The sequence below is a fragment of the Anaeromyxobacter sp. SG64 genome (genome assembly GCF_022690745.1).
Lineage (GTDB): Bacteria > Myxococcota > Myxococcia > Myxococcales > Anaeromyxobacteraceae > Anaeromyxobacter > Anaeromyxobacter soli.
The window spans coordinates 1-53184 of sequence record NZ_JALCZB010000027.1 but is presented as its reverse complement, the minus strand read 5'-3'; the positions used below and the strand labels follow the sequence as shown (position 1 = coordinate 53184).

At 73.8% G+C, this 53184-nt stretch carries 43 protein-coding genes; 15 read left to right on the top strand and 28 right to left on the bottom strand.

The window, feature by feature from the left end; translation table 11 throughout:
• Positions 1-157: 157 nt before the first annotated feature.
• On the top strand, positions 158-2536 hold the full coding sequence (locus MNZ29_RS10720) for an alpha-amylase family glycosyl hydrolase (protein ID WP_242337766.1): 2379 nt from the start codon (positions 158-160) through the stop codon (positions 2534-2536).
• A gap of 119 nt (positions 2537-2655) precedes the next feature.
• A complete protein-coding gene (locus tag MNZ29_RS10715; RefSeq protein ID WP_242337763.1) occupies positions 2656-4674 on the top strand; it encodes a PAS domain-containing protein in 2019 nt (672 codons plus the stop codon).
• Between the two features lie 6 nt (positions 4675-4680).
• On the opposite strand, the gene MNZ29_RS10710 is transcribed toward MNZ29_RS10715, so the two are convergent.
• The 5 genes from MNZ29_RS10710 to MNZ29_RS10690 all read right to left on the bottom strand — a co-directional run bounded on the left by MNZ29_RS10710 (position 4681) and on the right by MNZ29_RS10690 (position 12176).
• A complete protein-coding gene (locus MNZ29_RS10710; protein ID WP_242337761.1) occupies positions 4681-5973 on the bottom strand; it encodes an acetyl-CoA hydrolase/transferase family protein in 1293 nt (430 codons plus the stop codon).
• A 43-nt stretch (positions 5974-6016) separates the two neighbouring features.
• Complete coding sequence (locus MNZ29_RS10705; protein ID WP_242355140.1) at positions 6017-8020, bottom strand: acetyl-CoA carboxylase biotin carboxylase subunit; 2004 nt, start codon at positions 8018-8020, stop codon at positions 6017-6019.
• 17 nt (positions 8021-8037) lie between these two features.
• The gene (locus MNZ29_RS10700) at positions 8038-9645 is read right to left on the bottom strand and encodes a carboxyl transferase domain-containing protein (protein WP_242355139.1); all 1608 of its coding nucleotides are present in this window, start codon (positions 9643-9645) and stop codon (positions 8038-8040) included.
• A 136-nt stretch (positions 9646-9781) separates the two neighbouring features.
• Entirely contained in the window at positions 9782-10951 is a 1170-nt protein-coding gene (locus tag MNZ29_RS10695) for an isovaleryl-CoA dehydrogenase (protein ID WP_242337755.1), read from the bottom strand.
• A 67-nt stretch (positions 10952-11018) separates the two neighbouring features.
• The gene (locus tag MNZ29_RS10690; RefSeq protein WP_242355137.1) at positions 11019-12176 is read right to left on the bottom strand and encodes an acyl-CoA dehydrogenase family protein; all 1158 of its coding nucleotides are present in this window, start codon (positions 12174-12176) and stop codon (positions 11019-11021) included.
• Between the two features lie 297 nt (positions 12177-12473).
• Here MNZ29_RS10690 and prpR point away from each other — a divergent pair, with 297 nt between their 5' ends.
• The 4 genes from prpR to MNZ29_RS10670 all read left to right on the top strand — a co-directional run bounded on the left by prpR (position 12474) and on the right by MNZ29_RS10670 (position 16307).
• A complete protein-coding gene (gene prpR / locus MNZ29_RS10685; protein ID WP_242355135.1) occupies positions 12474-14453 on the top strand; it encodes a propionate catabolism operon regulatory protein PrpR in 1980 nt (659 codons plus the stop codon).
• Between the two features lie 163 nt (positions 14454-14616).
• Entirely contained in the window at positions 14617-15357 is a 741-nt protein-coding gene (locus tag MNZ29_RS10680) for a sigma-70 family RNA polymerase sigma factor (RefSeq protein WP_242337749.1), read from the top strand.
• 29 nt (positions 15358-15386) lie between these two features.
• Entirely contained in the window at positions 15387-15863 is a 477-nt protein-coding gene (locus tag MNZ29_RS10675; protein ID WP_242337746.1) for a type II TA system antitoxin MqsA family protein, read from the top strand.
• A 159-nt stretch (positions 15864-16022) separates the two neighbouring features.
• A complete protein-coding gene (locus MNZ29_RS10670) occupies positions 16023-16307 on the top strand; it encodes a hypothetical protein (protein ID WP_242355132.1) in 285 nt (94 codons plus the stop codon).
• A 37-nt stretch (positions 16308-16344) separates the two neighbouring features.
• Here MNZ29_RS10670 and MNZ29_RS10665 read toward each other — a convergent pair whose 3' ends face one another.
• The 9 genes from MNZ29_RS10665 to MNZ29_RS10625 all read right to left on the bottom strand — a co-directional run bounded on the left by MNZ29_RS10665 (position 16345) and on the right by MNZ29_RS10625 (position 27630).
• Positions 16345-17838, bottom strand: a complete 1494-nt coding sequence (locus MNZ29_RS10665; protein WP_242355130.1) for a carotenoid biosynthesis protein — start codon at positions 17836-17838, stop codon at positions 16345-16347.
• A gap of 7 nt (positions 17839-17845) precedes the next feature.
• Positions 17846-19810: a squalene--hopene cyclase gene (gene shc, locus MNZ29_RS10660; protein ID WP_242337740.1), complete on the bottom strand. Its 1965-nt coding sequence runs from the start codon at positions 19808-19810 to the stop codon at positions 17846-17848.
• Positions 19807-20742 carry a phytoene/squalene synthase family protein gene (locus MNZ29_RS10655; protein WP_242337738.1) on the bottom strand — a complete coding sequence of 312 codons (936 nt, stop codon included), beginning with the start codon at positions 20740-20742 and terminating at the stop codon, positions 19807-19809. The genes shc and MNZ29_RS10655 overlap by 4 nt, the downstream gene beginning before the upstream one ends.
• Positions 20730-22454, bottom strand: a complete 1725-nt coding sequence (locus MNZ29_RS10650) for an NAD(P)/FAD-dependent oxidoreductase (RefSeq protein ID WP_242337736.1) — start codon at positions 22452-22454, stop codon at positions 20730-20732. The genes MNZ29_RS10655 and MNZ29_RS10650 overlap by 13 nt, the downstream gene beginning before the upstream one ends.
• Positions 22451-23503 carry a type 2 isopentenyl-diphosphate Delta-isomerase gene (gene fni / locus MNZ29_RS10645; RefSeq protein WP_242355128.1) on the bottom strand — a complete coding sequence of 351 codons (1053 nt, stop codon included), beginning with the start codon at positions 23501-23503 and terminating at the stop codon, positions 22451-22453. Before fni ends, MNZ29_RS10650 begins: the two co-directional genes overlap by 4 nt.
• 11 nt (positions 23504-23514) lie before the next feature.
• Positions 23515-24525 (bottom strand): adenosyl-hopene transferase HpnH, encoded by a 1011-nt coding sequence (gene hpnH, locus MNZ29_RS10640; protein ID WP_242337732.1) that lies wholly within the window; start codon positions 24523-24525, stop codon positions 23515-23517.
• On the bottom strand, positions 24510-25541 hold the full coding sequence (hpnA, locus tag MNZ29_RS10635; RefSeq protein WP_242337730.1) for a hopanoid-associated sugar epimerase: 1032 nt from the start codon (positions 25539-25541) through the stop codon (positions 24510-24512). The genes hpnH and hpnA overlap by 16 nt, the downstream gene beginning before the upstream one ends.
• A gap of 309 nt (positions 25542-25850) precedes the next feature.
• Positions 25851-26087, bottom strand: a complete 237-nt coding sequence (locus tag MNZ29_RS10630; RefSeq protein ID WP_242337728.1) for a hypothetical protein — start codon at positions 26085-26087, stop codon at positions 25851-25853.
• A gap of 82 nt (positions 26088-26169) precedes the next feature.
• Entirely contained in the window at positions 26170-27630 is a 1461-nt protein-coding gene (locus MNZ29_RS10625) for a YhjD/YihY/BrkB family envelope integrity protein (protein ID WP_242355126.1), read from the bottom strand.
• A 187-nt stretch (positions 27631-27817) separates the two neighbouring features.
• Here MNZ29_RS10625 and MNZ29_RS10620 point away from each other — a divergent pair, with 187 nt between their 5' ends.
• Positions 27818-28255 carry a universal stress protein gene (locus MNZ29_RS10620; protein WP_242337725.1) on the top strand — a complete coding sequence of 146 codons (438 nt, stop codon included), beginning with the start codon at positions 27818-27820 and terminating at the stop codon, positions 28253-28255.
• Between the two features lie 57 nt (positions 28256-28312).
• On the opposite strand, the gene MNZ29_RS10615 is transcribed toward MNZ29_RS10620, so the two are convergent.
• Positions 28313-28507 (bottom strand): hypothetical protein, encoded by a 195-nt coding sequence (locus tag MNZ29_RS10615; protein WP_242337723.1) that lies wholly within the window; start codon positions 28505-28507, stop codon positions 28313-28315.
• Positions 28508-28702: 195 nt separating this feature from the next.
• Here MNZ29_RS10615 and MNZ29_RS10610 point away from each other — a divergent pair, with 195 nt between their 5' ends.
• The gene (locus MNZ29_RS10610; protein WP_242355124.1) at positions 28703-29485 is read left to right on the top strand and encodes a DUF169 domain-containing protein; all 783 of its coding nucleotides are present in this window, start codon (positions 28703-28705) and stop codon (positions 29483-29485) included.
• A gap of 36 nt (positions 29486-29521) precedes the next feature.
• Here the strand turns inward: MNZ29_RS10610 and MNZ29_RS10605 are convergent, their stop codons facing one another.
• The 3 genes from MNZ29_RS10605 to MNZ29_RS10595 form a co-directional block, all read right to left on the bottom strand.
• Positions 29522-29755, bottom strand: a complete 234-nt coding sequence (locus MNZ29_RS10605) for a hypothetical protein (protein WP_242355122.1) — start codon at positions 29753-29755, stop codon at positions 29522-29524.
• A gap of 193 nt (positions 29756-29948) precedes the next feature.
• Positions 29949-30155, bottom strand: coding sequence for a hypothetical protein (locus MNZ29_RS10600; RefSeq protein ID WP_242337718.1), 207 nt, complete (start codon positions 30153-30155; stop codon positions 29949-29951).
• On the bottom strand, positions 30152-31108 hold the full coding sequence (locus MNZ29_RS10595; RefSeq protein WP_242337716.1) for a hypothetical protein: 957 nt from the start codon (positions 31106-31108) through the stop codon (positions 30152-30154). The genes MNZ29_RS10600 and MNZ29_RS10595 overlap by 4 nt, the downstream gene beginning before the upstream one ends.
• 334 nt (positions 31109-31442) lie before the next feature.
• Here MNZ29_RS10595 and MNZ29_RS10590 point away from each other — a divergent pair, with 334 nt between their 5' ends.
• Positions 31443-31640 (top strand): hypothetical protein, encoded by a 198-nt coding sequence (locus MNZ29_RS10590; protein ID WP_242337714.1) that lies wholly within the window; start codon positions 31443-31445, stop codon positions 31638-31640.
• Between the two features lie 133 nt (positions 31641-31773).
• Here MNZ29_RS10590 and MNZ29_RS10585 read toward each other — a convergent pair whose 3' ends face one another.
• From MNZ29_RS10585 to MNZ29_RS10575, 3 genes are all read right to left on the bottom strand, one after another.
• Positions 31774-34749: a biotin carboxylase N-terminal domain-containing protein gene (locus tag MNZ29_RS10585; protein WP_242337712.1), complete on the bottom strand. Its 2976-nt coding sequence runs from the start codon at positions 34747-34749 to the stop codon at positions 31774-31776.
• A gap of 43 nt (positions 34750-34792) precedes the next feature.
• Positions 34793-36517 (bottom strand): acyl-CoA carboxylase subunit beta, encoded by a 1725-nt coding sequence (locus tag MNZ29_RS10580; protein WP_242337710.1) that lies wholly within the window; start codon positions 36515-36517, stop codon positions 34793-34795.
• Between the two features lie 291 nt (positions 36518-36808).
• Complete coding sequence (locus MNZ29_RS10575) at positions 36809-37366, bottom strand: class I SAM-dependent methyltransferase (RefSeq protein WP_242355120.1); 558 nt, start codon at positions 37364-37366, stop codon at positions 36809-36811.
• A gap of 287 nt (positions 37367-37653) precedes the next feature.
• Here MNZ29_RS10575 and MNZ29_RS10570 point away from each other — a divergent pair, with 287 nt between their 5' ends.
• The 5 genes from MNZ29_RS10570 to MNZ29_RS10550 all read left to right on the top strand — a co-directional run bounded on the left by MNZ29_RS10570 (position 37654) and on the right by MNZ29_RS10550 (position 42380).
• Complete coding sequence (locus tag MNZ29_RS10570; RefSeq protein ID WP_242337706.1) at positions 37654-38436, top strand: hypothetical protein; 783 nt, start codon at positions 37654-37656, stop codon at positions 38434-38436.
• Between the two features lie 23 nt (positions 38437-38459).
• Entirely contained in the window at positions 38460-38735 is a 276-nt protein-coding gene (locus tag MNZ29_RS10565; RefSeq protein ID WP_242337704.1) for a FeoA family protein, read from the top strand.
• A 14-nt stretch (positions 38736-38749) separates the two neighbouring features.
• On the top strand, positions 38750-38977 hold the full coding sequence (locus MNZ29_RS10560; protein WP_242337702.1) for a FeoA family protein: 228 nt from the start codon (positions 38750-38752) through the stop codon (positions 38975-38977).
• Positions 38974-41187, top strand: a complete 2214-nt coding sequence (gene feoB, locus MNZ29_RS10555; protein WP_242337700.1) for a ferrous iron transport protein B — start codon at positions 38974-38976, stop codon at positions 41185-41187. Before MNZ29_RS10560 ends, feoB begins: the two co-directional genes overlap by 4 nt.
• A gap of 329 nt (positions 41188-41516) precedes the next feature.
• On the top strand, positions 41517-42380 hold the full coding sequence (locus tag MNZ29_RS10550; protein ID WP_242355118.1) for a hypothetical protein: 864 nt from the start codon (positions 41517-41519) through the stop codon (positions 42378-42380).
• A gap of 48 nt (positions 42381-42428) precedes the next feature.
• On the opposite strand, the gene nrfD is transcribed toward MNZ29_RS10550, so the two are convergent.
• The 6 genes from nrfD to MNZ29_RS10520 are packed head-to-tail and all read right to left on the bottom strand — an operon-like array spanning position 42429 to position 49184.
• Positions 42429-43364 (bottom strand): NrfD/PsrC family molybdoenzyme membrane anchor subunit, encoded by a 936-nt coding sequence (nrfD, locus tag MNZ29_RS10545; protein ID WP_242337694.1) that lies wholly within the window; start codon positions 43362-43364, stop codon positions 42429-42431.
• Positions 43365-43380: 16 nt separating this feature from the next.
• Positions 43381-44580 (bottom strand): YeeE/YedE thiosulfate transporter family protein, encoded by a 1200-nt coding sequence (locus MNZ29_RS10540; protein ID WP_242355116.1) that lies wholly within the window; start codon positions 44578-44580, stop codon positions 43381-43383.
• A complete protein-coding gene (locus MNZ29_RS10535) occupies positions 44577-45086 on the bottom strand; it encodes a YeeE/YedE thiosulfate transporter family protein (protein ID WP_242337690.1) in 510 nt (169 codons plus the stop codon). The genes MNZ29_RS10540 and MNZ29_RS10535 overlap by 4 nt, the downstream gene beginning before the upstream one ends.
• Before the next feature lie 9 nt (positions 45087-45095).
• Positions 45096-45635: a 4Fe-4S dicluster domain-containing protein gene (locus tag MNZ29_RS10530; protein ID WP_242337688.1), complete on the bottom strand. Its 540-nt coding sequence runs from the start codon at positions 45633-45635 to the stop codon at positions 45096-45098.
• The gene (locus tag MNZ29_RS10525; protein WP_242355114.1) at positions 45632-47866 is read right to left on the bottom strand and encodes a molybdopterin-dependent oxidoreductase; all 2235 of its coding nucleotides are present in this window, start codon (positions 47864-47866) and stop codon (positions 45632-45634) included. Before MNZ29_RS10525 ends, MNZ29_RS10530 begins: the two co-directional genes overlap by 4 nt.
• A 43-nt stretch (positions 47867-47909) precedes the next feature.
• The gene (locus MNZ29_RS10520) at positions 47910-49184 is read right to left on the bottom strand and encodes an OmpP1/FadL family transporter (protein ID WP_242355112.1); all 1275 of its coding nucleotides are present in this window, start codon (positions 49182-49184) and stop codon (positions 47910-47912) included.
• Positions 49185-49420: 236 nt separating this feature from the next.
• Between MNZ29_RS10520 and MNZ29_RS10515 the strand changes: the two genes are divergently transcribed.
• Positions 49421-50863: a sigma-54-dependent Fis family transcriptional regulator gene (locus MNZ29_RS10515; RefSeq protein WP_242337682.1), complete on the top strand. Its 1443-nt coding sequence runs from the start codon at positions 49421-49423 to the stop codon at positions 50861-50863.
• Positions 50864-50884: 21 nt separating this feature from the next.
• On the opposite strand, the gene MNZ29_RS10510 is transcribed toward MNZ29_RS10515, so the two are convergent.
• Complete coding sequence (locus MNZ29_RS10510; protein WP_242337680.1) at positions 50885-52981, bottom strand: hypothetical protein; 2097 nt, start codon at positions 52979-52981, stop codon at positions 50885-50887.
• Positions 52982-53184: the final 203 nt, after the last annotated feature.

Below are 53184 nucleotides of genomic sequence, written 5' to 3'. Positions count from 1 at the left end.
GGTGAGGCCCGCCCCGCGGCGGCCGTCCCGGGACCCCCCCCGCCGGCCGCCGCGGGCGGAGGCCCGCGCTCGCCCGGCGAGCCGGCGCCTCCTGCGCCTTTCGTGCGCGTCCGCGCGGGCCCTCGACGCACGCCGGTGGCGCGCGTAGACGCTCCGCATGCCGGACGTACGCTTCGTGTACTCGAGCGGCCTCCTGAGGTCGCGCTTCGCGAACGCGCTGCTGCGCGGGAGCTGGGACGCGCTCGGGCGCGCCGGCGGCGCGTGGAGCGAGCGGCCGATGGCCGAGGCCACCTGCGAGGACGGCTGCCCGGGATTCGAGGCGACGGTGTCCTTCCCTGCGACCGAGGTCGGCAAGCGCTTCGAGTGGGACGTCCTCGGGGACGGTCCCTGGGGCCGCCGGTGCCTCGTCGCGACGGAGGAGGACGACTCGCTCTCGCGCCGGACCGTGCGGTCGTTCACGCTGCGGGAGGGCGGTCAGGTGGAGCGCTACCACCTCGCCCTCGGCCGCAGCCTGGGCGCGAACCCGATCCCCCGCGAGGGCGGCGCTCGCGCGCTGCGCTTCGCCCTGTGGGCGCCGAACGCCCGCGCCGTGGAGGTGGTGCTCGGCGACGGGACGAACGGCTACGTCTCCGACGACGGCGCGGGGAGCGCCCCGCTGCCGCCGCTGCCGCTCGCGCCCGCCGGCGGGGGAATCTGGGAGACCCGCGCCGGCGACCCCGCGCTCCTCGAGTACGGCCGCTGCGAGTTCACGCCCTACGTGTTCCGGGTGACGCGCGACGACGGGTCGGTGTCCTACCGCACGGACCTCTACTCGCGCTGGCAGGTGGGCCAGGGAAGCTTCGACCCGCGGGGCAGCATCTACGGCGGCACGGCCGCCGGGCTCGACGGGGCGGTGAGCTGCTCGGCGGTGGTGGACCCGGAGACGGTGCCGGCGCCCAGGCGCGGCGAAGAGGCGTTCATCGGCTGCGCTGACTTCTGGTGCGACGAGTACGACCCCGCGCGTCCGGTGCCCTCCCGGCTCGAGGACCTCGTCATCTACGAGCTCCACGTGGGCGCGCTCGGCGTCGGCCGTCCCGACGCCGGGAACCTCGAGGACGCTGAGGCGCTGCTCGACGCGCACCTCGTCCCCCTCGGCGTGAACGCGGTCGAGCTCCTGCCGATGGCGGAGTTCAGCGGCGACGCCGCGTGGGGCTACGGCAACTCGCACCACCTCGCCATCGAGGTCACCGCCGGCGGGCGCGACGCCCTCATGCGGTTCGTGCGCGCCTGTCACCGCCGCGGCGTCGCCGTCATCCAGGACGTCGTCTACAACCACTGGGACCTGAACGCCGCGCGGGCCGAGTGGCAGGTGGACTCGGCCGCGCCGGAGCGGAACCTCTACTACTGGTACGAGGGCGTGCCCGGGGAGCACTCGCGGCCCGAGGGCGGCTACGTGAACAACGGCTCCTCCGGGTGGGCGCCGCGCTACTGCGAGGAGCAGGTGCGCCGGCTGTTCGCCTCGAGCGCCGCCATGCTCGTGGACGAGTTCCACATGGACGGCTTCCGGGTGGACCTCCTCGACGCCATCCACCGCGACAACCGCCTGAACGAGCCGGGCGGCGCCCCCGTGCCGCGCGCCAACGTTTACGGCGCGAAGATGCTCCGCGAGTGGTCGCGGACCCTGCGCCTCATCCGCCCTTCCGTGATGCTCGTCGCCGAGGATCACACCGGCTGGGCCGAGGTGACCCGGCCGCTCGACGAGGGAGGCCTCGGCTTCGACGCCGCCTGGTACGTGGACTTCTTCCACCACCTCGCCGGACCGCGCGCCGAGGGCGGCTGGGCCGCGCTCCTCGCCGAGGCGGGATACGGCGACGACCGTCCGCTCGGGATCGACCGCTTCGACGGCGCGCTGCACGGCGCGGCGGACCGCAAGGTCGTCTACCACGAGTCCCACGACGAGGCGGGGAACTCCTCCGGCTCCGCCCGCACGATCGTCCTCGCGGTGCAGGGTGCGCCCCTCGCCGGCGCGACGCGCGACTTCGCCGAGGCGCGCTGCCGGGTCGTCGCGGGGCTCTCGCTGCTCTCGCCGGGGACGCCGATGTTCCTCATGGGCGAGGAGGTGGGGGCGGCGAACCCCTACCGCCACGACGACTTCCTCGAGCACCGGGAGGACCTCCTCGGCCTGCGCCGCGGCCTCGGCGCACGGCTCTTCCGCTGGTACCAGGAGCTCATCCGCCTCAGGCTCGGCCGGCCGGCGCTGCGCTCGCGCCGGCTCACGACGGTGCACCGCCACGAGGCGAACCGCGTGATCGCGTTCCTCCGCGGGGACGCCGAGCTGCTCGTCGTCGCGAGCCTCGCGAACCGTCCCTTCGCGGCGGGGTACCTGCTCGAGAGCGCCGGCCTCCCCGACGCGGAGTGGCACGCGATCCTCAACAGCGACGCCGCGGTCTACGGCGGCGCCGGCGTCGGAGACGGCGCCTCGCCGCGGCGATCCTCCTCCGGCGTGCTGGAGGTCGTCCTCCCCGCCTGCGGGCTCGTCGTGCTGGAGGCGCGCTGACGGAGCGCGGGGCGGCGGACCGGCCGCCCGGGCACGGCGGATGCGCGAGACGTTGAAGAACCCGGCCGCCCCGGTAAAGGAAGCGGGATCGCCGGGCACGCCGTCCGGCTGGAGCCTGCATGCCCGAGCACCCGAGCCCTCGATCGATCCCGTCCATCCCGCGCGAGCCGGGCGCGGAGGAGGATCGCGCCCGCGCGCGCACCGAGGAGCTGGAGCGAACGGTCGACGAGCTGACGCGGGCGGAGCAGGCGCTGCGGGAGAGCGAGGCGAAGTACCGCGAGCTGTTCCAGCACATGACGAGCGGGTTCACGCTCTGCCGCGTGATCTTCGACGGCGATCGCCCGGTCGACTACGTCCACGAGGAGGCGAACCTCGCGTTCGAGACCCAGACCGGCCTGTCCCGCGACGCGGTGCTCGGGCGCCGCATCACAGAGGTCCTGCCCGGCCTGCGCGAGGACCCCGCCGGCTGGATCGAGCTCCTCGGGAACGTCGCCCGGACCGGAGCGCCGGTCCACTACGAGCGGCACTTCGCGGATCTCGACCGCTGGTACGAGGCGACGGCGTACCGGCCGAAGCCGGGGTACTTCGCCGTCTTCTTCTCCGACGTGACCGAGCGCAAGCGCACCGAGGAGCGGCTGCGCGAGAGCACGACCCTGCTGCGCGCGATCAGCGACACCTCGGGCGACGTCATCTTCGCGAAGGACCGCGACGGGCGGATGCGCTTCGCGAACCCCGGCGCCGTCGCGCTCGTCGGCAAGCCCGCCGCCGAGCTCCTCGGCAAGACGGACCTCGAGTTCCTCGCAGATCCCGCGGTCGCCCGGCAGATCATGGAGACCGACGGGCGCATCATGGCGACCGGAGCGCCGGCCGAGGTCGAGGAGCACGTCCCCGATTCCGAGGGCCGCCCGCGCGTCTGGCTCTCCCGCAAGACGCCCTACCGCGACGCCGACGGCAACGTCATCGGCCTGCTCGGCATCTCGCGCGACATCACCGAACGCAAGCGGGTCGGGGACGCGCTGCGCGAGGCGAACGACCGGCTGCGCGAGGCGGACCGCCGCAAGGACGAGTTCATCAGCGTCCTCTCCCACGAGCTCCGCAACCCCCTCGCGCCGATCCTGAGCAGCATCCAGCTCCTCGCCCGCGCCGCGCCGGACAGCCCCCAGGCCGCGCGCGCGCGGGAGGTCATCCATCGCCAGACGGAGCACCTCACCCGCCTCGTGGACGACCTGCTCGACGTGACCCGCGTCACGCGGGGGAAGATCCAGCTCCAGCCGCGCCGCCTCGACCTGCGCGACGTCGCGCGCCGCACGTGTGACGACCACCGCGCCATCTTCGACGCCCGCGGCATCGCGCTGCACCTCGACACGGTGCCCGGCGCCATCTGGGTGGACGGGGATCCGACCCGCCTCTCGCAGATCGTGGGGAACCTGCTCCAGAACGCGGCGAAGTTCACGCCCGAGGGCGGCACCGTCACCGTCCACACCGGCGTGGCGCGGGGCCAGGCGGAGCTCCGGGTGCGCGACGACGGCGTCGGGATGGAGGCCGGCGAGCTCGAGCGCATGTTCGAGCCCTTCGCGCAGGCGGAGCGCAGCCTCGCGCGCACGCGCGGCGGGCTCGGGCTGGGGCTCGCGCTGGTGCGCGGGCTCGCCGAGCTGCACGGCGGCACGGCGCACGCACGCAGCGAGGGCCCCGGCCGTGGCGCGGAGCTCGTCGTCACCCTGCCGCTCGCGCCGACCCCCGAGGCGGAGGCGGGCCCCGCGCGGGAGCGCGACGCGCCCACGGGCCGGAGCGTGCTCATCGTCGAGGACAACCTCGACGCCGGGCAGTCGCTCGCGGACCTGCTCGAGCTCTCGGGCCACCGGGTCGCGCTCGCGCGCGACGGACGGACCGGGATCGCGCTCGCCGGCGAGCTGCGGCCGGACGTGGTCCTGTGCGACATCGGCCTGCCGGACATGAGCGGGTTCGACGTCGCGCGCGCCCTGCGCGCGGACGAGCGGCTGCGCCGCACGCGCCTCGTCGCCCTGAGCGGCTACGCGCAGCGAGAGGATCTGGAGAAGGCCCGGGAGGCGGGCTTCGACGCCCACCTGCCGAAGCCGCCGCCCCTCGAGCGCCTCGAGGCGCTGCTCGGGGCCTCGTGACGAGGCTCAGATCCGGTTCAGGCGCCGCGCGGCGAGGGTGAGCTCGCGCCGGAAGTCCGGGTGGGCGATGGCGATGAGCGCGAGCGCCCGCTCCCGCGCCGTCCGCCCGCGCAGCCGCGCCACCCCGTACTCGGTCACCACGTGGTCCACGTCGTTCTTGCCGGTGGTGACCACGGCGCCGGGCTCGAGCGCCGCCACGATGCGCGACACGGTCCCCTTCCTCGCGGTGGACGGCGCCGCGATGAAGCTCTTGCCGCCGCGCGACAGGTTCGCGCCCCGCACGAAGTCCACCTGCCCGCCGCTCCCGCTCCACTGCGCGGGGCCGATCGCCTCCGAGCAGCACTGGCCGAGGAGATCGACCTCGAGGGTGGAGTTGATCGCCACCACGCGGTCGTTCCGGCCGATCTCCCGAGGATCGTTCGTGTGGTCGACCGGGTGCATCTCGACGGCCGGGTTCTCGTGCATGAAGTCGTAGAGCCGGCGCGTCCCGAGCGCGAACGTCGCGACCGACGTCCCCGGGTGCGTGGTCTTGCGCGAGTTGTCCACGGCCCCGCAGCGCACGAGGTCCACCACGCCGTCGGTGAGCATCTCGGTGTGGATCCCGAGGCCCCGCTTGCCGGTGAGGGCGGCGCAGACCGCGTTCGGGATCCCGCCGATCCCGAGCTGGAGCGTGGAGCCGTCCTCGATGAGCTCGGCGATGCAGCCGCCGATGGCCCGCTCCACCTCGGTCACCGGCGCGGGCGCGAGCTCGAAGAGCGGGTCCTCGCACTCGATGATGCGATCCACCTGGGACACGTGGATGCGGCAGTCCCCGCGGGTGCGCGGCGCTGCGGGGTTCACCTGCACCACGACCGCCCTCGCCTTGCCGAGCGCCGCCATCGTGTAGGCCACGGAGAGGCCGCAGGTGAAGAAGCCGTCCTCGTCCATCGGCGAGACGACCGTCCCGACCACGTCCACCGGCCAGTGCTCGCGGAGGAGCCGCGGCACCTCGTGGAAGTGGTTCGGGACGAAGTCCGCCCAGCCCTCCTGCACCGCCGTCCGCGAGGCGGCGCTCGTGAACCAGGAGCAGAGCCTCACGTGCGGCGCCGACTCCCGGTCGAGGTACGCGCCGGTGAGGGTGTGCTGCTGGTGCACCACGACGCCCGAGAGCTCGTGCCTGCGCGCGCCGAGCGCCTTCACGAACAGCGTCGGCTCCGCCGCACAGATCGGCAGGACGAGCTGATCGCCGGACCGCACGATCGCGGCCGCCTCCTCGGGCGTGCAGCGCCTCTGCCGGTACAGCTCCTCCGCGCTCGCCATTCGCTCCCCCTCCCGGGCCGGGTGCGCCGGCGCGAGGACCCCTTCAGGCCTCGTGGACCTCGAGCGCGAGGAGCTGCGCGCCCTCCTCCACGATCGCCCCCACGCCGTAGTGCAGCTCCGCCACCTTGCCGTCGCGCGGGGAGGTGATGGTGTGCTCCATCTTCATCGCCTCGAGCACCACGAGCGGGGCGCCCTTCTTCACCTCCGCGCCCGGCTCCACCATCACCGCCACGATCTTCCCCGGCATCGGGGCGGTGAGCCGCCCCGCGTCCGCGTCGCGGTCCGCCGCCGCGGCGCCCGGGTCGAAGAGGCCGAGCCGGTGCGCGTGGCCGGGGGTCAGGATCGTGATCGCGTCGCCGCCCCGGACGACGGTCGCGCGCGTCCGCGCGCCGCCGAGGTCCGCGAGGAGGTCGCCCGCCGGGTCGCGCTCGGCGCGCGCGAGGATCGTGCCGCCGGGGAGCTCGAGGAGGTGGCCGCCGGGCCGGTAGTGCGCGACGACCCGGGCGCGCCGCTCGCCGTCGTCGAAGGTGAGCACGTGGTGGGCGTCGGCGTTGAGCCGCCACCCGTCGGTCCGGTGCCACGGCGAGTGGGGATCGTGCGACTCGCGCGCCGCCGCCGCCGCCTCCTCGCTCCGCGCGAGGAGCACGTCGAGCGCGGCGAGCGCGAGCACGGTGTCGGGCACCGGCGCCGCCTCCGCCACGAGCCCGGCGCGGTGCCGCTCGACGAAGCGGGTGTCGAGGTCCGCCGCGGCGTACGCCGGGTGCGCGGCCACGGCGGACAGGAACGCGAGGTTCGTCGCCACGCCGACGATCTGGTACTCGGCGAGCGCGGCGCGGAGCCGGCGCAGGGCCGCGGGCCGGTCGACGTCCCAGACCACGAGCTTCGCGATCATCGGATCGTAGTGGACGCTGACCACGTCCCCCTGCCGGACGCCCGTCTCGACGCGGACGTGGGCGTTCTCGGCGGGCGCGCGCAGGTGCGTGAGGGTCCCGGTGGCGGGGAGGAAGTCGCGCGCCGGGTCCTCCGCGTAGACGCGCGCCTCGATGGCGTGGCCGGCGGTGACGAGGTCCTCCTGCGTGCACGGGAGCGGCTCGCCGGCCGCGACGCGGAGCTGCCACTCGACGAGGTCCTGGGCGGTGACGAGCTCGGTGACCGGGTGCTCCACCTGCAGGCGGGTGTTCATCTCCATGAAGTAGAACTGGCCGTCCTCGTCGAGGAGGAACTCGACCGTGCCCGCGCCGACGTAGCCGATCGCGCGCGCGGCCGTGACGGCCGCCCTGCCCATCCGCTCGCGCAGGCCCGCGCCGAGCCCCGGCGCCGGCGCCTCCTCGAGCACCTTCTGGTGGCGGCGCTGGATGGAGCAGTCGCGCTCGAACAGGTGCACGACGGCGCCGAGCGTGTCGCCGAACACCTGGATCTCGACGTGGCGCGGCTTCGCGAGGTAGCGCTCGAGGAGGACGCGGTCGTCGCCGAACGCCGCGAGCGCCTCGCGCCGCGCGCCCGCGAGCGCGGCCTCGAGCTCGCCGGGCCCCGCCACCGCGCGCATGCCCTTCCCGCCGCCCCCCGCGGTCGCCTTGACGAGCACCGGGTAGCCGATCCGCTCCGCCTGCGCGGCGAGCGTCTCGGGGCGCTGGTCGTCCCCGTGGTAGCCCGGGACGAGCGGGACGCCCGCCTCTCCCATGATCTTCTTGGCGGCGCTCTTCGAGCCCATGGCGCGGATGGCCGCCGCCGACGGGCCGATGAAGGTGAGGCCCGCGGCGGCGCACGCCTCCGCGAAGTCGGCGTTCTCGGAGAGGAAGCCGTAGCCGGGGTGGATCGCGCGCGCGCCGCTCCTCCGCGCCGCGTCCAGGATGGCGGCGGCGTCGAGGTAGCTCTCGCGCGCCGGCGCCGGGCCGATGCGGTACGCCTCGTCGGCCATCGCGACGTGCAGCGCCCGCGCGTCGGCGTCGGAGTAGACGGCGACGGTCCGCACGCCGAGCCGCCGCGCCGTGCGCATCACCCGGCAGGCGATCTCCCCGCGGTTGGCCACCAGGATCTTCTCGAACATGCCGTGGGTCTCCGAGGTCACATCCGGAAGACGCCGAACGTGGTCGCCTCGACGGGCGCGTTCAGCGCGGTGGAGAGGCCGAGCCCGAGGACGGTGCGGGTCTCGGCCGGATCGATGATCCCGTCGTCCCAGAGCCGGGCGCTCGCGTAGTAGGGGTGCCCCTGCGTCTCGTACTGCTCGCGGATGGGGGCCTTGAACGCCTCCTCCTCCTCCGCGCTCCACCGCTCGCCGCGCGCCTCCAGCGCGTCGCGCTTCACCTGGGCGAGGACGCTCGCCGCCTGCTCCCCGCCCATCACCGAGATGCGCGCGTTCGGCCAGCTCCACAGGAAGCGCGGGGAGTACGCGCGCCCGCACATCCCGTAGTTGCCGGCGCCGAAGCTGCCGCCGATGAGCACGGTGAACTTCGGCACCCGGGCGCACGCGACGGCGGTCACCATCTTGGCGCCGTCCTTGGCGATGCCGCCCGCCTCGTACTTGCTGCCCACCATGAAGCCCGAGATGTTCTGCAGGAACACGAGGGGCACGCCCCGCTGCGCGCACAGCTCGATGAAGTGTGCGCCCTTCAGGGCCGACTCGGAGAACAGGATCCCGTTGTTCGCGACGACGCCCACCGGGTAGCCGAAGACGTGGGCGAACCCGCAGACGAGCGTCGTCCCGTAGAGCCGCTTGAACTCGTCGAGCTCGGAGCCGTCCACGATGCGCGCGATCACCTCGCGGACGTCGTAGGGCTTGCGGGTGTCGGTGGGGACCACCCCGTAGAGCTCCTCCGGATCGTGGCGCGGCTCCGCCGGGCGACGCAGCGCGAGCCCGGGGCGCTTCACGAGGTTCAGGTTCGCGACGATCCCGCGGGCGATGCGCAGCGCGTGCGCGTCGTCCATCGCGTAGTGGTCGGTGACGCCGGAGGTGCGGCAGTGGACGTCGGCGCCCCCGAGGTCCTCCGCGCTCACCACCTCGCCGGTGGCCGCCTTCACGAGCGGCGGCCCGGCGAGGAAGATGGTCCCCTGCTTCCGCACGATGACGCTCTCGTCGGACATGGCCGGCACGTACGCGCCGCCCGCCGTGCACGAGCCCATCACCACCGCGATCTGCGGGATCCCCGCCGCCGACAGGTTCGCCTGGTTGTAGAAGATGCGCCCGAAGTGGTCGCGATCCGGGAACACCTCGTCCTGCTGCGGGAGGTTCGCGCCGCCGGAGTCCACGAGGTACACGCAGGGCAGCCGGTTCTCGCGGGCGATCTCCTGCGCGCGGAGGTGCTTCTTCACGGTGACGGGGTAGTAGGTGCCGCCCTTCACGGTGGCGTCGTTCGCGACCACCACGCACTCGCGCCCGCTCACCCGCCCGACGCCGGCGATGATCCCCGCCGAGGCGACCTCGCCGCCGTACATCCCAAAGGCCGCGAGCTGCGACAGCTCGAGGAAGGGGGAGCCGACGTCGAGGAGCTGGCGGATCCGCTCGCGCGGCAGGAGCTTGCCGCGCTCCACGTGGCGCGCGCGCGCCCGCTCGCCGCCGCCCTGCTCGACCGCCGCGACCTTCTCGCGCAGGTCGGCCACGAGCCCGCGCATCGCCTCGGCGTTGCGCCGGAACTCCGCGGACCTCGGATCCACCGCGCTCTCGAGCACGCTCATGCGAACCGTCTCCCGATGGTGTTGCGCGCCGGTGCCCTGACGGGGGCCGGGCCCCCGCCCCGGAGGCGCCTCGTCGCCGCCGCCCGGGCCGGGCTCGCCTCGCTCGCCGGCGGGTCTCGCATCGTCTCTCGGTCGCTCAAGCGGCGGTCTCGTCGAAGAGCTCGCGGCCGATGAGCATACGGCGGATCTCGCTCGTGCCCGCCCCGATCTCGTAGAGCTTCGCGTCCCGCAGGAGCCGCCCGGTGGGGAACTCGTTGATGTACCCGTTCCCGCCCAGGCACTGGATCGCGTCGAGCGCCATCCGGGTCGCCCGCTCCGACGCGTAGAGGATCGCGCCGGCGGCGTCCTTGCGGCTCGTCCGGCCGGCGCCGCACGCCCGCGCGACCGCGTAGACGTAGGCGCGGCACGCGGAGAGCGTCGTGTACATGTCGGCGAGCTTCCCCTGGATGAGCTGGAACGTGCCGATGGGCTGGCCGAACTGCTCGCGCTCGTGCACGTAGGGGAGGACCACGTCGAGGCAGGCCTGCATGATCCCGAGCGGCCCGCCCGCGAGCACCGCCCGCTCGTAGTCGAGCCCGCTCATGAGGACGTTCACCCCGCGCCCTACCTCGCCGAGCACGTTCTCCGCCGGCACCTCGCAGTCGGCGAAGAGCAGCTCGCAGGTGTCGGAGCCGCGCATGCCCAGCTTGTCGAGCTTCTGCGCGGTGGAGTAGCCGGGGAAGCCCTTCTCCACGAGGAAGGCGGTGATCCCGCGCGGCCCGGCGGCGGGGTCGGTCTTCGCGTACACGACGACGACGTCGGCGTGCGGGCCGTTCGTGATCCACATCTTGCTGCCGTTCAGGACGTAGCGATCTCCCCTGCGCTCGGCGCGGAGCCGCATGCTCACCACGTCCGAGCCGGCGTTGGGCTCGCTCATCGCGAGCGCCCCGACGTGCTCGCCGGAGACGAGCTTCGGCAGGTACCGCCGCCGCTGCGCGTCGCTCCCGTTCCGGAAGATCTGGTTCACGCACAGGTTCGAGTGGGCGCCGTAGGCGAGCCCCACCGAGGCCGAGGCGCGGCTCACCTCCTCCATCGCGACCACGTGCTCGAGGTAGCCCATGCCGGCGCCGCCGTACTCGGGGGAGACCGTGATGCCGAGGAGCCCGAGCGCGCCCATCTTGGGCCACAGGTCCATCGGGAAGTGGTTCGCGCGGTCGATCTCCGCGGCGCGCGGCGCGAGCTCGCGCGCGGCGAAGTCGCGGACCGACTGGCGCAGGAGGTCGGCGGTCTCGCCGAGGCCGAGGTCGAGGGCGGGATGGGTCTTCATGGTCGGGTCTCCTCCGCGGGGTGCGCGGGCGATCCCGCCTCGCGCGAGGCGGCGGGCAGGCCGCGCCTCACGCGAGCTCCTTCAGGATCTCTCCCGCGATGATCACGCGCTGGAGCTCGTTCGCCCCCGCGTAGATCGAGGTGAGCCGCGCGTCGCGCGCGTAGCGCTCGACGGGGTACGCGCGCGTGTAGCCGGCGCCGCCCATCAGCTGCATGGCGGTGTAGCAGGCGCGGTTCGCCGCGTCGGTCGCGAAGAGCTTCGCCATCGAGGCCGCCTTCACGAACGGCTGGCCGCGCTCCTTCCGCCAGGCGGCGCTCAGGAGCAGGAGCCGCGCCGCCTCGAGGTCGGTGTACGCGTCGGCGATCATCCACTGGACGCCCTGCAGCGCCGTGAGGCTGTCGTCGAACTGCACCCGCCGCGAGGCGTAGCGCGTGGCGAAGTCCATCGCCGAGAGGCCGATGCCGAGCGCGAGCGAGGCGATGCCGATGCGGGCCCGGGCGAGCTCGGTCACCGCCATGCGGAACCCGTCGTTGAGCCGGCCGACGAGCGCGCCGCGCGGGACGCGGCAGTCGTGGAACGCGAGCTCGGTGGTGGCGGTGGCGCGCTGGCCGAGCTTGTCCTCGGTCCGGCCGACGCGGAGCCCTCGCGTCCCCGCCTCCACGAGGAAGCAGCTCATCCCCTTCCCCTTCGGTGCGGCGCGGTCGGTGACCGCCCAGACGAGGAAGACGCCCGCGAACGGCGCGTTCATGGTGAAGCGCTTCGCGCCGTTCAGGATCCAGCCGTCGCCGTCCGGCACGGCGGTGGTCGCCACCGCGGCGGCGTCCGAGCCGGCGCCGGCCTCCGTGAGGGCGAAGCTCGCGGCGGGGTACTCGCCGGCGCAGAGCCTCGGCAGGTGGAGCGCCTTCTGCTCCGGGGTGCCGATGTCCTGGATGACCTCCGCGACCATGTCGTTCAGGACGAGGGTGGTCGCGGTCGAGGCGCAGACCCGCCCGATCTCGGTCATCGCCACGCTGAAGGCGATGGCCCCCGCCTCCGAGCCGCCGTGCTCGCGCTTCACCTCGAGGCCGGTGAGGCCGAGGTCGGCGAGCTTCTTGAGGTTCGCGACGAAGACGCGGCGGTCGAACTCCCGATCGAGCTGCGCGGCGACCGGCTCCAGCTCGGCCTGCGCGAACTCCCGCGCGGTCGTCTGGATCGCCTTCTGCGCCTCGGTCAGCTCGAGGTTCATGCGAGGACGGTGTGCATCGAGCGGACCGCGGCCGCGTCCCGAGGCAAGCCCGAACGCATCCCCCCGCCGTCACGAAGGTTTCCGGCGGGATCGCGCGTCCCGACCGGCGGCGGGATGAACGAGGGGCTGCCTCACCGCTGAAACACCTCCGGCGCTGGCTCGCACGCCCCGCCGCTCCAGTTCGCGCGGCGGGAACGCCCGCCGCGACTCCTGGACGCGTTCAGCGCCCCGTTCGGCCTCCCTGTTCCACGCTGACACAGATATGCTTCATCTCTGCAACAGCACCACGGAGACGCGATGCCCGACCCGAGTCGCCGGCCGATCATCTGGGTGTTCAGCACGAGCCGCCTGAGGCAGGTGTTCGAGGGCGTGGCGCCGAGCTACGCGGGCGCGGCCGACGTCCGCGTGTTCGACAAGGTCTTCGAGGAGGCGCTCGAGATCGCGCGCGCGCGGGTGGAGTCGGGCGAGGAGGTGGACGTCTTCGTCGCGGCGGGCTGGAACGCGGCCTACCTCCGCGACCACGCGCCGGTGCCGGTGGTGCTCGTCTCCCCCTCCGCGAGCGACGTCCTCCAGGCGCTCGCCGAGGCCTGCCGCCTCGCGCGGCGCGTCGCGGCCATCCCGTTCCGCAAGGCGCTCGCGGGCGTGGAGGCCTTCGCGGAGAGCCTGGGCGTCGTCCTCGAGCAGCGACCCTACGAGACGCTGGAGGACGCGCGCGCCGCCGTGGCGGACTTCGCCGCGCGCGGCTTCGAGGTCGTCGTCGGCCCGGGGCCGGTCTGCGACGTCGCCGAGAGGGCCGGGCTCCGCACCGTGCTCCTCTACGCGCGCGACTCGGTCTGCGAGGCCATCGAGCAGGCCATCGAGGTCGCCCGCGCCGTGCACGCGGAGGACGCCGAGCGCGAGCGGCTCCGCGGCATCCTCGATCACCTCGTGGAGGGCGTCGTCGCGGTGGACCCCGAGGAGCGGATCCAGTCCGTGAACCCCGCCATGGAGCGGCTCCTCGCCGCCTCCGCGGCCGAGGTCCTCGGCAGGAAGCTCTCGCAGCTCGCGCCCGACCTCTCGCTCGCGCGGGTGCTCGAGACCGGGAACGCCGAGCTCGACGACGTGCAGCGGATCGGGAACCGCACCCTCGTCGTGCACCGGATCCCGCTCAGGCAGCGCGGCGGCCCGCGCGGCGCGGTGCTCACCTGCCAGGACGCGAGCACGATCCAGCGGCTCGACCGGAACCTGCGCTCCCGCTACCGGCCCCGGCGCTTCGTCGCGCGTCACCTCCTCTCGAGCATCGCCGGCAGCTCGCCCGCGATGCAGGAGGTGCGCGCCCTCGCCGAGCGCTACGCGCGCACGGACGCGACGGTGCTCGTCACGGGCGAGAGCGGCACGGGCAAGGAGCTCGTCGCGCAGGGCATCCACAACGCGAGCACCCGCCGCGACCACCCCTTCGTCGCCATCAACTGCGCCGCCTTCCCGGAGGCGCTCCTCGAGTCGGAGCTGTTCGGCTACGACGAGGGCGCGTTCACCGGGTCGCGCCGCGGCGGGCGGCCGGGCCTCTTCGAGGCGGCGCACACGGGGACCATCTTCCTCGACGAGATCGGCGACATGCCGATGACCCTCCAGACCCGGCTCCTCCGCGTGCTCCAGGAGCGGCAGGTGCTGCGGCTCGGCTCGAACGACCCGACGCCGGTGGACGTGCGCGTCATCGCCGCGACCAACAAGGATCTCAAGCAGGCGGTCGCCGCGCGCGAGTTCCGAGACGACCTCTACTACCGGCTCAACATCCTGAAGCTGCACCTGCCGCCCCTGCGCGACCGCGAGGAGGACCTCGCCGCGATCGCGGCGGACCTCCTGCAGCGCGCGCTCCTCCGCCACGGCGCGCCCGGCGCGCACGCGCGGGCGCTCGCCCTGCTGCTGCCGCGGCTCGACGGCTACTCCTGGCCGGGCAACGTGCGAGAGCTCGAGAACGTGGTCGAGCGCGTCGCGGTGCTGTTCGCGGACCGCGAGCCGGACGCGGCCGTGGCGGAGGGTGCGCTGCGCCGGATCGTGCCGGAGCTCTTCGCGGAGGAGGGGCCGGGAGAGGCTGCCCCGCCCGCGCGCCGCAGGGAGCCCGCCTCCGGCAGCGCGGCCGGCGCACGGCCGACGGACCTGCGCAGCGCCCGCGACGAGCAGGAGCGGGAGCTCATCCGGCGCGTGCTCGACGAGGTGGGCGGCAACCAGTCGGAGGCCGCGCGTCGGCTCGGCATCGGCCGCTCCACGCTGTGGCGGAAGCTCAAGGCGGGCGCCTGAGCCGTCCACGCTCGACGCCTTCCCGGCGCCGCACACCCGACCCTCACCGGCGGCCGCTCGCTCGACCGTCCGTGCTCCTTCCGGCCGAGCGATCTCCGGCCCCGGAGAGGTCGAATGCGAGGCGACTTGAATTTTCTTCAAACCACATGTGTTCCAGTGAGCGATGAAGGGAACGACCAAGAATCTGGAGCTGGATACGCTGACGCCGTACCTCGAGGCGGCGCGCCGTCAGGGCCCGCTGTCGCGCGAGGAGGAGCGCGAGCTCGCGCTCCGCGCACGGCGCGGGGAGGCGCGGGCGAAGGAGGAGCTCGTGCGCAGGAACCTCGCGCTCGTGGTGATGATCGCGCGCAAGCAGATGCGCGGGACGCTGCGCCTCGAGGAGCTCGTGCAGGAGGGCAACCTCGGCCTCCTGCGCGCCATCGAGAAGTTCGACCCGAACGCCGGGACGCGGTTCTCGACGTACGCGGTGTGGTGGATCCGGGCGTACGTCTGGAAGTACCTGAAGCAGGCGCGCTCGTCGGTGAGGCCGAAGAGCGGGACGGTGGCGGCGGCCGACCTGTCGCTCGACCGCACGGTCGACGAGGAGGGAGACGTCTCGCACCTCGATCGCCTGGAGGACGAGGGGCCCGGCCCGCACGAGCAGTACGCATCGGCCGAGCACGACCGCCACCTCCGCGCCGCGCTCGAGCGCGTGCGCGGGCGGATCGGCGAGGTCGGCTGGGACATCGTCCAGACGCGCCTCAAGCAGGACCCGCCCGACACGCTCGAGACCATCGGCAAGCGCTGGGGCGTGTCGCGCGAGCGCGTGCGGCAGCTCGAGCTGCAGACGAAGCGCTTCCTGCACGGTTACCTGACGTCGATCCGGGACGCCGAGGGCGGCGAAGGCGACCGCGAGGCCGCCTAGCACCAACCAGGGAGCGCAGGAGGTCGGGGATGGCGGGCGACGGCGAGGGGCGCTGCAGGCGGTGCGGAGACGGCGAGCTGCAGGAGCAGACCGAGACGCTCTCGGTCGAGCTCCCGCGCTCCGCGGTGACCGCCTCGGTCGCCGTGCCGGCCCGGCGCTGCGCGGCGTGCGACGCCGTCCAGGTGGACGGAGAGCTCCGCGACCGGGTCCGCCTCGCCACCTGCTGCGAGCTCGCCGACGCCGGCGTGGACACGGGAGAGGCGCTCCGGCACATGCGCAAGGCCCTCGGCCTGCGCGCCGCGGAGCTCGCGCGGCTGCTCGACCTCACGCCGGAGACCATCTCGCACTGGGAGACCGGCCGCGCCGCCCCCAACCGCGCCGCGTTCATCGCCGTGTGCGCGATGGTGCAGGACGCGCTCGACGGGCGGAGCACCACCCGCGACCGGCTCGCGCGCCTCGCGCAGCACCAGGGTTACCCGCACGCGCTCGCCGTGAAGCTCCGCTGACGCCGCGGGCCGCCTCGCCTCTCGCCATCGCGCCCGCCCGGCCGGCGGGTGTCTCACGAAGGGACGACGGGTCCGCCCGCCCGTGGCGACGCGCGAAGTTCACGCAGACTTCGCCGCCGCGCCGCCCGCCGAACTACGCGTCGAGGCACGATCCCGGGCATGAACGACCAGCGAACCATCTACTGCGGAAAGCGGCACCGCCGCGCCGACGGCGTCCCCGTCGGGCACTCCTGCCGGATCCTCGCGCCCGAGTACCTGCGCGCGGAGCGGCTCGAGGAGTACGGATGGGCCGCCACCTTGCTCGAGCGCATGCCCATCGTGCTCCATGCGGGGGCGGCCGACCTCGGGCAGGGTCGCGGCTGCGCGCCCGAGCATCCGAGGACCGCGGCGCTGAGGCCGCTCGACGGCTCGTCGGGCCCCGGGGCGGGACGTTGCAGTCAGTGAAGCGTGGGGCTCCTGCTCGCCGGACCGCCGCCTGGCCTCACGAGGCCGAGCGCGTCGGCTCGGCCTCCCGCGCGGTGGCGGCGAGGAGCGGCGCGAAGGTCCGCCACGTCTCGCGCAGCCGGCGGCACCAGCCGAGCGAGGCACGGACGAAGGCGATCGTCTCGCGCGGCCTGCCGAGCGCGTCCGAGAGCGTCCGGACGAGGTGCCCGCCGCGGGAGAGGCCCCGCGCCGCGAGGGCGGCCGCGACGCTGCGGGCCACGGGAGGCAGCGGCGCCGCGGGCGTGTCGGTGACGACGCGGAGCACCGAGAACGCGATCCCGGCCTCGGCGGCGGTCCGCGCGAGCGCGGCGGATTCCATGTCGCCGGCGGCGGGCGCGCGGAGACCGTGGCCGGCGGCGGCGAGCACCTCGGCCGCGGACGAGAGCTCGACCGGGCGGGCGCCGGGCGCGAGCCGCAGGAGCGCCGGGGGCAGCTCCAGCGCGGCCCGCTCTCCGTCCGCGAGCCGGTGCACCGACCGCGCGGTCACGACCGCGCCCACCTCGAGCCCCGGCGAGAGCGCGCCGGCGAACCCCGACGACACCACGAGCGAAGGCCGCGGTCCGCGCGCGAGCCGCGCCGCGAGCGCCGCCCGCGCGCGCTCCGGCCCGACGCCGGTGCAGAGCACCTCGAGCCCCGCCGCGTCCGCGTCCGAGATCCCGCGGCGGCAGGCGGCCGCCTCGGCGAAGGTCGCGGCGCAGACCACGATGCCCGCCGCCCGGCGGGGCGCGCGGAGCCGCACCGCCAGCGCCGCGAGCGTGAGGGCGGACACCGTCGCGCTCGCCGCCGCGAGCGCGTGATCGCCGATCGCGATCGTGACCGCGAGGTTGAAGGCGAGGACGCCCGCGTACACGGCGTAGATCCCGGGGACGAAGCGCGGGTGCACCCGCCGGAACGGCCCGCGGCAGCCCGGGAGGCTCGCGGCGCAGCGCTGGAACACCCACGCGCTCACGGCGCCGACGAGGAACCAGCCCGCGAAGTTGGCGGCGGTCACGCCGAAGTAGAACCCGCGGTAGGGGTAGTCGTAGATGCGCCCCAGGAACCACTTCTCCCCCTGCAGCGTCACCGGGTCGATGACGACGTCGAGGAGCGTCATGAGCACGCCGGCGAGGAGCGGCGCCAGCGGGTGGAGGAGGCCCGGGGCGCGCCCGCGGGCGCGCTCCTCCGGCCGCGACAGGAGCGCGCCGGCCAGCGCGAGCGAGAAGTAGGTGAGGAACACGAAGGACAGCGAGTCCCAGAACGGCACGTTCGCGATCCAGAGCTCGCGCGTGCGCGTCTCGTCGAAGTAGCGGTACGGCCCGAAGGGGAAGCCGTTGCGGGTGGAGCTGTACTCCGCGCCGAAGGCGAGGAGCCAGGTCGTCACCCCGAAGACGAGCGTCCGCCGCGGACCGAGCTGGTGCAGCGCGAACACGAGGAAGCACGCGAAGAACGCGTACACGTACGGACGGTGGACGACCGTGCCCCAGAGCAGCGCCGCCGTGTCCGCGAGCGCCATGGGCGGCCTAGCCGCTCCGCGCGAACCGCCCGAGCGCCATGAGCGGGAAGTAGTGCCGGTAGAGGTGGTAGCGGAGGTAGAAGTGGCGCGGGAAGCCGGTGCCGGTGAACGCCTCCTCGCTCCACGACCCGCCCTCCTCCCCGTCCGTCAGCTGCCGCTCGACGAGCCACGCCACGCCGCGCCGGATCGCGTCGTCCTCCCCGGAGCCGTAGGCGAGGAGCCCGATGAGCCCCCACGCCGTCTGCGAGGCGGTGGAGGGGCCGCGCCCCATCGCGGCGCGGTCGGCGTAGGACTCGAGCCCCTCTCCCCAGCCGCCGTCGGCGTTCTGCACCGACTCGAGCCAGCGGACCGCGCGCCCGACCATCGCGTCCGACCGGGGGACGCGCTGGCGCGCGAGGCCGGCGAGGACGTTCGACGTGCCGTACACGTAGTTCACCCCCCAGCGCCCGTAGAAGCTCCCCTCCGGCTCCTGCGCGCGGCGCAGGTAGGCGACTCCGCGCCGGCAGGCGCCTCGGAGGCGCGGGTCGTCGAGGAGCCCGAAGGCCTCGAGCACGCGCCCGGTCACGTCGGGGCTCGACGGGTCGCAGAGCGAGTCCATGTCCGAGAACGGGATGTCGTTCAGGAACCGCTTGTCGTTGTCGCGGTCGAACGCGGCCCAGCCGCCGTCCCGGTTCTGCATGCTCGCGACCCAGGCCGCCGCCCGGCGGACCGCGTCGCCCTCCCGCGAGGCGGGGTCCTGCTTCAGGAGGCCGATGATCACCGCGGCGGTGTCGTCCACGTCCGGGTACCAGCTGTTCGCGTACTCGAAGGCCCAGCCGCCGGGCGGGCCCCGCGGATCGTAGACGCGCCAGTCGCCCCAGTCGTTCGTGAGCTGCATCCCCTCGATCCAGCGGCGCGCCGCGAGGAGGCGCGGATCGGCGGGATCGGCGCCCGCGTCGACGAGGCCGGTGAGCGCCAGGATCGTGTCCCACACCGGCGACTGGCAGGCCTCCACCCGGAAGCCCTCCGCGTCGCTCAGGGTGAATCGCTCGATCGCCTCGAGCCCGCGCCGGACCGGGTCCGAGTCGAGCCCGCGGCCGGCCGCGTGGAGCGCGAGGACGCCGTTCAGCATGGGCGGGAAGATCCCGGCCCAGTCGCCGCTCGCCTCCTGCCGGGCCAGGATCCACTCCTCGCAGGCGCGGAGCGCCTCCGCCCGCAGCCGCGTGAGCGGCGGCACGCGCCGGACCCGCTCGTGCGCGCGGAGGGCCACGTCCGCGGCGTTGAAGAACGCCTTCCAGCCGAGCCCGTGCCGGCGCACCGTCGCGAGGACCGACTCGCGGTACGGCACGCGCTTCTCGGCGGGATCGAGCCAGAGGTGGTCGAGCCAGGGGTTCGCGTCGGAGCGGCCGTTCGGGAGCGCGAAGACCGGCCGGTGGTGGAAGAGCACGAAGAGCGGGATCATCGTCGAGCGCGCCCAGCTCGCGAGCCGGTACGCGTTCACCGGCGCCCAGCGCGGCAGGAAGATGACCTCCGCCGGGACGATGGGGACGGCGTCCCAGGGGAAGAGCCCGAAGAGCGCGAGGTTGATGCGCGTGAACACGCGCACCCGCGCGAGGCCTCCCGCGGCGCGGATGGCCCGCTCCGCGGCGAGGAGCCGCTCGTCCTCCCTGGCGACCCCGAGCAGGCGCAGCGCGAGGTACGCCTCGGCGGTCGTGGAGACGTCCCCGGGGAGCGTCGAGGCGATGCCGAAGCTGCCGTCCGGCTTCTGGCGGGAGCAGAGGTAGCGGACGAGCGAACCGCGGCGCGCGGTGAGGTCGAGCCCGAGCGCCTGGCGCAGGAGCACGTACTCGGCGGTCACCGTGACGTTCGACTCGAGCTCGCCGCGCCAGTGGTCGCGCCGCTGGGTGCGGTAGAGGAAGTCCTGCGCGGCGAGGGCCGCGCGGCGCGCCGCGCGCGCGAGGGGGTCCTCCGCGAGGCGGACGTGGCCGCTCATTGCGCGTGGCCGTTGGCGGCGAGCGAGGCCCTCCACAGGGCGCCCGGCACGAGCGCCAGCTTCTCGCTCGCCGAGAGGCTCGCGCGGCGGCGGAAGACGTCGTAGCCGTTCGCGCGGATCTTGCCGAGGATGGCGGAGTAGGCGTCCACGGCGAACTGGAACGCCAGGCGCCCGCGCGCGTCCGCGAGGAGCGGGATGAGCGCCAGGCCGCGCTCGTACAGCCCGCGCGCCCGCGCGATCTCGAAGTCCATCAGCGCCCGGAAGCGGCCGTCCACCCGCCGCGCCGAGAGGTGGCCCTCGCCGAGGCCGAAGAGCGCCAGGTCCTCCTCCGGCAGGTACACGCGCCCGAGCGCGAGGTCCTCGCCGACGTCGCGCAGGATGTTCGTGAGCTGCATGGCGGTGCCGAGCGTCTTCGCGTGCTCGAGCGCTTCCGTGCCGGCGCGGTAGCCCGCGACCGGGGTGATCATGAGCCCGACCGTCCCGGCGACCCGGTAGCAGTAGCGCTCGAGGTCGGCGAAGGTCCGGTAGCGCGCGCCGTCCAGGTCCATGAGCAGCCCGGCCACGAGGTCGTCGAACGGCTCGAGGGGGATGCCGTGGCGGCGCACCGTCTCGCCGAGCGCGACGAAGCGCGGCTGCACGCTCTGCCCGAGCACGGCCCGGCGCAGCTCCTCGAGCATCGCGGCGAGCTTCCCCCGGATGGCGTCGGGCGTGTCGTCCGGCCCGGGGACGTCCACCGCGTCGTCGGCCACCCGCGCGAACCCGTACAGCGCGGCGATGTCGCTCCCGCGCTCGGGCCCGAGCAGCTTCGCCATCATGTGGAACGTCTTCCCGTGCACGCGGAGGATGTCCCAGCACTCGGCGAGCCCCCGCCGCCCCAGCTCCGCCAGGGCGGGCGTGCGCCCGCGCTCGGCGCCCACTGTCACGGTGTCCATTCGGTCCCCCCTTCGACGAGCTGCTCGGACGGCGCGGCCGGCCGCGCGCGGGCGCGCCCCCTCCGGCGGGCGAGCCGCGCGTGGGCGCGGCGCGCGGCGATCTTCCCGGAGAGCGCCGCGGTCGGCACGGTGCCCGGCCAGACGGTGAAGTGCCCGGCGGTGTGGAAGTTCTCGAGCGGCGTCTCGACGTGCGCGAGCGGGTTCGAGAACGGGAAGCTCCTGAGGTTGAGCTCGAACCCGCAGGAGCCGCCGAAGGCGTTGCGCGTGAAGCGCACGGTGGACGGCGGCGCGCCGACGTCGAGGTGGACGACGCGGTCGGCCACCCCGGGGACGAGCCCGTCGAGCTTCTCGAGGAGCTCCGCGGCGACCTGCCGCTTCAGCGCGCGGTACGCCGCCGGCCTGGGCGGCGGCCGCGCCGCCTCGCGGGCCGGATCACCCGAGAGGCCCGTGCGCCAGCCGTCCTGCCAGTCGTGGCGCGTGAACGCCTGCACGACGAGCGCGGACTTCCCCGCGGGAGCGAGCGACGGGTCGCGGAGGCCGTGGGCCGTCACCTCCAGGAAGGCGTGCCGGTGCGCGTCCGGATCGGCGGGATCCAGCGCGGTCTTGCACGCGAACGAGGGGAAGTAGAAGACGTGCGAGGTGCGGAGCCGCTCGCGGAGCGCCTCGGGCGCGAGGTCGAGGCCCAGGTACACGGAGACGAGCGCGTCGGACGTGCGCGCGCGGTCGAGGCGCGCGAGCGCGGCGGGCGAGAAGCGCTCGCGCCCCACGAGCCGGTGGACCGCGAAGCGGTAGTCCCCGGTGTAGACGACCTCCTCCGCCTCCAGCCGCTCGCCGCGCGCGGTCCGCACCGCGACCGCGCGGTCGCCGCTCACGTCGAGCGCCGCGACCGTGCGCCGGAAGAGGAACCGCACGCCGCGCTCCTCGAGCCGCGCCACCCAGCGGTCGAAGAACCCCTGCAGCCCGCCCTCCGGGTACCAGTAGTCGCTCGCCCACAGGTGCCAGAAGGCCGACGCGACGAACACGTTCATCCGCGTGTAGCCGCAGCTCGCGAGGAGGTCGCGCACGCCGGACGGCGGGAGCTCGCGCGCGTACCAGGCCGCGGAGTCGTCGAGGAGCAGCGTGCGGAGATCGCGGAGGCGCCGGAGGAGCACCGCCGGCGAGCGCACCGCCTCGCGCTCCAGCGCCCCGAGGGCCCAGCGCGCGGCGCTCGTCCCGCCCGCGTCGCGGACGTAGGGGACCCGCTCCGGGACGAACAGGCGCGAGAGCAGCGCGGAGGTCCGCTCGTGGAAGGCGAACACCCGGCCGAGCGACGCCGCGCTCTCCGGGAACGCCTGCTGGAGCGCCCGGCTCACCGCGCCGAGCGAGGTCACGTCCACGTCCACCCCCGGCATGACGAGCCGGTAGTGGGCGCGGCGGAAGCGCGCGAGGTCCGCGAGCCCGTACTGCTCGAGGAGCGGGAAGACGATGCCCATGTCCTCGAACGACTGGCAGCCGACGTCGAAGTAGAAGCCGCGGCGGCGGATGCCGCCCATGAGCCCGCCCGCCTGGTGGTCGTGCTCGAGGACGAGGACGCGGTGCCCGCGCTGGCAGAGGTCGGACGCGGCCACGAGCCCTGCGATCCCGGCGCCGACGACGATCGCGTCGAAGCGGCCCGCCGCCGCCTCCTCGCGCGCCTCCCGGCGCGAGCGCGCCTTGTCGTCGGGCTCGGTCATTTCGGGGGGAACGCGGTGAGGTCGCGGGCGCGGGAGAGCGGGCGGTCGCGCAGCTCGGCGACGCGCGTGCAGCCGGTGAGGAACATGGCGAGGCGCAGCTCCTGGAGGAGCCGCTCGAGCTCCTCGGCCGCCGCCTCCCAGGACCGCTCCGCCGCGCGCAGGAGCGGCAGGGCGAGCGCCACCGCGTCCGCCCCGAGCGCCAGCGCCTTCGCGATCTCGATCCCGTTCCGGATCCCCCCGGAGGCGACGACCACCCGCTCCGGTAGCGCCGCGCGGCAGGCGGCGATGCTCTCGACGGTGGGGATCCCCCAGCGCGCGAACGTCTCGCCGAGGTCGCGCCGCGCCGGATCGCGCGCCCGCAGGCTCTCGACCCGGGCCCAGGAGGTCCCCCCGAGCCCCCCGGTCTCCACCCCAGCCACCGGCAGCGCCGCGATCTTCCGCGCGGTCGTGCGGGAGATGCCAGCGCCGACCTCCTTCAGCAGCACGGGGACGCCCAGCTCCGGGATCACCGCGGCGAGCCTCGGCAGGAGCGCCGCGAAGCGGGTGTCGCCCTCGGGCTGGATCGCCTCCTGGAGCGGGTTCAGGTGGAAGTTGAAGGCGTCGCAGCCGACCTCGGCCACGAGCCGCCTGACCTCCGGGACGCCCACGCCCAGGTTGAGCTGCACGGCGCCGAGGTTCCCGAAGAGGAGCGGCAGGCCCGGCGCGGCCTCGCGCACCGCGTAGCTGTCGCGGGTCGAAGGGTCCTGGAGCATGCGCCGCTGCGAGCCGAGCGCGAAGCCCACGCCGCAGCGCTCCGCGGCGCGCGCGAGGCGCCGGTTCACCTCGCCGGCGCGCGGCGTCCCGCCCGTCATCGCGCCGACCACGATGGGCGCGGCGAGCCGCTTGCCGAAGAGCTCCGTCTCGGTCCGCACCGCCGCGAGGTCCACCTCGGGCAGCGCGTCGTGGTCGAAGCGCAGCGCGGCGAACCCGGTGGCGTCGCCGCCCGGGAGCTCGACCTCCTCCGCGAGGCACAGGGCGAGGTGGCAGTCCTTCCGCTCGGCGATGGACATCCCTACCTCCCTCAGCGCATGAGCGACCGCACGGAGCGGACGACGTTCCCGACGGTGGCCATCGAGTCCTGCACCGCGGAGGGCTCGTAGCCCGAGTGCACCATGCAGTCGGCGCAGCGCGGGTGGCGCCCCGCCCCGAACTTCTCCCAGTCCGTCGTCTCCATGAGCTCGGCGAAGGTCTTCGCGTGGCCGCCCTCCGAGAAAAGGTAGCAGGGGCGCTGCCAGCCGAGGACGCTGTAGTTGGGGCTGCCCCACGGCGTGCACTGGTAGTCGCGGAGCCCGGCGAGGAAGTCGAGGTAGAACGGCGAGTGATTGAAGCGCCAGCCGCGCTCGCGCGCGGGCGCGAGCACGCGGCGGAACAGCGCGCGCGTCTCGTCCCGCCGCAGGAAGTGCTCCTGGTCCGGCGCCCGCTCGTAGCCGTAGCCGGGAGAGACCGTCATGCCCTCCACGCCGAGCGCCATCACCTCGTCGAAGAACCGGTGCACCTCCTCCGGGTCCTGGCCGACGAAGAGGGTCGAGTTGGTCGTCACGCGGAAGCCGCGCGCCCGCGCCGCGCGGATGGCCGCCACCGCGGCCCGGTGGACGCCGGCGCGCTGCACCGACGCGTCGTGGCGCGCCTCCACGCCGTCGAGGTGCACGTTGAACGTCAGCCGCCCGTGCGGCTCGAAGAGCGCGAGCTTCTTCTCGAGCAGGATGGCGTTCGTGCACAGGTAGACGAACCGGCCGCGCTCCACGAGCCCGCGCGCGATGCGGGCGATCTCGGGGTGGAGGAGCGGCTCGCCGCCGGCGATGCTCACGACGGGTGCTCCGCACTCGTCGGAGGCCGCCCAGCACTGCTCGGGCGTGAGCGAGCTCCGCAGCACGGCCTCCGGGTGCTGGATCTTCCCGCAGCCGGCGCACTCGAGGTTGCAGCGGAAGAGCGGCTCCAGCATCAGCACGAGCGGGTAGCGCGCCCGCCCGCGCAGCTTCTGGGCCACGATGTACCGGCCCACCGCCACCGCCTGCTTCAGCGGGATGCCCATGCCGCCTTCCCCTCTCCGGGGCGCGGAAAGTAGCCCCGCTCCCCGAACCACGTGAGCGCATCCTCGAAGGCGATCCGCACCGGCGTCTGGGGCAGCCCGAGCTCCCGCACCGCCTTGGCGGCGTCGAAGAACATGCGCCGGCGGGCCATGCGCACCGCCTCGAGCGCGACCGAGGGCGGCCGGTGGGTGACGAGGCGCGACACCGCCGTGTCGAGCGCGCCGACCGCGAGGGCGGCGAGGTAGGGGAGCCGCACGCGCGGGGCCGGACGTCCGAGGATCGCGCCGACCTCGGCGAGGATCTCGGCGAGCGTCATGTTCCGGTGGCCGAGGATGTAGCGCTCGCCGACGCGCCCGCGCTCCGCGGCGAGCAGGTGGCCCTCGGCGACGTCGCGCGCGTGCACCACGTTGAGCCCCGTGTCCACGAAGGCCGGGAGCCGGCCGCGCGCGAAGTCCACCAGGATCCGCCCGGTCGGGGTCGGCTTCACGTCCCACGCGCCCACCGGGGCGGACGGGTTCACCACCACGACCGCGAGGCCGCGCGCGACGTAGGAGAGCGCGGCCCGCTCCCCGGCGAGCTTCGAGCGCTTGTAGTGGCTGGTGAGCTGGCCGGGCGCGAGCGGCGTCGTCTCGTCGCAGGGCGTGGGGAGCGCTGAGAGCCCGACCGTCCCGACCGTGGAGGTGTGGACGACGCGCTCCACCCCCTCGGCGAGGCACGCGTCCATGACGTGCACGGTGCCGTCCACGTTGGAGGCATACAGCTCGCGCGGGTCGCGCGCCCAGAACCGGTAGTCCGCCGCGACGTGGAACACGCGGCGGCAGCCTCGCACCGCCCGTCGCACCGCCTCGCGGTCGCGCAGGTCGCCCACGGCGATCTCGACGGGGAGGCCGTCGAGGTTCGCGCGCGGCGATCCGGGCCGCACGAGGACGCGCACCTCCGCGCCGCGCTCGAGGAGGAGCCGCGCCACGTTCGCCCCGACGAAGCCCGACGCGCCGGTCACGAGCGCACGGCCGGTCACGGCGTCCCCCGTGGCGCCGGATCTTCCGACGAGTCGATCTCCTCGCGCAGTCCCGCCATTCCGCCTCGCAGCGCGCCGTGGGGCGCGTCGCCCGAGAGTGAAGCTCCCGCCTGTGGCGAGGGGTGTAGGATTCGTTCCTCCCGCCGATCACGCAACAGTATTAGGGTCGTCCGGATGCGGTCGCGCGATGGGGTGCGACCGTCCGAGGCGTAAGCACCTCGACCGCGGGCCCACTCGGGGCGCATGCACCCCAGGTGAGCGCGATCCAGTGTGCGGATCCTGCGCGACTTGCCGCTGCGGTGAGCAGCCTCAGCCCGGAATGGCGGCAGCCCCGTGGCGCTCGGCCGCCGCCGCGGGCCGGACGTCGAGGCGGCGATCCCGGCTGTTGCACGGCGCCTGGCGCCCGAGGGTCCCCGCGCACGGCGCGAGCATCAGCCGGTCCGCCAGCGAGAACGCCGCCGCTGCCGGGACCACGAAGCGATCGACGCGCCCGCATCGGCAGCATCGGATCCGCAGCGTCGTCCACTCGGTCGCCCGCCTGGCCATGAGCTCCTCCTGGCGGTCTGCAAAGCATGGGACGTGCCGGCGCGCCCGGCCCCGGGAGCTCGGGCGCTCGCCGTGGCCACGGCTATCCAGGCGAGTCCGGCGCCTTCCCGTCGAGCACCTCGGGGCGATCCCCCGCCCGCCCGCCCCCCGCTCCGCGCGCGCCGCCCGGGCCCGGCGCGGAGTCGCGCGCGAGGGCGGCGAGCTCGCGCAGCGTCGCGTTGTGCGGAGAGGAGCGGCGCTCCTCCTCGGTCGCGTGGAGGAGCCGCTGCAGCTCCGGCCCGAGCCGCCGCAGGACCGCGGCGCGCACGTCGTCCACGCCCGGCTCGCGGCGGAGCGCCTCCCGCAGGTCGCTCGCGCGGATGGCGTCCACGTCGCGCCCGGGGACGTAGCCGACGCCGTGGCTGGAGACGGCGCGGACGAGGAGCCCGGCCCGCGCGAGCGCCTCGAGGATCTCCTCGACCTCCGCCGGCGGGACCTCGAGGAGCTGGGCGAGCTCGACGGGCGTCCGTCGCGTCCCGCCCGCGAGGTAGTCGCGCGTGAGCTGCGCGGCGGCGGCGACCGCGAGCGTCTCCTTCAGCGCCTGGTCCGCCCGGTGGCCGCGGAGCCGCTCGCGCACGACCTGCTCGTTCTGGTGGCTCGCCGCGACCTCCGCGCCGACGAGCACGATGAGCCACGAGACGTAGGTCCAGACGAGGAAGATCGGGATGGCGCCGAGGACGGAGTAGAGCGCGTTGTACTTCGCGACGCCCATCTGCAGCTGCACGTGCACGACGAGCGATCCCTGCCAGCCGATCGCGGCGAGCAGCGCACCGAGGAGCGCCGACAGCGGGCGGACCCGGACGTTGGGCAGGATCACGTACATCGCAAACAGCGCGAGGCCGACCACCACCACCGGGGTGAAGCCGAGCGCGAAGTCGATCGCGGGACCGAGGCGGAGCCGCTCGCGCAGGAACACGACCACGCTCGAGCTCTGCGCCGCGGTGGAGACCGTCGCCGCCGCGAAGACCAGGATCGGCGTGGTCACGAGCAGGGTCACGTAGTCGGTGATCTGGCGCAGGAACGGGCGGGTGGTCTTGGCGCCGAACACGTCGTTGAGGGCCATCTCGATGCTCGAGACGAGCGACACGCTCGTGTAGACGAGGACGAGGAGCCCCACCGCGCCGAGGCGCGACACGTCGGTTCGATCGACGAACTCGAGGATCCGCTCGCTCGCCTGGAACAGGGCCGGGTTCGGCCCGAACGTGTCGGCGAGGTACGGCCTCACGAAGCCCTCGACGAACGCCTGGTAGGCGCCGAAGCCCTTCAGCACCGCGAAGGCGAACGCGAGGAACGGCACCACCGAGAGCACGCTGTAGTACGTGAGCGCGGCGGCGCGGACGGTGAGCCGGTTCTCGAGGAACCCGCGGAGGGTCGAGTAGCCGAGCCGGCTCGCGCGGAACAGCGCGGCCTTCGCGCGGGGCAGCTCCGCGGGGCGGACGTCCCAGATGCGCACCGCGAAGAACTCGCGCAGCCGGTCGACGGGGTGCGAGGCGGCGTCGCTCACTCCTCCATGATCCTTCGCCTCGCAGGATCGCGCCGCGCCGGGCGCTCACCGCCCCGGCCGCTCGTCTGGCGCCGGGACGCCCGGCCGGGACACCGCGGCGAGGGGAGCCCCTTCTTTTCGCGGTCCGCCGGCGATCACCGCCCGGCGGCACAGGAGGAAGATCGCTCTGGGAGCACGGAGGGAAGCCATGGCCACGTTCAAGCACGTCCTCGCCGCGACCGACTTCAGCGAGGCCTCGGGCCGGGCGCTCGAGATGGCGGTCACGATCGCGCGCGACGCCGGCGCCCAGCTGACGGTCGCGCACGTCGCCGAGGTCCCGACCTACACGGAGTTCGCCGCGCCGGTCGACCTCGTGACTCCCATCACCGATCTCGCGGAGACCAAGCTCGAGGAGCTGCTCACGTCGATCCGCGACGTGTGCCCCGGGGTGAAGGGCACCGTGCGGGTGGGCGCGCCGTGGGAGCAGATCCTCGCGGCCGCCGCGGAGGCGGGCGCGGACCTCGTCGTGCTGGGCACCCACGGGCGGCGCGGCTTCGCGCACGCGTTCATGGGGAGCGTCGCCGAGCGCGTCGTGCGCCTCTCGCCCATCCCCGTGCTGACGGTGCGCTCGCGCATCGCCTCCTGAGGCGCGCGCGGACGCGCCCGCGGCGGGCGCACCGCGCGCCGCCTCGGGCGCGCTCGCTCAGGCGTCCGCCGCGACGGCAGCCTCGGGGGCGGCGACCGGCAGCCGGCGCTCGCGGAGGAGCGTGCTGCAGAGCTCGCAGTTCACCCGGCTGCGAATGGTCCAGTGGGCGCCTGGGTCCACGACACCGCACAGGATCCGCTGCAGTTCGCGGTCGTAGTAGTGGACGATCTTCTTCTGCGCGTGCTGCTCCATTGCGTCTCCGTCCGTCGAAACCGCGGGCCGGGTGAGGGACCAGCCGCCCCTGCACCGGGCCCGCCTGCCAGGGGTTGTAACGTGCGGCGGCGGGGCTCGCAGAGGCCAGGCGGTCCGCTCGTCCCCCGCGGAGCGTCGAGCAGCACCCCCGGAGCGTGGCATCGTGGGGCGCCCCGCATGACCGAGGAGCCCCTCATGGACGCCCCCACGCTCGCGAAGCACCTCGAGAAGCACCTCCGCGTCGCCACCTTCCCGGTCGCGATCCGCCCGCTCGCGCCCGGCGAGCCCGTCCCCGCGAAGGCGAAGCGGCCGTCGAAGGACCTCGGCGCGCAGGTCGCGATCTGCCAGTGCGTCGCGCTCGCGCGCCGCTACGGCTGGACGATCGCGTTCACGGGCGAGGATCTCGCCTGCCCCATCGCCAAGGCGGCGTTCGGGTTCGAGGATCGCATCCCGTACTACGAGCGCGGCGCGCTCGCCGAGGGGATGTACGCGTCGTGCCAGGAGGCCGGCGCGGCGTTCGAGTCGGCGCTGCCGCGCCTCGCCCGCGACGAGATCTCCGGCGTCGTGGTCGGCCCCCTCGAGCGATCGACCTTCGAGCCCGAGACGGTGGTGGTCTACGGAAACTCGGCCCAGGTGCTCCGGCTCGTGAACGCCGCGCTCTACGAGCGGGGCGGCAGCTTCAAGGCGGAGTTCACCGGGCGCGGCGACTGCGCCGACATCGTCATCCGGACGCGCCAGACGAAGGAGCCGCAGCTCATCCTGCCGTGCTACGGCGATCGGCTGTTCGGCCTCGCCGCGGACGACGAGCTGGCGTTCACCTTCCCGTTCGGGATGGCGGACGCGATCGTCGCCGGCCTGGAGGGGACGGGCCGGGGCGGCATCCGCTACCCCATCCCCTCGTTCGCGCTGCGGGCGCAGCCGGCGTTCCCGCCGAGCTACGTCGAGCTCGAGCGCCGCTGGCGTGCGGGCGAGGAGTGAGCGCGCTCGCAGGCGCCGGCGGCCGCTCGTGCAGGCTCAGCCCGCGTCTGCGGCGTGCGTCGCCTCCGGCGCGGACGGCCGCTGCTCGCGCGCCCGCAGCATCTCGCTGCAGCGCGGGCAGTTGACGGTCCTGCGCGTGGTCCAGTGGGCGGTCCGGTCCTCGATGCCGCAGAGGATGCCGGCCCGCTCCCGGTCGTAATGGTGGATGAGCCTGGCCTTCTCCGGGTGCTCCATCTCGTCTCCCTTGGGCGCGGCCGGGGAGGGAGCCACGGCTCCGAGCGACGGTCACACCTTGGAAGCTTGTAGCGCCCCGTGCCCGGCTCTGCAGGCATCGAGCCGCCGCTCGCCGCGCCGAGGAGGGAGCGCTCGCCGCGCCTCGCGGGGCGTGCCGCCTCCCGGATCGGACGGAGACCGCCGCTGCCGGGACCATGCCCGGCGCGGCGGCGGAGGACGCCGGAGCGGCTCAGGTGCTCTTGCGAGCGAGGGTCTCCGCGCGCTCGAGCAGCCCGCGCAGCTCCGGGCTCGGCTCCCGCGAGCGATCGCCGTGGCGCACCGCGCGCCGGACCCGGCTCACCGCCTGCGCGAAGTCGACGTCGACGTGGCCGCGTGCGACGAGCTGCTCCTCGAGCTTGCGGATGCGGCCCTTGAGATCCTTGAACCCGTCGTTCACCGCGTCCTCCTCGAGCGAGTGGTCGCGCCGTCGACCGCCGCGGGCTGCGGGCGGCGAGCCGTGGCGACGACGTTCAGAAAGACCTCGACGTCCACGAAGTCCTGGGCGCCGAGCGGAGCGAGGCGCTCCCGGAGCTGCGTCGCGAACGCCCGCACGGCGGAGTAGGTCGCCCAGTTGGGCGCGGGGTCGTAGCGGAGGTCGCAGCCGAGCCGCTCCGCGGCGGCGCGGGTCGACTTGGGCCAGATGACGACGTGGCGGCCGGGGTCGGCGAGGAGCGGGAGCGCCGTGGCCAGCGCCCAGCTCGAGGCGGGCGCCACGGCGAGCCCCGCGGCGGCCGCGAAGAGCTTGTCGAAGCGGGCGCGGGCCGGGACCGGGACGGAGAGCAGGCCGAACAGCGCGTCGAAGAAGGTGCGAGCGGCGGCCTCGTCCTCGAACACCTCGGCGAGGCCGTCCTCCTCGAGCACCGGGTCGAACAGCGCCGCGAGCGGAGCGGAGCGGGAGATCCGCTTCACGAGCTCGCCCACCTCGCCCTCGTCGGCCAGCCGCGCGCCCTCGCCGCTCGGGAACGTCTCCTTCCACGCGGCGCTCGCCGCGCGCCACCGCGCCGCCCGCTCGCGCTTGCCGCTCGCGGTGTAGGCGGGATCGGCGAAGCCCTGCGGATAGAGCGCCTGGAACTCGGCGACCGCCTCCTCGTGGGTGAGGAAGTTCGCGGCGAGCGCGTAGCGGCCGCTCTGCGCGTCGAGCGCGAAGGACGAGAGCCCCTCGAGCCAGGAGTTCCGCTCCAGGCCGTCGGTCGAGAGCAGCGCCCTCGCGGCGGGCAGGCGGAGCTTCGCGGCGAAGCGCTTCTCGCTGTCGGGGAAGAAGACGTGCACCGCGTTCGCCTCGAGGGCGACGACCTTGCCGACTCCCAGGGACGCGTGCTGTACCAGCATTCCTTCCTTCAGATCGGCCATCGACGTCCTTTCGCAAGGCTTGTAGCGCGTGTGTCGCGAGAGGACGCGCGCACGCGCCCGACGCGGTGATGCCTGCGTCGCAAAGCGGGAGAGCGCGGTCTGGGGTCTGCCGTCGAGGAGGGCGCTCGCTCGTTTCCGGTCGCTACGCCCGATCCGGCCGGCGCGCGTCTCTTGTACGCCCTGCGCCCTCCGCTGGGAAGCCCCGAGCGCCGGCTCGCCCGGCACGGACCCGGCTTGACCGCTCGTGGAGGGACGTCCGAGCCCCGTCTCTCCGAGCCGCGCTCCGGCCCCTCGTGGGCGGGCTTTTCACCGCTGGCGCGATTAACAATGAACGATGAGCGCCGCGCGCATCACCCGGTCCGTTCGCGGGCACCTCGTCGCGATCGAGCGCGTCGACTCGCACCTCTGGCGCGTGACCGTGGACGGGCAGCTGCTCGCGAGCTTCTGCACCGAGAGCCGCGCGCGCGCCGCGGGGACGGCGGAGGCACGTCGCCTCGAGCTCGTCGCGGGCGAGGGGCGCCGCCGCCAGTGAGCGGCGGGCGCCGCGCGCGCCGGCAGCCGCCGCCCCGTCTCGTCTGGACGAGGTGCCCCGCCAAAGAAGAAACGAAGAGCCCCGCCCGCCGGGCGAGGCTCTCGAGTGTCCGGCGGCCGGGCGGGCCGCCCGGCTACACGGCGAGGACGTAGTCGCCGGCCCGCACGAGGTCCAGCTCCACCTCGCGCGGCTCGACGTCGTACAGCTTCTCGTACGGCGTCATGAGCACCGCCTGGAGCTGCTCGGCGGTGCGCGCGCGCCGCTCGCGCTCGATGAGCTTGGGATCCTGCGCGACGAACTTCTCGTCCGGGGTGATCTTGAAGAGCGGCTGGCCCTTCTGCACGACCGTCCCGTCCGGCCCCGTCATGAGGACCCGGTCGATCGTGCCGGAGAACGGCGCGCGGACGGTGTTGAACATCTTCATGACCTCGATGATGTAGAGCGCCTGCCCCTTGTCGAAGTGCACGCCGTCGCTGACGAAGGGCGGCCTCCCGGGCGCCTCCTGGCGGTAGAGCATGCCGCCGAACGGGGCGACGAGCTCGTCGGCCTTCGTCGCGGGCGGCGGCACGAGGACCTTCTTCATGCGCGCCTGGAGCTCGGGATCGTTGAGGTACGCGGGGATCGTGACGTCGAGGTTCGCCTCCACGCGGAAGTCGAAGAACTTCACCGCCTCGGCGGCGGTGAAGAGGAGCCCGAGCAGCTCGTTGCCGGCCTCGTAGCCGAGGTGCGCGGCGCGGATCTGGCTCCAGGTCTCGGCGTCGTAGCCGCCCTGCGGGGCCTCGCTCTTCAGGATCTCGTTCAGCTTGTAGAACTCCTCCTTCTTGAGGCCGAACGTCTTCCGGAGCGCCACGTAGAACCGGATCGACTTCTGGAGCAGCTCGTGGTCGTGCTGCCAGATCACCTCGGCGGCCGGCTTCCGCGCGTCCCACCCCATGTTCAGGTACTCGTACGTGTCGTTGAGCACGCCGAGCGGGTTGCGGATCCAGAACACCTTGCCCTGCTCGAGCCGGTAGTGCTTGCGGTTCAGGCTGAGCCAGCCGGCGAGGAGGTGCGGCGCCTCGAGCAGCCGATCCATCACGCGCGTGAGCAGGGTGAGCTTGCGGTCGATCACCTCCGCCATGGCCTTCGTGACCGACGGGTCGCCGGGGCTCTCCTTCGCGATCTGCGCCGCGTAGTGCTTCTTCATCTCGGCGAACGCGTAGGCGGTGTCGAGCTTGCTCCCCTCCTCGGCGAGGAGCCCCACGAGCGTGAGGTACGGCACGACGAAGCGGGTGGTCGGCTTCGCCATCACGTTCTGGCCGAGGAACCAGTTGACGAGCCCGTAGTGGAACTCGAGGTTCGTGGCGAGGTTCACGCCGCGCAGGCTCGTCTTGCGCAGCACCTTGGCGAGGTGGAGGTAGCTGTCGAGGCGATCCTCGCCCTTCGTGAGGAGCAGCGCGATGTTGGAGTCGTACGCGCCCGCCACGTGGTAGCGCATGAACATGCCGGTGTCCGGGTTCGGCATGCTGATGCCCTGGTCGTCGCGGATCTCGCCCTCGATGGGCTTCGACCAGAAGCGGATGAGGCCGCCCGCGTGCGGCGAGAGCGAGGCGTCGGTCGCGTTGAGGCGCGCCTCGGCCGCGGCGCCGAAGCGCGGGATCCGCGTGGGCTTCGGGAGCCGCTCCTTGTGGCGCGCGAGGAGCGCCATCGCCTCGACGAGCGACTCGACCACGAACGCGTCGCTCGGGTCGTCCGGGTTCGCGAAGCGCAGCGAGTAGCAGAGCTCCGTCACCCGGTGCTCGACCTGGATGCGGGTGTTGACCTCCATGAAGTAGTAGCGGTCGCGATCGACGATGCACTCGAAGGTCGAGGCCGAGTCGAGCCCGACCGCGGCGCCGAAGCGGGCCGCGTCGTCCTCCATCCGCTTCAGGATCTCGAGGTCGGTCGCGAGCGCGCGGGCCTCGTCCTTCCGCCCCGCCCGCTCCGAGCGCTCGATGGCGGCGGCGAGCCCCTCCTGCGTGACGGAGATCTCGAGGAGCTTCTGCTCGTGCATCTGCAGGGAGCAGTCGCGGCCGCCGAGCGAGACGCACCACTTCCCGTTGCCGAGGAGCTGGATCTCGTTGTGGCGGGTCTGCTCGATGTTGAGCTCGATGAGGACGTTCTTGTTGTCGCCGACGCCGGTCGCCTTGACCTCGTTCAGGACCTCGCGGACGAGCGTGGGGGCCTCGGCGGCCGCCTCCTCGATGAGCTTCGCGTCGGCGTGCCTCGCGGTGAGGAGCGCGCCGCCCAGGATGCGCTGGCCCTTGCCGCCGCCGCCGCCGATGGCCTTGAGGCGCACGCGCGTGCCGGGGTGCTTCTTGAACATCTCGGCGACCTCGCGCTGCACCTGCCAGCCGAGCTCGTCGATGGTGTAGAGGTCGATCCCCTTGGCGTAGGACGCCATGAGGACGTGGTCGGCGAGCTCCTCGAGCGACAGCTGCTCGTCCTTGAGGAGCTTCCGATCGACGGTGAGGTCCTCCGCCTCCACGAGCGCGAGGAGCGCCTTGCGCGTCTTGTGCTTCGAGAGGAGCGTGCGCGCGGTGACGTTGTTCACGCCGGGCGTCACGGAGACGCCCACCTCCAGCGCGGTCCGCTTGGCCTCGTCCTTCTTGCCGGCGCGCGCCTGCGTCACCGAGTTCGGGCCGATGAACTTGAGGCCCGCCCGCTCGAGCGTCGCGACGAACTCCTCGTCCTCCGCCATGAACCCGTAGCCGGCGAACACCGAGTCGTAGCCGTTCTCGTGCGCGATGCGGACGATCTGGTTCATCCGCTCGACGCGCTCCTCCTTCGTCGCGCCGGTGTAGTCGGGGACCCGGTGCACGCGGCTCGTGTCGGTGAGCTGGCGCAGCTCGGGGGCGAGCGCGTTCGCGTAGACGATGGAGTCCTTCTCGGAGAGGAGGATGCCGTAGTGGCGGATCCCCATCTCCTCGAAGACGTCCATCGCCTCCTTGCGGATCGGGCCGCGGCAGACGATGAGCGGCTTCAGGTCCTCGCAGGCGAAGGAGCGGATCCACGCGGAGCCGGCCTTGCCGAGGCGGCGGTCGCGGTGAACGAGGGGGTTCGTCTTGTAGTAGTCGGCGGTCGGAGCCATCGGTCTCAAGTCTCCAGTCTTGGATTCGGGTCGAGCCGCGGACCTAGTGGAACTCGCGCTGCGGGCCGGACATCGGGGACGGCTTGTAGTGCCGGAGCAGGAAGCCCATGTTCTCGCCGAGGACCTTGCGCAGCTCGGTGGGCATCACGAGCGAGGAGATGGAGCCGAGCGCGAGCCCTTCCTTCGGGTTCATGAGCTCCTTCTCGTAGCGGCGGTTGAGCGCGGCCTCCTGCTGCTTCAGCCACTCCGCCGCCTCCTTCTCCGCGTCCTTCTTGGCGGCGGGGCCCTCCATGCCGGCGGCGGTGCGCTGCTCGACGCCCTTCTTCACCATCTCGGCCGCCGCGCCGCGGACCTTGCGCAGCTCGTCCTTGTAGACGAACTCCTTGCCCGCCGGCCCCATCACCGCGAGGCGCGTGGTCGGCAGCGCGAGCACGAGGTCCGCGCCGGTCGGGTAGTTGTTGTAGGACGCGTACGCGCCGCCGAAGGCGTTGCGCAGGATGAGCAGGATGCGCGGGGTGCGCACGTCGACGATCGCGTCGAGCATCGAGCGGCCCGCCTGCACGATGCCGCGCGCCTCCTGCTCGCGGCCGGGGAGGAAGCCGGTCGTGTCCTCCATGAAGATGATGGGGATGTTGTAGATGTTGCAGAACCGCACGAACCTCGCGATCTTCAGCGCGGTGTCGCAGTCGATCTGCCCGGAGCCGACGGCGCTGTTGTTCGCGACGAAGCCGACGACGTTCCCGCCGAGCCGGCCGAACGCGGTGACGACCTCCCGCGCGCGCTCCGGCTGGATCTCGAAGTAGTCGCCGTAGTCGCACACCTGCTGGATGATGATCGACACGTCGAACGGCGTGTTGAAGCCGGTCGGCGAGTTGAACGCCTTCTTGAGCAGCGTGTTGATCTCCCAGGTCTTCCGGTCGAGCGGGTCGCTCGTCGGCTGGAACGGCGCGGAGACGCCGTTGTTGTCGGGGAGGTAGGCGAGCAGGCGCACCGCCTGGCGGAGCGCGGCGAGCTCGTCCGCCACGGTGAGGTCGGCGACGCCGGAGGCGCCGTGGACCTTGGGGCCGCCGAGCTCCTCGGGCGTGATGTCCTCGCCGAGCACCGACTTCACGACGCCCGGGCCGGTGAGGCCGAAGAAGGTGTCGTTCGGCTGGATGACGAAGCTGCCCTGGCGCGGCAGGTACGAGCCGCCGCCCGCGTTGAAGCCGAACATGCACATGATGGACGGCACGACGCCGCTGATCTTGCGCAGCGCGGTGAACGCCTCGGCGTAGCCGTCGAGCCCGCCCACGCCGGCCGGCACGTACGCGCCGGCGCTGTCGTTCATGCCGATGAGCGGCATGCCCTTCTCGCCGGCGAGCCGGAAGAGGCGCGCGAGCTTCGAGCCGTTCGTCGCGTCCATCGAGCCCGCGCGCACGGTGAAGTCGTGGCCGTAGCAGGCGACGTCGCGGCCCCGGACGTTCAGCACCGCCGTGACGAGCGACGCGCCGTCGAGGTTCTTGCCCCAGTTCTGGTAGAGGACGATCGGATCCTTGTCCGTCAGGACGCGGATGCGCTCCCAGACCGTCATGCGCCGCTTGAAGTGCTGCTTCTCGATCTGCTCGATGCTGACCGAGCGGATGGGGCGCTGGACGAGGTCGTGCCCTTCCCTCATCGCCTCCTCGTAGCCGCCGGTCTCGCGGGCGATCTCGCCCGGGATGTTGAACTCGACCTTCTCGACCGGATCGAGCGGGTTGGTCAGGATCGGTTTGATCGCCTTCGTGGCCATGGGCTCGGTCCTCTGTACGACGCTGTGTGAATCCCGCGCAAAGCGTGCCGATCGCCCGGTCAGCCTGGCGGCGAACCGCGCTCGGGCTTCGTCACGAAAAAGTGCGTGATTGTCACAAAGCACCGCGCGCCCGGGCAAGGGGTCTCGCAGCTTTTGCGCCCCGGATCGCACCTCGGAGCGCCCGCTTCGTGGACCGGTGGGGGCGGCGACGCAGCGCGCCGCGCCGGCCGCGGAGGGGCGCACGAGCAGGCGCCGCCCGGCCTCCGGCGGGCCTCTCTGCGCGGGGAACCGCTACGCCTTGACGAGCACCGCCGCGTGGCTCCGCCACACGGCCGGACGCGCGGCGACGAGGAGCCCTGCGTCCGAGGCGGCCACGAGCTCGCGCTCGAGCTCCGCCGTAGAGACGTGCCCGCTCGGCTCCCCGAGGAGCAGCCGGCCGCCGGGCCGGAGCGCCGCGGAGGCCTCCCCGAAGAAGCGCGCCGCGCTCGGCAGCTCGTGCACGATCGCGAACGCGACCACCACGTCGACCTCGCCCGCGAGATCCTCGACGCCCAGCGTGTCGGGGTGGGCGAGCCGGAGGTCGAGCCGCTCGGCGAGGCCGGCGCGGCCGGCGCGACGGCGGAGGGCCTCGAGCATCTTCGGCTGGAGCTCCACCGCCACGACGCGGCCGGAGGGCCCGACGAGCCTCGCGAGGTCGAGCGTGAAGAAGCCCATGCCCGGCCCCGGCTCGAGCACCGTCATCCCCTCCGCCACGTACGGGCGCAGGAGCGTGAGCGGGTTCTGCACGAGCCGCCGGAGCGGGTTCACCAGCAGATAACCCAGCCACCAGGGGCAGACGCGGTGGGCCATGGGCTCCGGGATCGCCCATCCGGCGGGGGCACGGTAGCGCGACGTTGGGGTGCGGCCACGGGGCGCGATCTCGCGGCGAGGATCACGTGAGCCCGGGCGGACTTGGCCCATTCCCTTGATTGTCGTCAACTCAGCCGCACTGCGAGTCCGTGGATCGGACCCGCTGAGACCGAGTATCGTCCGTTTCGAAATTGAGAATGATTCGCAAGATTGGCGGCCAGAGGACCTCGAGCCCAGCGCCCCGACCCCGGAGCCCGCACGCGGGCGCCGGCCCGAGGTGACCGAACATGCGCCCCACGCACTCCTGCTGCTCTTCGCGCTCCCGCCGCTACCGCCGCGCCGCCCTCCTCGCCCTCGCCGCCCTCGCCGTCGCGCCGCTCCTCGCGCGCTCGCAGGAGGACGCGCCCGGCCAGGAGGAGCCCGAGCTCGTCGCCGAGGCGCTCTTCCTCTGCGACACGCTCCCACCCGCAGGGCGCGACCTGAACCTCTCCCTCGCCCTCGCCGAGGGCGAGCCGGATCCCGTCACCGGGGAGACCGCGCTCCAGGCCTCGCCGCGCGTCCAGCTCGCGATGGGGCTGGGTGAGCGCGTCGGCCTCTCCGCGGACGTGGGGCTCGGCACGGGGGGCACCGTCGCGCTCGACACCCCCGGCGCGTCGCTCAAGCTCCTGCTCCGCGCCCCGAGCGCGACGCGGACCGGGCTCTCCGCGTCGGTCGATCTGTTCGGCTCGACGCACTCCCTCCACGAGGCGGAGGCCGGCCTCGGGCTCGGCGCCATCCGCGCGCTCGGCCGCATGGCGCTGCGCGCGAGCGCGAGCGTCGCGAGCGGCGTCACCGCGTGGTCGCCGCACCTGCACTTCGGCACGTCGGCCGCGGTGGCGCTCGGCGCCCGCTGGCGCGCGCTCGCCGAGGTGGTCTCCGAGGTCTCCGCCGGCGAGGTCGCGGTCTCCGCCGGCCCCACCGTGAAGGTCGCGCTCGCCGAGAACAGCGCGCTCATGGCCGGCGCGCTCTTCCCGGTCTCGCAGGGCGGTGGCCTGCCGGTCTTCACCTTCCAGCTCACGCAGTCGATGTGACTCGCAGTCGGAGAACCCGCCACATGCCTCGTTCCAGCAGCACCGCAGCGGACGGCTCGCCCGCCCCGCGCCCCGGGATGCCCCTCGGCCTCCTCGGCGACGGGGAGTCCGCGGAGATCGTCGCCGTCGCCACCGCCGCGCGCGGCGGGTGCGAGTCGCGCGCGGAGGAGATGGGCCTCCGCATCGGCAAGCGGGTCGTGATGCTCAGCAACGGCGCGGGCCCGGTGCTCGTCAAGGTGGACGAGTCGCGCATCGCGGTCGATCGCGGCGTCGCCATGAAGATCAAGGTCACCAAGTGACGGAGACGACGGAAATGAACCTGGCGAGGCTCTCTCCCGGTGAGAAGGGGCGCATCACGGCGATCGGTGCGATCGGCCCGATGCGGCGGCGGCTCATGGACATGGGGCTCCTCCCCGGCGAGGAGGTGCGGGTGGAGAAGGTCGCCCCGCTCGGCGATCCCATCGAGGTGCGGATCCGCAGCTACCACCTGTCGCTCCGCAAGAAGGAGGCGGAGGGCATCGCGGTGGAGGTGACGCCGTGAGCGCCGCGCCGAAGCTCTCCCCGGTCTCCGCCGAGCACCCCGGCGCCGCGCGGTCGATCACCATCGCGGTCGCCGGCAACCCCAACTCCGGCAAGTCCACGCTCATCAACGCGATCGCCGGCAGCCGCCTGCACGTGGGCAACTGGCCGGGCGTCACCGTGGAGAAGAAGGAGGCCGCCTTCGAGCACGAGGGGCGGCGCCTCCGGCTCGTCGATCTGCCGGGCACCTACTCCCTCTCGCCCTACTCGCAGGAGGAGATCGTCGCGCGCGACTACCTCGCCCACGAGCGCCCCGACGTCATCGTGAACGTCGTGGACGCGACGAACCTCGAGCGGAACCTGTACCTCACGGTGCAGCTCCTCGAGCTCGGCATCCCGGTGGTGATGGCGCTCAACGTGTACGACGAGGCGCAGGCGAAGGGCCACCGCATCGACGTGCGCGGCATCGAGGCGCGGCTCGGCGTCCGCGTGGTCCCGACCTCCGCGACGCGCAAGCAGGGCCTCGAGGAGCTGCTCGGAGCGGTCGTCGCCACCGCCGACCGCAGCCACGTCCGGACGATCGCCCCGCTCTCCTACGGCCCCGACCTCGACGGCGCGACCGCGGGCGTGGCGCGCGCCCTCGAGGAGCGGCACCCGGAGCTCACCGCGCGCCTCCCCGCGCGCTGGCTGGCGCTGAAGCTCGTCGAGGGGGACGCGCGCGTCCTCGAGGAGACCGGCCTCGAGCGCGACGCCCTCGTCGCGGCGCCGCTCGCCCACCTCGTCGCCGCCCACGGCGACGACGTGGAGGCGATCGTCGCCGAGGCCCGCTACGGCCTCGCGGCGGGGCTCACCCGCGAGGTGCTCGAGAGGCCGAGCCTCCAGAAGACCGAGCTCACCGAGCGGATCGACCGGGTGGTCCTGAACCGCTTCCTCGGGATCCCCATCTTCCTCGCCGCCATGTGGCTCGTCTTCAAGCTCACGTTCGATCTCTCCGCCCCCTTCGGCGACTGGATCGACGCGATGACGAGCGGCCCCTTCAAGCGCTGGGCGGCGGTCCTGCTCGGCGCGATCGGCGCGCCGGGCTGGACGGTGTCGCTCGTGAACGACGGCGTCATCGCGGGCGTCGGCTTCGTGCTCGTCTTCGTCCCCGTCATCTTCGCGATGATGTTCTTCATCACCTTCCTCGAGGGCTCCGGCTACATGGCCCGCGCCGCCTTCGTGATGGACAAGGCGATGCACGCGATGGGGCTCCACGGGAAGTCGTTCATCCCGATGGTCCTCGGCTTCGGCTGCAACGTCCCCGGCGTGTACGCCACCCGCACGCTGGAGAGCGGGCGCGACCGCATCCTCACCGCGCTCCTCATCCCCCTCATGTCCTGCGGCGCGCGCCTCCCCGTGTACGTGCTGTTCGTCGGGGTGTTCTTCCCGCAGCGGCCCGGCACGGTCATCTGGTCGCTCTACGTCATCGGCATCGCGCTCGCGATCACCATGGGCGTCGTCTTCAAGAAGACGCTGTTCCGCGGCGAGGCGCCGGCGTTCATCATGGAGCTCCCGCCCTACCGCATGCCGTCGCTGCGCAGCCTGTGCCTCCACACCTGGGAGAAGGGGAAGCACTTCCTCACCAAGGCCGGCACCTACATCCTCGCGGTGTCCGTCATCGTCTGGTTCATGCTCAACCTGCCCTGGGGCGTGGAGCACAAGAAGGACTCGTACCTCGGCAAGGCGGGGCAGGTGATGGCGCCCGCGCTCGCGCCGCTCGGCTTCGGCACCTGGGAGGCGGCGTCCTCGCTCATCACCGGCGTCATCGCCAAGGAGATCGTGGTCGGCACGATGTCCGAGATCTACGCGCCGAAGCCCGCCCACGAGGAGCAGGCGCCGACGTTCGCCGAGGACCTGCGCGAGATCGGCACCTCGTTCGTGGGCGCCGGGCGCGAGGCGCTCTCGAACGTGGTGTCCACCGCGGGGCTCTCCTCCATCTCCATCGACAAGGCCGACGAGGCGCCCTCCCCGCTCAAGGACGCCGTGCGCGGCGCGTTCACGCCGCTCACCGCGCTCGGCTTCATGGTGTTCGTGCTGCTCTACATGCCGTGCGTGGTGGTCGCCATCGCCATGCGCCAGGAGTTCGGCGGCTGGAAGTGGTTCGGCGTCGCCTTCGCGTACCAGACGGCGCTCGCCTGGGGGATGGCGCTCCTCGTCTACCAGGGCGGCCGCCTGCTCGGGCTGGGGGCGTGAGCATGGGCCTCGAAGACGCCGTCATCGCCGCGCTCGTCATGGCGGGCGCGCTCTACCTTCTCTACCGCTCGCTCTGGAGGGGCGGAGGCGCCTGCCACGGGTGCTCGTCGGGCGGCGCGTGCAGCGCCCGGGCACGCGCACCCGCGCCCCTCGTGACGCTCGGCCGCCGCCCGGAGCCGCGCCCACCGCGGCCGTCGGCCTCCGCCGGCGGCGGCACGGGGACCTGATCCGCTCCTCGCACCCCCTCGCCCATCCCGCAGCCCGACTCGACCCGGGGAGGAAGCTCCCCCGGGACCCCACCCCACTCGAATCGCCGGAGCACGCACCCGATGTCCTCGAACCGCCTCCTCGCCCTGCTCACCGCCGTCGCCCTCTCGGCCCCCGCCGCCGCCCTCGCGGAGGGGGACCTCCCGATCCAGGACAACAGCTTCCTCATCGAGGAGGCCTACAACCAGGAGCCGGGCGTCATCCAGCACATCAGCACCTTCAGCCGCGTCGGCGGCACGGGCGCGTGGCTCTACTCGTTCACCGAGGAGTGGCCGGTGCTCGGGCAGACCCACCAGGCGAGCGTCACGCTCAACTACGCCGGCCTCGAGGCCCCCCGCGCCACCGGGCTCGGCGACCTCATGCTCAACTACCGCTGGCAGGCGATCGGGAGCGGGGAGACGGAGGTCGCGCTGGCGCCGCGCCTCTCGGTCCTCGTCCCCACCGGCGACGAGCGGCGCGGGCTGGGGCTCGGTGGCGCCGGCGTCCAGGTGAACCTGCCGCTGAGCGCCATGCTCGGGCGGCGCTTCGTGACGCACGTGAACCTCGGCGGAACGTACGTTCCGTCCGCGCTCGCCCCCGACGGCGGCCACGGTGCGCTCACCTCGTTCTCAGCCGGGCAGAGCCTCATCTGGCTCGCCCACGCGCGCTTCAACGTGCTGACGGAGGTGCTCTACACGCGCTCGGAGACGGCGCGTCCCGGCGCGAACGATCACGCGGAGACGTTCACCGTCAACCCGGGCGTGCGCGGCGCGATCGACTTCGCGAGCGGGCTGCAGATCGTCCCGGGCGTCAGCGTGCCGCTCGGCGTCGGGCCGAGCCACGGGGAGCGCGCCGTGTTCCTGTACCTGAGCTTCGAGCACCCGTTCCGCCTCGCCGGTCCGACGGCCGAGGCGTCGGCGAAGCCGAGCGCGGACGGGCGTGGATGACGGTGGCGTGCCGCCGGCGCGCGGGCACGGCGCCGGCGCCCCGCGCCCTCAGGCCTGGCCCGCCGCGACCAGGATCCAGCGCAGCGCGAGCCCGCCCGCGAGCACCAGCGCGGGCGCCACGCGGGTCGCGCCGAGGTGCAGGCGCACCTCGAGCGTCTCCATGAGGAGCGGCACGGCGAGGCCGCCGAAGACCACGAGGGCGAAGAACTGCGCCGTGAACGGGCCGCCCAGCAGGAGCCCCGCGGCGGCGTGACCCGCCGCGCCTCCCGTGGAGAGCCCGACGAGGAACAGGACGATGAGCGCCGCCTCGACGGTGATCGCCGCCCGGTCCCAGCGCGCGACGAGCCGCCGCTCGTCCGCGTCGAGCCCGAAGAGGAGCAGGAAGGCCGCGCCGGTGGAGAGGCCCGAGACGAGGAAGAGCGGGCCGAGCAGGGCGGAGCTCCACAGGGCGCGCGCGCCGAGCGTGGAGAGGAGGACGCCGGTGTACACGCCGAGCGCGACGCCCACCCACAGGTTCGCGCGGAGGAGCGCCGGCGCGCGGCGGAGCGCGTACGCCCGCGCGGTCCGGACGAGGCCGCCCAGGCCGACGCGGCCGGCGAGCGCCGCAGCCCGCGCGGCCTGCGCCTCGTCGAGCCCGCCGAGCGCGACGAGCAGGCTCACCGGGTAGACGGCGACCAGGATCCACGCGCCCCACGACATGGGCGAGGACGGCCGGAGCGCGAGGTAGAAGCGCGCGATGTGGAGCTTGTGGGCGAGGTCGAGGAACAGGGCGCCCATGCCCACCGACACGAGCACCGGCGCGGCGAAGGCGAGCCAGCGCGCGGCGGGGGAGCGCTCCGGCCGCCGCGCGGCGAGGAGCGAGGTGACGATCATGAGCCCGGCCGCCATTCCGCCGAGGAAGAGGTAGACGGGGACCTCCCAGCCCCAGACGTGCAGCTGCGGATCGATGAGCCGGCTGTGCCGCGCGAGATCGAGCTCGGTCATGGTGGTCTCCCGTTCGTTAGCCGCTGCAGCCGCCGCCGCCCGCCTTGCGCGGCCCGCCGGGCGCCGCGGCGGGCACGGGGGGTGGCGGCGCCGCCTTCATTCCGGTCATCGCCGCCTGGATCCCGGCGCGCAGCCGGTACGCCTCGAGGTCGGAAGCCGGCGCGCCCGGAGCGGGCGGAGCGGGCGGGGTGAGCGCGAACGCCTCCCACGCCGCAAAGCCGCCCTCGAGGGCGTACACGCGGCCCGGGTAGGCCGCGGCGGCCTCCGGCATGGCGGGGAGCTCGGCGGCCCCGACGAGCACGAGGTCGCGCCCGGGGCTCGCGTCCGCGAGCCCGAGCGTGCCGAGCTTGTCCTGCGGGACGCACTCGGCGCCGGGGATCCGCTTCGCCGAGCAGGCCTCCATCGGCCTCAGATCGACGATGCGGAGCTTCCAGGGCTCGTCGAACACGCGGCGGGCCAGCGCGAGCGGCGCGAGGCCGGTCGGCGCGCGCCCGCCCTCGCGGGCCACCGTCGGCGCCGCGAGGCCCACGAGGCCCAGGGCGGCCGCGACGGCGAGCCCCGCGAACACGAAGCGCCCGGGCCGCCCCGCCGGCGTCGGGACCGCGCCGGGATGGGAGCGGCCTGCGAGGACGCGCTCCAGCTTCTCGGCGCCGACGAAGCACCCGACCGCCATCGCGGTGACGGCGAGGGCGACGACGTACGGGCCGGAGCGCGGCGAGAGGTGGAACAGCTCCCAGAGGTAGAAGGTGCCGAGGTCGCCGGCGTTGTGGAAGGTCGCGAACCCCGGCCGCCACTCGAGCTCCGCCCAGAGGACCTGCCCCACGATGACGCCGAGCACGGTCATGAGCCCGTCGAGCTTGCCGGAGGCCATCGCCACGAACGAGGTGCCCGGGCAGTAGCCGGAGACGATGAAGCCCGCGCCGAGCAGGAACCCGCCGGCGACCATCGGCACGAGGTAGGTGCCGCTCACGGCGTGATCCGCGAGCGCCTTGAAGTCGGCGAGCCCCAGCGCCGAGGCGAGCACGACCCCGAGCATGGCCGTCACGATCGCGCTGAACATGACCTTGAAGACGGTCATGTCCTCCCCGTAGAACTGGGCGGCGAGCTTGTTGGCGCGCCCGAAGCCGGCGCGCTCGAGCACGAACCCGAACCCGAAGCCGATGAGGACCGCGGCGACGAGCCCGAGCTCGAAGGGCGGCAGGATGGGGAACGTCATCTCCACTCCCTCCTCAGGAACCAGGCGAGCGCGTAGCCGCCGCCGAACACCGAGAACATGAAGGCCCAGGCGCCGACCGACAGGAGCGCGCCGCCCGAGAGCGCCTGGCCGGAGGTGCAGCCGCGCGTCATCTTGGCGGCGGCGCCCATGAGCACGCCGCCCGCGAGCGCGAGCGCGAGCCGCGCGCCGTTGCCGATGCGGGGCCCCTTCAGCACCTCGCCGCGCAGCCGGCCGGAGGTGTAGGCCGCGACGACGCCGCCGAGCAGCGCGCCGAAGATCTCGAACACGAGCCAGGTCACGTGCGGGCTCGCCTCCGCGCGCGCGAGGGACGGCGTGCTCGCCACGTGCGAGGGCGCGAAGACCTCGAGCGCGGCGATGCCCGCGCGGAGCGACGCGCCGGAGGCGCCGAGGCCCGAGCCCATCACCAGGAACGAGGTGAAGAGCACGAGGCCGAGGGCCACGCCGGCGAGGTACGGGTTCCAGAACTTGTCGGGGTTCCGTTGCATCTCGGGCTCCTACGTGAGGAAGAACACGTTCGGCTCGTTGCCCGACCCGGGCTGGAGCACCTTCACGCGGCGCGAGCGGGTGAGCTCCGCGACGCGGCTCGCCGGGTCGGCGAGGTCGCCGAAGGTGAGCGCGCGCGTGGGGCAGGTCTCCACGCAGGCGGGGAGGTTCCCCTCGCGGACGCGGTGCAGGCAGAAGGTGCACTTGTCCACGAAGCCCTCCGGGTGGACGTAGCGCGCGCCGTACGGGCACGACGCCACGCAGGCCTTGCAGCCCGTGCACTTCGACCGCGTCACGGCCACCACCCCACCGTCGGCGACGTGGCTCGCGCCCGTCGGGCAGGCGGAGACGCAGGAGGGGCGGCTGCACTGGTTGCAGCGCTCCGAGCGGATCTCCATGGAGAGCCCCGGGAACGCGCCGTGCGTCTCCTCGGCGATCCAGCCGCGGAACCCGCCGCTCGGCAGCGCGTTCTCCGTCTTGCAGGCGATGACGCAGGCGTTGCAGCCGACGCAGCGGGCGGTGTCGACCGCCATGGCGTAGCGCTTCCTCATGCCGACCTCTCGGCGCGCTCGAGGCGCACGAAGTTCACGCTCATGCCGGTGCCGCCCATGATGGGGTCGACGGCGTAGCGGGTGACGAGCGCGCTGTCGGAGGCGCCGCGGCCGTACGCGTAGCCGAGCCGCTTCGCGGTCTGCCCCCAGCCGTGCACGAGGTACACGCAGTCACCGCGGATCCGCTGCGTCACCTTCGCGCGCACCGGCCCGGAGCGCGCGCCGTCCTGGTTCACGAGGAACACGCGCTCGCCGTCCTCGAGCGGCTGCGCGAACCCGGGCAGCGCGCGCGCGACGTCCGCGTTCACCCACACCTCGTTCTCCGGGTAGGGCTCGGCGAGGAGCCGGTTGTTCACCGTGCGGCCGAAGGTGTGCGTCGGGGCCCGCCCCATGAGCAGCCGGAACTGGCCCGGGGGCGGCTCCTCGTGCGGGTAGTACTGGGGGAGCGGGTCGAAGCCGAGCTTCGCGAGCTCCTCGCTGCGCAGCTGGATCTTGCCCGACTCGTGGGGCACCTCGACCGCGAGCCCCTCCTCCTCGCAGGTCGCGACCTCGCGGCCGAGCACGACGCCCGTCTCGCGGGCGCGGGCGACGTCGTGGCCGCCCGCGCGGAGCCGCGCGTCCACGTACTCGCGCGCGTCCTTCCAGGGGAAGTGCTCCGCGAGCCCCACGCGCCCGGCGAGCTCCTTCGCGATCCACCAGCCCGGCTTCGAGTCGTGGAGCGGCGGCACCACCTCCTGCCGCACCGCGAGGAACGGCCGCTTGTACGCGGGCGCCGCGATGTCGTCGTCGCGCTCGAGGTAGGTCGCCTCGGGGAGCACCACGTCGCTCCACCCGCAGATCTCCGCGGGCAGCACGTCGATCGACACGACGAGGTCGAGCCCCTCGAGCGCCTTCACCGTCTGGCGCCGGTCGGGCAGCGCCTGCATGAGGTTGCAGCCGTAGATGAGCCAGGCCTTGAGGTCGTAGAGCGCCTGGCCCGACACGCTCGCGTCGCACAGGCCCGAGGCGATGACCTCGGTGGCGACCGGGAAGCCGCCCTTCTTCGGCCGGTCGGCCGCGCCCTTCCCCCCGTGCGGAGGCTCGGCCGTCACCGGGTACGGCGGGAGCGAGAGCTTCGCGTGGCTCACGTAGCCGCCGCGCCGGCCCCAGCTGCCGAGCAGCGCGGAGAGGATCGCCATGGCCCGCGCGCGCTGGGTGTCGTCGCCGTACCAGGTGGTGTGGCGGCCGGGGTGGACGAGCGAGGCGGGGCGCGCGGAGGCGATGAGCCGCGCGCTGTCGCGGATGAGCTCGGGGCGGAGGCCGGTGATGGGATAGGCCCACTCCGGCGTCTTGTCCGCCACGTGCGCGCGGAGCTCCTCGAGGCCGACCGCGTGCTTCGCGAGGTACTCGGCGTCGTAGGCGTTCTCCGCCAGCATCACGTTCATCCAGGCGAGGAGGAGCGCGATGTCGGTGCCGGGCTTGATGGGCAGCCAGTAGCGCGCCTTGCTCGCGGCGACCGAGAAGCGCGGGTCGACCACCACGAGCTCGGCGCCGCGCCCGACCGCCTCGGCGAGCTCCTGCACCTGGGTGTTGTGCATGTTCTCGCCGAGGTGGCTGCCGATGAGCGTGATGACCCGGGCGTTCGCGAGGTCGATCGGCTCCGGCGAGCCGAGCGGCGTGCCGAAGGTGAGGAGGTAGCCCGCCTCGCGCGGCCCGCGGCACTGCGCGTAGGACGGCGCGCCGACGTTGGGCGAGCCCCACGCCTTCATGAAGTGCTTGAACCAGGTGCCGCCCGAGCCGTGCGTGAAGAGCGCGACCGCCTCGGGGCCGTGCCGGCGCTTCACCTCGAGGAGCCCCTCGCCGACGCGGTTCAGCGCCGCGTCCCAGCTCACCTCCTCGAACACGTCCTCGCCCCGCTTCTGCGTGCGGACGAGCGGCCTCCTCAGGCGATCGGGGTCGTAGAGGAGGCCGGTCGCGCCGGCGCCGCGCGGGCAGAGCATGCCGCGGGAGAGCGGGTGGTCGGGGTTGCCGACCACCTTCGTCACCCGCCCGTCCTTCACGTGCGCCCTCACCCCGCAGCCCCAGAAGCAGAGCTCGCAGTACGAGGCGACCACGCGGTCGCCGTCGGTGGCGGGATCCTCCACGCGGTCCGCGTCGAGGCCCCACCAGCGCGTGGTGAGCCCGGACGCGAGGGCCGCGCCGCCGGCCGCCGCGCCGCCGATCTGGATGAACTTCCTGCGGGTGAGAGTCATCGCTGGCGCTCCTTCGAGGGAGATCCTGACGCGCCTTGCCGCGCTAGAAGTGGTAGGCGAGGCCGACGTCGATCTCGAGCTGCGACATCTCGGTCGAGTAGGCGGCGATGCCCTGGCCGTTGCCCATCGGCGGCGGCGGCGCGGCGTTCGAGCCCTCGAGCTTCGAGTTGAGCGCGTACATGCCGGCCACGTTCACGTTGAGCTTCTGGCCGATCGCGTAGCCGACGCCGGCGGTGAGGTGGTGCTCCGAGACGGCCGGGAACGCCATGTTCTCGAACGCGCGGTCCGGGTCGAGCGGCATCTTGCCGTAGTTGTAGCCGGCGCGGAGCGCGAGCTGCGCGGTCGGCTTCACCTGGGCGCCCACCTTCACCACCCACTGATCGCTCCAGCCCATGTTGAACGGCATGGCGCCGGTGGCGCTCGGGTCGCTCGTGTACTGCGGGAGCCCGTCACCCATCGTGCTCGACCAGTCGATCCACTGGACGTCCACCGCGAGGAGGAGGGCGTCCACCGGGGTCACGGCCACGCCGAGGGTGGCGCTCTGCGGCTGGTCGAACGAGAGCTTGTCGGTGCCGCCCGGGATCGTCGTACCCGGCGCCATCGGGTTCGGGCGCGCCGGGACGTCGAACGAGAAGTCCTGGAACCAGCTGCGCGTCTCGTACGCGGCGCCCAGGGTGACGCGCTTCACCGGCGTGAACTTGACGCCGAAGGTGGCGCCGCCGCCCACCGCCGTGGAGGTGTCGTGCGCCGCCTGGCCAGCGCCGGAGGCGACGTCGTACTTCATCTGCGCCACCATGACGTTCGCGGTGACGCCGAGGGTGAGGCGATCGCTCACCCGGTAGGACGCGCCGGGCGTGAAGCGGCCCTGCATGTAGGAGGTGAGGGTCGGCCCGTAGTAGAGGTTCGTCGCGTAGTCGACGCCCATGCCGGCGACGCCGAACACGCCGAGGCCGGCGGAGATCCGGTCGGTCACCGGCTGGACGTAGGCGATGACCGGGATCGGCGAGGCGCCGCGGTCCGAGTCGAGGGACGCGCCGTCGTTCGCGACGAACATCGCGGGCATGCTCCCCGTCGCGCTGTAGCTGACCGACGGCTTGAAGTACGAGCCGCCGAGCTCGAAGCACCGCCCCAGGTCGGCGATGCCCGCCGGGTTGGTGAGGAGCGAGGCGCCGTCGAGGGTCGCGCCCACGCCCACGCCGCCCATGGCGTCCTGCACGGCGCCGAAGCCGATCATCCGCATGCCGTTCGTCGCGTGCGCCGCCGCCGGCGCGATCGTCGAGATCGCGGCGAGGAGCACGGTGAGCCTCTTCATCGTCATGGCCTCTTCCTCTCTCGTGGCACGCCGGGCGAGCCGGCGCGCGGTCCGTCGCCAGGCGGTTCGCTGCGTGGCGCAACTCTCGTCGCAGGCGGGCATTGCGCGCCGCGTGCCCGTTCGGGAGTCACGTCGAATCGCGGACTTGGCTCGAGCACGCGACTCTGCGTTTCAGGTGCGACGACACACCGCGTTTCACGGCGAAACGCGGTGTGTCAGGGTGTGCGACGAGGGAGAGTCCGATGGAACAGGCCCAGCACCCCACGAGCAACCGCGACGTCGCCTTCGCCGCCGTGAACGCCGCGTTCGGCTCGATCGGCCGCATCTGCATGGCGCTCGACGGACAGTTCCGGATCCGCCACGCCTCCGAGCGCGTGGAGTCGCTGCTCGGGCCGGGGGCCGCCGCGCGGATCACGGGTGCGCCGGTCGAGACGGTGCTCGGCAGCGAGCTGTTCGGGCCTGAGGGACCCCTCCGTCAGGCGCTCGTCGCGGGCGAGCGTCGCGAGGGGTGGCGCGCCTACCTCCAGTGCGAGCGCGGCCCGCGGCTGCTCTCGGTCACCGCCGCGCCCCTGCAGCACGACCCGCACGGCGTCTGCGATCCCTCCGCCGCCTACCTCGTCATCCTCCGTCCCGCCGACGACGAGTCGCCGGACGTCTGCGCGCCCGTCGCCGGCTTCGGCGTGATGTGCCGCTCGCAGGCCATGACGCGGGTGTTCCGCCTCATCGAGACGCTGCAGCACAGCGAGTCGACCGTGCTCGTCACCGGGGAGAGCGGGACGGGCAAGGAGGTGATGGCGCGCATCATCCACGCGCACTCGCCGCGCCGGAACGGCCCGTTCATCGCGGTGAACGCCGCGGCCCTCCCCGCCGAGCTGCTCGAGAGCGAGCTCTTCGGGCACGTGCGCGGCGCCTTCACCGGCGCGATCCGCGACCGGACCGGGCGGTTCGAGTCGGCCGAGGGCGGGACGCTCTTCCTCGACGAGATCGGCGACCTGCCGCTCGCCGTGCAGGTGAAGCTCCTGCGCGTCCTGCAGGAGCACACCTACGAGCGCGTCGGCGACGACAAGGTGCGCAGGACGAACGCCCGGATCATCGCCGCGACCCACCGCGATCTCCGCCGCGCCGTCGCCGCCGGCACCTTCCGCGAGGACCTCTACTACCGGCTGCGGGTGTTCCCGGTGGAGCTCCCGCCCCTGCGCGCGCGGCGCGAGGACATCGAGCCCATCGCGCGGGTCCTCCTCGGGCGCGTGGGCGCTCGGACGGCGCGGGCGCTGCACTTCTCGCCCGACGCGCTCCGCGCCCTCCTCTCCCACGACTGGCCCGGCAACGTGCGCGAGCTCGAGAACGCGCTCGAGTACGCCGCCACCGTGTGCAAGGGGCAGACGCTCCAGCCCGAGGACCTGCCGCCGGAGGTCGGCGCGGCCGCGGCGGCGCGCGCGGAGCCGCTCGTCGCGCCCGCGCCCGCCCTCGCCCCCTCCTCGACCCCGGCGGCCCTCCTCGCGATCGCCGGGCGCCGCGCCGTCCCGCACGACGAGCGCGCCACCCTGCAGGCGACGCTCGACGCCCACCGCTGGAACCGCGCGGACACCGCCAAGGCGCTCGGCCTCTCCCGCAGCACGCTGTGGCGGCGCATGCGGGCGCTCGGGCTGCTCGACCCCGCGGAGGCTTCCGGCGCGCTCGCCTGACGAGGTCCGCCGGCCTCGCGCTCAGGGCGCGCGCCGCCAGAGGCCGCCGTGGTGCGACACCCACGCGCCGGACCCGCACATGAGGCCCACGGGCATCTCGGCGCGCTCCCACGTTCGCCCGTCCCAGCGGAATCGATTCATGGGATCGTGGTTCCAGCGCGACGTCGGGACGGCCCAGACGTCGTCCGCGCCGGTCCCGAAGATGCAGCGCACCGGGTAGGTGGGGCCGGCGGTCCCCGCCCAGCGGCTGCCGTCCCAGCGGTAGGCGACCTCCCCGATCAACGCCCAGGCATCGTGCGGCGTCGCGCCCCACATCGCGCCGCGCTCCCAGGACGAATCGCGGGCCGTGAGCGCGCGGCACTCGGTCGCTCCGCGGAGCTCCTCGCTCCAGCCGCCGTCCGACCAGCGCCAGATGACCTGCTGCAGCACCGCCTCGTACGGCGGGTCGCCCTGGATCGGCGTGACCTCGAACCCCAGCGCGAACAGCAGCCCCGGGCGCGGCGTCCAGATCGCGTGCACCTCGCCCGGCGAGCCGCGGCCCGTCCACCGCTCGCCGTCCCAGTGGAAGACGCCCGCCTCGTTCGACGCCCAGGCGTCGGTCGCGCCGGTGCCGGTGAGCTTCTCCCGCAACGCGCGGTACCGCGGGTCCCAGGCCGAGGCCGCGCTCCGGTCGACACGGGTCGGCGTCCAGCGCACGCCGTCCCAATGGAGATAGCCGTCGCGGTGGGCGAGCCAGACGTCGCTCGCGCTCGAGCCGTACGTGGCCGTGTAGAGGAGCCCCACCTCCGAGGCGGGGAGCCGCGAGCCGGAGACGCGGACCCAGGTTGCCCCGTCCCAGCTCACGAGCTCCGCGCCGCCGTCCTCCGTCGGCGCGAGCACCCACGCCTCGTCGGCGGGCGCCAGGTTCCGGTCGATGACCCGCAGCTCGCCTCCGAGGTGAGCGCGAGGCGTCCAGCGCTCGCCATTCCAGTGGTAGAGCGCGCCGGACACGTCGTCCGTGCGCATGCCCCACACGTCGTGCGCCCCCGCCGCCCAGAGGACGCGGTCCGGCGCGTCCGCGACCTCGCTCCAGGCGCCGTCCGCGAGGTGGTGCTCGCCGACCCAGACGTCGCCGCGCGTCGCGACGAACACGGGGCCCGAGATCGACGCGTCCTGCGGCCACCACTCGGCCCCGTCGAACCTCCAGACGGTGGGCTCGGTCGAGCGGAACGGCTCCCGGGCCCGCGAACCGGCCTGCGGAGGAGACAGCGCGCTCGCCCACACGTCGTCCGGCGCCGAGCCCGAGATCGAGCCCAGCCCATCGGGCAGGCGGACGAGGCCTCCGCCCAGGCGCCACTCGGACCAGCTGCCGCCGCGACGCCGCACGACGGCGACCGCCCGCGTGTTCACGCCCGCCCGCAAGCCTTCCCACGGCAACGTGACGCCGAACACGTCGTCGATCCCCGCCGCCCAGACGCCGTACACGTCGCCGGCGTAGCCTTCCGGGCACGCGAACGTCTCCGCGACGGTGCCGTCGAACCGCTGGAAGCCGCAGCTCCACGTGCCGGTCCACGCCACCCCGTCCGAAGAGGAGATGGAACCCTGGGTGAACACCTCGCCGCGGGCCTGACGCGTCCAGCGCGTTCCGTCCCATCGGAGGAGCGTGAGCGGATCGGCCGTCCACGCCTCCGTCGCGCTCTTGCCCCACACGTCCCTCAGGTCGAAGCCGACGTACAGCGGGATCCCGCCCGGCTCGCGCGCGACGCCGAGCCACTCCGCGGACCACGCCGCGCCGTCCCAGTGGAGCATCCCGCCGAGCGTGGTCGTCGCCCACACGTCGCTCGGGCCGCTGCCCCACATGCTCCGGACGGGCGCGCCGCGCGGGAAGTTCCACCAGCACCAGCCCCCCGCGCACGGGCGGTCCGAGGTCGCGACGCCTGCCTCGACCGGCAGCAGCGACGCGGGGACCTCGACGTCCGGGGGGATCGGCCCGGAGGGTTGGCGCGGGTCCGGCGGCGGCCCGCTCGCGGGCGGTTCCCCTCCCGCCGGCGGTTCCGCGCTCGATCGGCCCGCTTCGCCACGCGAGAAGCAGCCGGCCGCCAGCACGGCCGCCACCACCACCACCCCCGTCGCGCGCATCGCCGGCCCCCGCTTTCACGCAGGGTACCCATTCACCATCCGTGCGCCCACGAGTCCGTGAGGGGCAGGCCCACCGTGGGGGGTGCGCCTCGTCCGACGCTCTCCGCCGAGGCCCGATCGCGGAGTCGCGGGGCGAGTGCCCGCCCGCGCCGCGCCCGGCCGGGCGGCGGCCTCGCCGCGCGCGCTCGGCCGCGCTCAGCCCG

Coding starts and splice junctions, on each gene's coding strand:
- MNZ29_RS10510 (WP_242337680.1), bottom strand. CDS start 52,981: ATGCGCGCGACGGGGGTGGTGGTGGTGGCGGCCGTGCTGGCGGCCGGC.
- MNZ29_RS10705 (WP_242355140.1), bottom strand. CDS start 8,020: ATGTTCGAGAAGATCCTGGTGGCCAACCGCGGGGAGATCGCCTGCCGG.
- MNZ29_RS10700 (WP_242355139.1), bottom strand. CDS start 9,645: ATGAGCGTGCTCGAGAGCGCGGTGGATCCGAGGTCCGCGGAGTTCCGG.
- fni (WP_242355128.1), bottom strand. CDS start 23,503: ATGTCCATCGCCGAGCGGAAGGACTGCCACCTCGCCCTGTGCCTCGCG.
- MNZ29_RS10525 (WP_242355114.1), bottom strand. CDS start 47,866: ATGACTCTCACCCGCAGGAAGTTCATCCAGATCGGCGGCGCGGCGGCC.
- MNZ29_RS10565 (WP_242337704.1), top strand. CDS start 38,460: ATGCCTCGTTCCAGCAGCACCGCAGCGGACGGCTCGCCCGCCCCGCGC.
- MNZ29_RS10530 (WP_242337688.1), bottom strand. CDS start 45,635: ATGAGGAAGCGCTACGCCATGGCGGTCGACACCGCCCGCTGCGTCGGC.
- MNZ29_RS10535 (WP_242337690.1), bottom strand. CDS start 45,086: ATGCAACGGAACCCCGACAAGTTCTGGAACCCGTACCTCGCCGGCGTG.
- MNZ29_RS10575 (WP_242355120.1), bottom strand. CDS start 37,366: ATGGCCCACCGCGTCTGCCCCTGGTGGCTGGGTTATCTGCTGGTGAAC.
- MNZ29_RS10610 (WP_242355124.1), top strand. CDS start 28,703: ATGGACGCCCCCACGCTCGCGAAGCACCTCGAGAAGCACCTCCGCGTC.
- MNZ29_RS10710 (WP_242337761.1), bottom strand. CDS start 5,973: ATGGCGAGCGCGGAGGAGCTGTACCGGCAGAGGCGCTGCACGCCCGAG.
- MNZ29_RS10595 (WP_242337716.1), bottom strand. CDS start 31,108: ATGGCCGATCTGAAGGAAGGAATGCTGGTACAGCACGCGTCCCTGGGA.
- MNZ29_RS10715 (WP_242337763.1), top strand. CDS start 2,656: ATGCCCGAGCACCCGAGCCCTCGATCGATCCCGTCCATCCCGCGCGAG.
- MNZ29_RS10680 (WP_242337749.1), top strand. CDS start 14,617: ATGAAGGGAACGACCAAGAATCTGGAGCTGGATACGCTGACGCCGTAC.
- MNZ29_RS10560 (WP_242337702.1), top strand. CDS start 38,750: ATGAACCTGGCGAGGCTCTCTCCCGGTGAGAAGGGGCGCATCACGGCG.
- MNZ29_RS10540 (WP_242355116.1), bottom strand. CDS start 44,580: ATGACGTTCCCCATCCTGCCGCCCTTCGAGCTCGGGCTCGTCGCCGCG.
- MNZ29_RS10590 (WP_242337714.1), top strand. CDS start 31,443: ATGAGCGCCGCGCGCATCACCCGGTCCGTTCGCGGGCACCTCGTCGCG.
- MNZ29_RS10515 (WP_242337682.1), top strand. CDS start 49,421: ATGGAACAGGCCCAGCACCCCACGAGCAACCGCGACGTCGCCTTCGCC.
- MNZ29_RS10720 (WP_242337766.1), top strand. CDS start 158: ATGCCGGACGTACGCTTCGTGTACTCGAGCGGCCTCCTGAGGTCGCGC.
- MNZ29_RS10690 (WP_242355137.1), bottom strand. CDS start 12,176: ATGAACCTCGAGCTGACCGAGGCGCAGAAGGCGATCCAGACGACCGCG.
- hpnH (WP_242337732.1), bottom strand. CDS start 24,525: ATGGGCATCCCGCTGAAGCAGGCGGTGGCGGTGGGCCGGTACATCGTG.
- shc (WP_242337740.1), bottom strand. CDS start 19,810: ATGAGCGGCCACGTCCGCCTCGCGGAGGACCCCCTCGCGCGCGCGGCG.
- MNZ29_RS10570 (WP_242337706.1), top strand. CDS start 37,654: ATGCGCCCCACGCACTCCTGCTGCTCTTCGCGCTCCCGCCGCTACCGC.
- MNZ29_RS10620 (WP_242337725.1), top strand. CDS start 27,818: ATGGCCACGTTCAAGCACGTCCTCGCCGCGACCGACTTCAGCGAGGCC.
- MNZ29_RS10580 (WP_242337710.1), bottom strand. CDS start 36,517: ATGGCCACGAAGGCGATCAAACCGATCCTGACCAACCCGCTCGATCCG.
- MNZ29_RS10695 (WP_242337755.1), bottom strand. CDS start 10,951: ATGAAGACCCATCCCGCCCTCGACCTCGGCCTCGGCGAGACCGCCGAC.
- MNZ29_RS10670 (WP_242355132.1), top strand. CDS start 16,023: ATGAACGACCAGCGAACCATCTACTGCGGAAAGCGGCACCGCCGCGCC.
- nrfD (WP_242337694.1), bottom strand. CDS start 43,364: ATGACCGAGCTCGATCTCGCGCGGCACAGCCGGCTCATCGATCCGCAG.
- MNZ29_RS10665 (WP_242355130.1), bottom strand. CDS start 17,838: ATGGCGCTCGCGGACACGGCGGCGCTGCTCTGGGGCACGGTCGTCCAC.
- MNZ29_RS10520 (WP_242355112.1), bottom strand. CDS start 49,184: ATGACGATGAAGAGGCTCACCGTGCTCCTCGCCGCGATCTCGACGATC.
- MNZ29_RS10585 (WP_242337712.1), bottom strand. CDS start 34,749: ATGGCTCCGACCGCCGACTACTACAAGACGAACCCCCTCGTTCACCGC.
- MNZ29_RS10655 (WP_242337738.1), bottom strand. CDS start 20,742: ATGGACACCGTGACAGTGGGCGCCGAGCGCGGGCGCACGCCCGCCCTG.
- prpR (WP_242355135.1), top strand. CDS start 12,474: ATGCCCGACCCGAGTCGCCGGCCGATCATCTGGGTGTTCAGCACGAGC.
- MNZ29_RS10630 (WP_242337728.1), bottom strand. CDS start 26,087: ATGGCCAGGCGGGCGACCGAGTGGACGACGCTGCGGATCCGATGCTGC.
- MNZ29_RS10550 (WP_242355118.1), top strand. CDS start 41,517: ATGTCCTCGAACCGCCTCCTCGCCCTGCTCACCGCCGTCGCCCTCTCG.
- MNZ29_RS10650 (WP_242337736.1), bottom strand. CDS start 22,454: ATGACCGAGCCCGACGACAAGGCGCGCTCGCGCCGGGAGGCGCGCGAG.
- MNZ29_RS10675 (WP_242337746.1), top strand. CDS start 15,387: ATGGCGGGCGACGGCGAGGGGCGCTGCAGGCGGTGCGGAGACGGCGAG.
- MNZ29_RS10615 (WP_242337723.1), bottom strand. CDS start 28,507: ATGGAGCAGCACGCGCAGAAGAAGATCGTCCACTACTACGACCGCGAA.